Annotated in this window: 43 protein-coding genes, 2 tRNA genes and 2 pseudogenes (1 of these 47 running past the window's edge); 26 read left to right on the top strand and 21 right to left on the bottom strand. The window is 66.4% G+C overall.

Features of this window, described 5'->3' with window-relative positions; genetic code table 11:
- From mnmD to B2W22_RS24005, 6 genes are all read left to right on the top strand, one after another.
- Positions 1 to 531, top strand: the 3' end of a protein-coding gene (gene mnmD, locus B2W22_RS24030) for a tRNA (5-methylaminomethyl-2-thiouridine)(34)-methyltransferase MnmD (protein ID WP_286939797.1). It extends 1,341 nt beyond the left edge of the window; only the last 531 of its 1,872 coding nucleotides appear in the window; the start codon falls outside the window, past its left edge; the stop codon is at positions 529 to 531.
- Positions 532 to 799: 268 nt separating this feature from the next.
- Positions 800 to 3,025, top strand: a complete 2,226-nt coding sequence (locus B2W22_RS24025) for a glycoside hydrolase family 31 protein (protein ID WP_286939795.1) — start codon at positions 800 to 802, stop codon at positions 3,023 to 3,025.
- 223 nt (positions 3,026 to 3,248) lie between these two features.
- The gene (locus B2W22_RS24020; RefSeq protein ID WP_175125598.1) at positions 3,249 to 4,337 is read left to right on the top strand and encodes a methionine ABC transporter ATP-binding protein; all 1,089 of its coding nucleotides are present in this window, start codon (positions 3,249 to 3,251) and stop codon (positions 4,335 to 4,337) included.
- Positions 4,294 to 4,947, top strand: coding sequence for a methionine ABC transporter permease (locus B2W22_RS24015; RefSeq protein WP_056569227.1), 654 nt, complete (start codon positions 4,294 to 4,296; stop codon positions 4,945 to 4,947). Before B2W22_RS24020 ends, B2W22_RS24015 begins: the two co-directional genes overlap by 44 nt.
- 45 nt (positions 4,948 to 4,992) lie before the next feature.
- Positions 4,993 to 5,790 (top strand): MetQ/NlpA family ABC transporter substrate-binding protein, encoded by a 798-nt coding sequence (locus B2W22_RS24010; RefSeq protein WP_175125593.1) that lies wholly within the window; start codon positions 4,993 to 4,995, stop codon positions 5,788 to 5,790.
- A 155-nt stretch (positions 5,791 to 5,945) separates the two neighbouring features.
- A tRNA-Lys gene (locus B2W22_RS24005) sits at positions 5,946 to 6,021 on the top strand.
- Positions 6,022 to 6,103: 82 nt separating this feature from the next.
- Here B2W22_RS24005 and B2W22_RS24000 read toward each other — a convergent pair.
- Positions 6,104 to 8,395, bottom strand: a complete 2,292-nt coding sequence (locus B2W22_RS24000; RefSeq protein ID WP_286939794.1) for a putative bifunctional diguanylate cyclase/phosphodiesterase — start codon at positions 8,393 to 8,395, stop codon at positions 6,104 to 6,106.
- 288 nt (positions 8,396 to 8,683) lie between these two features.
- Here B2W22_RS24000 and B2W22_RS23995 point away from each other — a divergent pair, with 288 nt between their 5' ends.
- From B2W22_RS23995 to B2W22_RS23985, 3 genes are all read left to right on the top strand, one after another.
- A complete protein-coding gene (locus B2W22_RS23995; RefSeq protein WP_286939793.1) occupies positions 8,684 to 9,406 on the top strand; it encodes a PIG-L deacetylase family protein in 723 nt (240 codons plus the stop codon).
- A 232-nt stretch (positions 9,407 to 9,638) separates the two neighbouring features.
- Positions 9,639 to 11,468 carry a hybrid sensor histidine kinase/response regulator gene (locus tag B2W22_RS23990; RefSeq protein ID WP_286939792.1) on the top strand — a complete coding sequence of 610 codons (1,830 nt, stop codon included), beginning with the start codon at positions 9,639 to 9,641 and terminating at the stop codon, positions 11,466 to 11,468.
- Positions 11,465 to 12,106 (top strand): response regulator transcription factor, encoded by a 642-nt coding sequence (locus tag B2W22_RS23985; protein ID WP_286939790.1) that lies wholly within the window; start codon positions 11,465 to 11,467, stop codon positions 12,104 to 12,106. Before B2W22_RS23990 ends, B2W22_RS23985 begins: the two co-directional genes overlap by 4 nt.
- Here B2W22_RS23985 and B2W22_RS23980 read toward each other — a convergent pair.
- From B2W22_RS23980 to B2W22_RS23970, 3 genes and pseudogenes are all read right to left on the bottom strand, one after another.
- Positions 12,003 to 14,250 (bottom strand): annotated as a pseudogene (locus tag B2W22_RS23980) (peptidase domain-containing ABC transporter). The gene B2W22_RS23985 and the pseudogene B2W22_RS23980 overlap by 104 nt on opposite strands.
- Positions 14,247 to 15,494, bottom strand: a complete 1,248-nt coding sequence (locus tag B2W22_RS23975; protein WP_286939787.1) for an HlyD family secretion protein — start codon at positions 15,492 to 15,494, stop codon at positions 14,247 to 14,249. The pseudogene B2W22_RS23980 and the gene B2W22_RS23975 overlap by 4 nt, the downstream one beginning before the upstream one ends.
- Before the next feature lie 77 nt (positions 15,495 to 15,571).
- Entirely contained in the window at positions 15,572 to 15,781 is a 210-nt protein-coding gene (locus B2W22_RS23970; protein ID WP_175185973.1) for a hypothetical protein, read from the bottom strand.
- A gap of 367 nt (positions 15,782 to 16,148) precedes the next feature.
- Here B2W22_RS23970 and B2W22_RS23965 point away from each other — a divergent pair, with 367 nt between their 5' ends.
- Positions 16,149 to 17,132, top strand: coding sequence for a patatin-like phospholipase family protein (locus tag B2W22_RS23965; protein ID WP_414632021.1), 984 nt, complete (start codon positions 16,149 to 16,151; stop codon positions 17,130 to 17,132).
- 2 nt (positions 17,133 to 17,134) lie between these two features.
- Positions 17,135 to 18,586: a GntP family permease gene (locus tag B2W22_RS23960; RefSeq protein WP_175125573.1), complete on the top strand. Its 1,452-nt coding sequence runs from the start codon at positions 17,135 to 17,137 to the stop codon at positions 18,584 to 18,586.
- A gap of 11 nt (positions 18,587 to 18,597) precedes the next feature.
- On the opposite strand, the gene B2W22_RS23955 is transcribed toward B2W22_RS23960, so the two are convergent.
- The 3 genes from B2W22_RS23955 to B2W22_RS23945 form a co-directional block, all read right to left on the bottom strand.
- On the bottom strand, positions 18,598 to 18,888 hold the full coding sequence (locus B2W22_RS23955) for a ClpX C4-type zinc finger protein (protein WP_175125571.1): 291 nt from the start codon (positions 18,886 to 18,888) through the stop codon (positions 18,598 to 18,600).
- Positions 18,889 to 18,994: 106 nt separating this feature from the next.
- Positions 18,995 to 19,414 carry a hypothetical protein gene (locus tag B2W22_RS23950; protein WP_286939784.1) on the bottom strand — a complete coding sequence of 140 codons (420 nt, stop codon included), beginning with the start codon at positions 19,412 to 19,414 and terminating at the stop codon, positions 18,995 to 18,997.
- Entirely contained in the window at positions 19,411 to 19,851 is a 441-nt protein-coding gene (locus B2W22_RS23945) for a Fur family transcriptional regulator (RefSeq protein WP_286939783.1), read from the bottom strand. Before B2W22_RS23945 ends, B2W22_RS23950 begins: the two co-directional genes overlap by 4 nt.
- 108 nt (positions 19,852 to 19,959) lie before the next feature.
- Between B2W22_RS23945 and B2W22_RS23940 the strand changes: the two genes are divergently transcribed.
- Positions 19,960 to 20,742: a helix-turn-helix domain-containing protein gene (locus B2W22_RS23940; protein ID WP_175125564.1), complete on the top strand. Its 783-nt coding sequence runs from the start codon at positions 19,960 to 19,962 to the stop codon at positions 20,740 to 20,742.
- A 92-nt stretch (positions 20,743 to 20,834) separates the two neighbouring features.
- Here the strand turns inward: B2W22_RS23940 and B2W22_RS23935 are convergent, their stop codons facing one another.
- Entirely contained in the window at positions 20,835 to 21,296 is a 462-nt protein-coding gene (locus B2W22_RS23935; RefSeq protein ID WP_175125562.1) for a YkgJ family cysteine cluster protein, read from the bottom strand.
- A gap of 117 nt (positions 21,297 to 21,413) precedes the next feature.
- On the opposite strand from B2W22_RS23935, the gene B2W22_RS23930 reads away from it, so the two are divergent.
- Positions 21,414 to 22,058: a DNA-3-methyladenine glycosylase I gene (locus B2W22_RS23930; protein WP_286939782.1), complete on the top strand. Its 645-nt coding sequence runs from the start codon at positions 21,414 to 21,416 to the stop codon at positions 22,056 to 22,058.
- A gap of 23 nt (positions 22,059 to 22,081) precedes the next feature.
- Here B2W22_RS23930 and B2W22_RS23925 read toward each other — a convergent pair whose 3' ends face one another.
- Complete coding sequence (locus B2W22_RS23925) at positions 22,082 to 24,004, bottom strand: LTA synthase family protein (protein WP_286939781.1); 1,923 nt, start codon at positions 24,002 to 24,004, stop codon at positions 22,082 to 22,084.
- A gap of 348 nt (positions 24,005 to 24,352) precedes the next feature.
- Between B2W22_RS23925 and B2W22_RS23920 the strand changes: the two genes are divergently transcribed.
- Positions 24,353 to 26,428, top strand: coding sequence for an AsmA family protein (locus B2W22_RS23920; protein ID WP_286939779.1), 2,076 nt, complete (start codon positions 24,353 to 24,355; stop codon positions 26,426 to 26,428).
- 100 nt (positions 26,429 to 26,528) lie between these two features.
- Here B2W22_RS23920 and B2W22_RS23915 read toward each other — a convergent pair whose 3' ends face one another.
- Both B2W22_RS23915 and B2W22_RS23910 read right to left on the bottom strand, forming a co-directional pair.
- On the bottom strand, positions 26,529 to 28,121 hold the full coding sequence (locus B2W22_RS23915; RefSeq protein ID WP_286939777.1) for a sensor domain-containing diguanylate cyclase: 1,593 nt from the start codon (positions 28,119 to 28,121) through the stop codon (positions 26,529 to 26,531).
- A gap of 11 nt (positions 28,122 to 28,132) precedes the next feature.
- Complete coding sequence (locus B2W22_RS23910; RefSeq protein WP_175125552.1) at positions 28,133 to 28,780, bottom strand: TetR/AcrR family transcriptional regulator; 648 nt, start codon at positions 28,778 to 28,780, stop codon at positions 28,133 to 28,135.
- Between the two features lie 114 nt (positions 28,781 to 28,894).
- Here B2W22_RS23910 and B2W22_RS23905 point away from each other — a divergent pair, with 114 nt between their 5' ends.
- From B2W22_RS23905 to B2W22_RS23895, 3 genes are all read left to right on the top strand, one after another.
- Positions 28,895 to 29,641 (top strand): 3-oxoacyl-ACP reductase family protein, encoded by a 747-nt coding sequence (locus B2W22_RS23905; protein WP_175125676.1) that lies wholly within the window; start codon positions 28,895 to 28,897, stop codon positions 29,639 to 29,641.
- Positions 29,642 to 29,782: 141 nt separating this feature from the next.
- Positions 29,783 to 29,858: transfer RNA gene (locus tag B2W22_RS23900), tRNA-Lys, on the top strand.
- A gap of 195 nt (positions 29,859 to 30,053) precedes the next feature.
- The gene (locus tag B2W22_RS23895; RefSeq protein ID WP_286939776.1) at positions 30,054 to 30,998 is read left to right on the top strand and encodes a metallophosphoesterase; all 945 of its coding nucleotides are present in this window, start codon (positions 30,054 to 30,056) and stop codon (positions 30,996 to 30,998) included.
- 14 nt (positions 30,999 to 31,012) lie between these two features.
- Here B2W22_RS23895 and B2W22_RS23890 read toward each other — a convergent pair whose 3' ends face one another.
- Positions 31,013 to 32,926 (bottom strand): putative bifunctional diguanylate cyclase/phosphodiesterase, encoded by a 1,914-nt coding sequence (locus B2W22_RS23890; RefSeq protein ID WP_286939774.1) that lies wholly within the window; start codon positions 32,924 to 32,926, stop codon positions 31,013 to 31,015.
- A gap of 518 nt (positions 32,927 to 33,444) precedes the next feature.
- On the opposite strand from B2W22_RS23890, the gene B2W22_RS23885 reads away from it, so the two are divergent.
- The gene (locus B2W22_RS23885) at positions 33,445 to 35,379 is read left to right on the top strand and encodes a bifunctional metallophosphatase/5'-nucleotidase (RefSeq protein WP_286939772.1); all 1,935 of its coding nucleotides are present in this window, start codon (positions 33,445 to 33,447) and stop codon (positions 35,377 to 35,379) included.
- 123 nt (positions 35,380 to 35,502) lie between these two features.
- Here B2W22_RS23885 and B2W22_RS23880 read toward each other — a convergent pair whose 3' ends face one another.
- Together B2W22_RS23880 and B2W22_RS23875 are read right to left on the bottom strand one after the other, a co-directional pair.
- Positions 35,503 to 35,772, bottom strand: coding sequence for a PAAR domain-containing protein (locus tag B2W22_RS23880; RefSeq protein ID WP_105237403.1), 270 nt, complete (start codon positions 35,770 to 35,772; stop codon positions 35,503 to 35,505).
- Between the two features lie 20 nt (positions 35,773 to 35,792).
- Positions 35,793 to 36,047 carry a hypothetical protein gene (locus B2W22_RS23875; RefSeq protein WP_239215195.1) on the bottom strand — a complete coding sequence of 85 codons (255 nt, stop codon included), beginning with the start codon at positions 36,045 to 36,047 and terminating at the stop codon, positions 35,793 to 35,795.
- Between the two features lie 133 nt (positions 36,048 to 36,180).
- Between B2W22_RS23875 and tssA the strand changes: the two genes are divergently transcribed.
- Positions 36,181 to 37,308 carry a type VI secretion system protein TssA gene (tssA, locus tag B2W22_RS23870; protein ID WP_286939770.1) on the top strand — a complete coding sequence of 376 codons (1,128 nt, stop codon included), beginning with the start codon at positions 36,181 to 36,183 and terminating at the stop codon, positions 37,306 to 37,308.
- A gap of 21 nt (positions 37,309 to 37,329) precedes the next feature.
- Here the strand turns inward: tssA and B2W22_RS23865 are convergent, their stop codons facing one another.
- The 5 genes from B2W22_RS23865 to B2W22_RS23845 form a co-directional block, all read right to left on the bottom strand.
- Positions 37,330 to 38,124, bottom strand: a complete 795-nt coding sequence (locus tag B2W22_RS23865; RefSeq protein ID WP_175125528.1) for an OmpA family protein — start codon at positions 38,122 to 38,124, stop codon at positions 37,330 to 37,332.
- A 3-nt stretch (positions 38,125 to 38,127) separates the two neighbouring features.
- Positions 38,128 to 39,111 (bottom strand): type VI secretion system-associated protein TagF, encoded by a 984-nt coding sequence (gene tagF, locus B2W22_RS23860; RefSeq protein WP_175125526.1) that lies wholly within the window; start codon positions 39,109 to 39,111, stop codon positions 38,128 to 38,130.
- The gene (tssM, locus tag B2W22_RS23855; RefSeq protein WP_286939816.1) at positions 39,108 to 42,872 is read right to left on the bottom strand and encodes a type VI secretion system membrane subunit TssM; all 3,765 of its coding nucleotides are present in this window, start codon (positions 42,870 to 42,872) and stop codon (positions 39,108 to 39,110) included. The genes tagF and tssM overlap by 4 nt, the downstream gene beginning before the upstream one ends.
- A gap of 63 nt (positions 42,873 to 42,935) precedes the next feature.
- Entirely contained in the window at positions 42,936 to 44,309 is a 1,374-nt protein-coding gene (locus B2W22_RS23850) for a hypothetical protein (protein WP_286939768.1), read from the bottom strand.
- Positions 44,306 to 45,160 carry a M15 family metallopeptidase gene (locus B2W22_RS23845; RefSeq protein ID WP_286939767.1) on the bottom strand — a complete coding sequence of 285 codons (855 nt, stop codon included), beginning with the start codon at positions 45,158 to 45,160 and terminating at the stop codon, positions 44,306 to 44,308. The genes B2W22_RS23850 and B2W22_RS23845 overlap by 4 nt, the downstream gene beginning before the upstream one ends.
- Positions 45,161 to 45,406: 246 nt before the next feature.
- Here B2W22_RS23845 and B2W22_RS23840 point away from each other — a divergent pair, with 246 nt between their 5' ends.
- From B2W22_RS23840 to B2W22_RS23815, 6 genes are read left to right on the top strand one after another with little or no spacing between them, the layout of a single operon-like run.
- Positions 45,407 to 46,345 (top strand): hypothetical protein, encoded by a 939-nt coding sequence (locus tag B2W22_RS23840; protein WP_286939766.1) that lies wholly within the window; start codon positions 45,407 to 45,409, stop codon positions 46,343 to 46,345.
- Between the two features lie 57 nt (positions 46,346 to 46,402).
- Positions 46,403 to 49,276, top strand: a complete 2,874-nt coding sequence (locus B2W22_RS23835) for a type VI secretion system Vgr family protein (protein ID WP_286939764.1) — start codon at positions 46,403 to 46,405, stop codon at positions 49,274 to 49,276.
- Entirely contained in the window at positions 49,273 to 50,253 is a 981-nt protein-coding gene (locus B2W22_RS23830; protein ID WP_286939763.1) for a DUF4123 domain-containing protein, read from the top strand. Before B2W22_RS23835 ends, B2W22_RS23830 begins: the two co-directional genes overlap by 4 nt.
- Positions 50,246 to 51,058, top strand: coding sequence for a hypothetical protein (locus B2W22_RS23825; protein ID WP_286939762.1), 813 nt, complete (start codon positions 50,246 to 50,248; stop codon positions 51,056 to 51,058). Before B2W22_RS23830 ends, B2W22_RS23825 begins: the two co-directional genes overlap by 8 nt.
- Positions 51,059 to 51,841: a hypothetical protein gene (locus B2W22_RS23820; RefSeq protein WP_286939760.1), complete on the top strand. Its 783-nt coding sequence runs from the start codon at positions 51,059 to 51,061 to the stop codon at positions 51,839 to 51,841.
- Positions 51,831 to 54,137, top strand: coding sequence for a phospholipase effector Tle1 domain-containing protein (locus B2W22_RS23815; protein ID WP_239215186.1), 2,307 nt, complete (start codon positions 51,831 to 51,833; stop codon positions 54,135 to 54,137). Before B2W22_RS23820 ends, B2W22_RS23815 begins: the two co-directional genes overlap by 11 nt.
- A gap of 136 nt (positions 54,138 to 54,273) precedes the next feature.
- Here the strand turns inward: B2W22_RS23815 and B2W22_RS23810 are convergent, their stop codons facing one another.
- Both B2W22_RS23810 and B2W22_RS23805 read right to left on the bottom strand, forming a co-directional pair.
- Entirely contained in the window at positions 54,274 to 54,777 is a 504-nt protein-coding gene (locus B2W22_RS23810) for a hypothetical protein (protein ID WP_286939758.1), read from the bottom strand.
- 43 nt (positions 54,778 to 54,820) lie between these two features.
- Positions 54,821 to 56,857, bottom strand: a complete 2,037-nt coding sequence (locus B2W22_RS23805; protein WP_286939755.1) for a type IV secretion protein Rhs — start codon at positions 56,855 to 56,857, stop codon at positions 54,821 to 54,823.
- Positions 56,858 to 57,476: 619 nt separating this feature from the next.
- Here B2W22_RS23805 and B2W22_RS23800 point away from each other — a divergent pair.
- Positions 57,477 to 57,671, top strand: a pseudogene (locus B2W22_RS23800) (hypothetical protein); the annotation flags it as partial.

Genomic DNA, 57,671 nt, shown 5'->3' with positions numbered 1-57,671 from the left:
AATGCCGCCGGATCGCGCGAGGTGCTGGCGGCCAGCGGCCTGCTTGACCCGCTGCCCCGCGTCGCCCAGATGCACGCGCTGGCCGGTGAAGTCACCTTGATCCCGGCCGCGGCCCTGGACGGAGGCCCGCGGTGCATCGTCGGGGGCGAGGGGTATCTGTTGCCGGACATCGGCGTGGGCTGCGTCGTCGGCAGCACCTATGTCCACGGCGCTGCCGAGGCCGTGGTGGGCGCCGAAGGGCAGGGCGTCACGCTGGGCAAGGCGGCCGGGCTGCTGGATGGCCGTTTTCCGGCATTTGACGCGCTGGTGCCGGGCAGCCTGCCCGGGTGGGCTGGGTGGCGCGCCGTCCTGCCGGGCCGTCTGCCCGCGGTCGGAGAATTGCCGCATGCCCCGGGTCTGTGGCTGGCCGCGGGTTATGCATCGCGGGGGCTGTCGTGGTCGGCGCTGATGGGAGACCTGATCGCGGCCCGTCTGATGGCCGAACCGCTGCCGCTAGAGACCGATCTGGCCCAGCTTGTTTCACCACGATGAAAAAAATTTAATGCGCGGCGGGGGCTTTGCCGGGCTGGCGTAGAATTGTAAGAATTGCCGGAATTTGGCGCGAATAGGCCGCAATTGACCTTTCGGGACGGCAATTCGGCGACTCGGCGGCGTCTGCGCGCCTGGCGCAGGCCAAGGGCTTCATGCCCCTTTTTTGGATGAATTAACCGTCCAAAAGAGGGATCGAGTTTATTTCAAAGCTCAAATCCGTCAAAATAGCGTCTTTTGATGGTTTTTGGCTTAAGCCGGGGGATGCTCTGTGCCGCCCAAGTTCGACTTTGCCCATACTACCCAGCTCGATAATGTCGAGCTGTTGACGTCCCGCCCCAGTCGCATCGATTTCGACGCGGGCGATGGGTTGCACCTGGTAGTCGAGGCGCATGCGCCTGGAGTTTTTCGCCTGCGCTGCGGCGAGGCGAACCACTTCAATGATGACAAGCCCGGCGCGCGCGTGCGCGCCGTGGCCGAAATGCTGCTCGCGCGCCAGGAGGCGGTGGGCGAAGCTACCACCGCGCCCCGCGAAAGCGGGGACGGCTGGCGAATCACACAGGGCGACGTCGCCCTGGAGATTCAGACCAACCCTGTGCGCGTCGCCCTGTACCGCAACGAAGACCGCGTCTTCGAATCCGAGGTTTCCGCGCATACGCCCGCATTCGGGTACAACGCGCTGGACCAGGCCGATGACGCTGTCTGGACGGCCGGTTTCACGCTGGCCGCCGATGAGCGGGTGTTCGGCCTGGGCGAAACGCCCGGGGATCTGAACCGCCGCGAGGAATCGGTGGTCTCCGACGACCCCGAGCATCGTGCGCTGCCGTTGGCATGGAGCCCGCGCGGTTGGGGCGTCTACGCCAACACGATGCGCCGCGTGGAACATTCGGTGGGCGTCGCGCCCGCGGATTCGGCCTATGTGCTGACCGTCGACGACGCCGTGCTGGACCTGTTCCTCTTTGCCGGCGAACCCGCCGAAATCCTGAATCAATACACCGCGCTGACCGGCCGCGCCGGCCAGCCCGTCCTGTGGGCAATGGGCGCGTGGCTGCAGCAGGCCGCCGGCGAAATGCCGACGCAGACGGTCGCCCTGGTGGCGCGCATGCGCGAAAACCAGATTCCCGTCGATGCCGTGACGCTGGCCCAGCCGATCGCGTGGGGCTTTCAGGCGGACAAAACGGTTTTCGAATGGGACGCCCAGCGCTTTCCCGACGCCAAGCAGATGCTGGCGCTCTTTCACAAGCACAACGTGCATGTGGCGGCCTCCGGCTTTCCGGGCATCATCAAGACCAGTCCGCTCTTTGAAGAGCTGGAAGACCGCGGCTGGCTGCTGACCAAGGACGACGGCGCCGCCCAGGTGTTCGACGGCAACGCCGCCACGTCCGGCCAGCCCTACGGCCTGCTCGACCTGACCTACCGCGACATCTACAACCTGTGGGTCGAGCGTCATCGCCAACTGGTGGAAGACGGCCTGGACGCGCCCGCCTGCGACGCGCAGATCGCCATCCCCGATGGCGTGACCGCCCGCAACGGCGAGACCGGCCCGGCCTTGCGCTCCATGTACCCCTTGCTGGTGCGCCGCGCGCTGTTCGACGCGGTGGCCGGACTGAAGGTGCCGCCCGAAGGCGTGGTGCCCAGCGCCGACCTATTCCCGGCGGCCCAGCGCCTGCCGTGGCAGGTGGGTCCCCAGGTCGACAACACCTGGGAAGGCCTGCGCCACACGCTGCGCACGTCCCTGTCGATCGGTTCGAGCGGCGTGCCCGTCCAGGTGCACAACATCGGTTCAGCCGCGCGTGATCGTTCGGGCATGACGTCCGAGCTTTACCTGCGCTGGCTGACCGCCGGCGTGTTCTCGGCCAATTTCTCGTTCCAAGGCGTGGAAGGGCTGATGCCCTGGGATTTCGGCGACGAAACCCTTTCCCACGCCAAGACCTGGATGCAGTGGCGCTACCGCCTGGTGCCCTATGTGCTGGGCGCCATCGAGGACTCGGCCCGTACCGGCCTGCCGGTGCAGCGCTCCATGGCGCTGTCGTTCCCGAACGATCCGCACGCCCACGAATGGGATCTGCAATACCTGCTGGGTCCGGCCCTGCTGGTGGCGCCGGTCACCGAACCGGGCAATCAGGTGCGCGTCTACCTGCCCAAGGGCGAGGCGTGGTGGGATCTGAACACCGGCCATCGCTACGAAGGCGGCACCACCTGGACCATCGATTGCGAGCTGGGCCAGTTCCCGGTGTTTGGCCGCGAAGGTCACATGCTCTGTCTCGGACCGGCCGCGCAGCATACGGGCGAGTTCAACTCGGCCCGTATCCTGGACGAGGTCTGGATGTTCGGCATGCCGGTGCATAACCCGGTCGTCATGCGCAACAAGATCCGCGTGATGCAGATGCAGGGCTCGAGCTACATCAAGGGGCTGGAAGGGCTGCGGATTTCGCCGTCCGAAGGCCTGGAAGTGAAGCGCCGCGGCGCGGAAGTCCGCATTTCGCGCGCTCGCTGAACCCGGATCGGCCGCCTGTCGGCCGCCAATAAAAAGGGCAGTCAGGAAGGCTTTCCTTCCCGGCTGCCCTTTGTGTCTTTGCCGGATCGCCGTTGTCGGGGCACTTGCGCCTTCTTTGAGAAGCGCAGCGGGGCCGCGTCGGCAACTCATATTACTTGTAGTTATTAAAAATGGAAAAAACGGTCGTTCTCTTTAGAAGAGAAAAGATACAAAATCGCTTGCCATGATTCACATCGAGAACCTATCCAAGACCTATGCCACGCCGCACGGAGAATTCCAGGCGCTGCGCGGCATCAACCTGCACATCGAGCAGGGCGAGGTCTTCGGCATCATCGGTCCCAGCGGGGCCGGTAAAAGCACGCTGGTCCAGTGCATCAACCTGCTGGAACGTCCCAACCAAGGCAACATCTCCATCGGCGGCCAGGCCCTGACGGGCCTCAACGAAGCGCAGCTTCGTGAACAGCGCCGCCGCATCGGCATGGTGTTCCAGGGCTTCAACCTGCTGTCGCGCCGCACGGTGTACGGCAACGTGGCCCTGCCGCTGGAAATCGCGGGCGTGGCCAAGGCCGAGATCCCGGCGCGCGTCGAACGCCTCCTGGCGCTGGTGGGCCTGGAGCATCTGCGCGACCGTTACCCCAGCCAGATCAGCGGCGGCCAGAAGCAGCGTGTCGGCATTGCCCGGGCGCTGGCCAACAATCCGGACGTCCTGCTGAGCGACGAAGCCACGTCCGCGCTGGACCCGGAAACCACGCACAACATCCTGGCGCTGCTGCGCGACATCAACCGCAAGACCGGCGTGACCGTGGTCATGATCACGCACCAGATGGAAGTCGTGCGCGAGGTCTGCGACCGCGTCGCCGTGCTGTCGCAGGGCGAGGTGGTGGAAGTCGGCAGCACGCGTGAAGTGTTCGCCCAGCCGCGCCACGACGTGACGCGCAACATGGTGTCGGCCGCCACCGCGTCGGAACTGACCGACGCCACGCTGGCCGCCGTCCAGGAACGCATCCGCGCGCTTACCGCCGCCAAGCCCGGCCAGGCCGTGCGTCTGCTGCGCCTGTCGCTGACCGGCACCGACGCCTCGGGCGCCTTCCTGTCCGACCTGACCCGCCAGTTCGCGCTGGACGTGGGCCTGGTGCAGGCGCGCGTCGAAGACATCCAGGGCGTGGCCGTGGGCACGATGTTCGTGCTGGCCCAAGGCGCGCCCGCCGCGCTCAAGGACGGCATCGCCGCCCTGAACGCCCGTGACATTACCGTTGAAGAAATAGCTCATGAGTCCGCAACTGATCGACCTGCTTATTACGTCGCTGCTTGACACCCTGCTGATGGTGGGCGTGGCCAGCGCCATCGCGGTGATCATCGGCATTCCGCTCGGCGTGACGCTGACGGTGACCGCGCGCGGCAACATGCTTGAAAACCAGCCCGTGAACCACGTGCTGGGCGCCATCATCAACGCGACCCGCTCCGTGCCGTTCGTGATCCTGATGGTCGCGATCATCCCGTTCACGCGGCTGGTGGCACAGACCTCTATCGGCACCACCGCCGCCATCGTGCCCTTGTCCGTGGCCGCGATTCCGTTCATGGCCCGCATCGCCGAAAACGCTATGCGCGAAGTCGATCCGGGTCTGGTCACCGCAGCGCGCGCGATGGGTGCGTCGCCCATGCAGATCATCATGAAGGTGCTGCTGCCCGAAGCCCTGCCGGGCCTCATCGCCGCCACCATCGTGACCGTTGTCAGCCTGATCGGCTATTCGGCCATGGCCGGCGCCATCGGCGGCGGCGGGCTGGGCGACCTGGCGATCCGCTACGGCTACCAGCGCTTCCAGTCGGACGTCATGGCCGCGGTCGTGATCGTGCTGATCGTTCTGGTGCAGGCCATCCAGAGCCTGGGCGACCGCTTCGTGCGCCGCATGTCGCATCGCTGATCCACTTTGTTTTTTCCTACTTCCGTCATATCGGGATATCGCAACATGAGCATCAAGGTTTTGAAGTCGCTGGCCGCGTTCGCGTTGGGCGCCGCCGTTTTCGCCCAGCCCGCGCTGGCTCAGGACAAGCCCCTGAAGGTCGGCGTCACCGCCGGCCCGCACGCCCAGATCTTTGATGTGGTCAAGGCCGAAGCCGCCAAGCAGGGCCTGAACCTGCAGGTCATCGAGTTCTCGGACTACGTGCAGCCCAACGTGGCGCTCGCCGCGGGCGACTTGGACCTGAACAGCTACCAGCACCAGCCCTACCTGGACAACGCCAACGCTGATCGCGGCTACAAGCTGGTCAGCATCGCCAAGACCGTGATCTTCCCGATCGGCATCTACAGCAAGAAGATCAAGTCGCTGTCCGAACTGAAGGAAGGCGCCCGCATCGCGCTGCCGAACGACCCGACCAACGGCGGCCGTGCGCTGCTGCTGCTGCAGGCCAATGGCCTGATCAAGCTGCGTCCGGAAGCGGGCCTGAAGGCCACGCCGATCGACGTGGTCGAAAACCCCAAGAAGCTGCGCTTCATCGAACTGGACGCCGCCCAACTGCCGCGTTCGCTGGACGACACCGACGCCTCGGCCGTGAACACCAACTTTGCGCTGGAAGCCGGCCTGAACCCGACCAAGGACGCCATCGCCCAGGAATCGCCCGATTCGCCGTACGCCAACGTGCTGGTCGTGCGTGAAAAGGACAAGGACCGCCCCGAGTTCGCCAAGCTGGTCTCGATCTATCACAGCCCCGCCGTGAAGGAATTCATCCAGACCAAGTTCAAGGGCGCCGTGGTGGCCGCCTGGTAATCCAGGAGCTGGACGCGTTCTAAGACGGCCGCCGCGAGCGGCCGTTTTTTCGGCGCGTTGCGGTGGCGGGATACTGACAGATCGCGCCTGCAACACGACCGGCTGTCATTTTTTGACAAGCCCATCGAAATCCGCCATAATTTCGGGCTTCGGTCGGGTTGTTAGCTCAGTCGGTAGAGCAGCGGACTTTTAATCCGTTGGTCGCGAGTTCGAGTCTCGCACAACCCACCACCCCAATTCGCAGGACATTGTGAACGCCGCTATTCATAGCGGCGTTTTTGCGTTTGGGTCCAAGCGCCCTTGGCGTCAAGGGTCAGCGGCCGGCTATAGACCGCGCCTTACGCAGGTACTCGGTAATTTCTGCTTCCGGCACCGCGCGCGAAAACAAAAAGCCCTGCAATTCATCGCAGCCCGCAGCGCGCAGAAAATCGCGCTGCGCAGGCGTCTCGACCCCTTCAGCGTTGATCGTCAGTCCCATTGACCGTCCCAGCATCACGACCGCATTCACGATGGCGGTCGAATCGCTGCCTTCGCCGATATTGGCCACGAAGCTGCGGTCGATTTTGATCTTGTCGACCGCGAACCGCTGCAGGTAGCTCAGGCTGGAATAGCCGGTTCCAAAATCGTCCAGCGCTATCCGGAATCCCGCGGCGCGCAGTGTGGCGATCGCTTTCTGCACCCGGCCATCGTCTTCAATGAACACGCCTTCAGTGACCTCCAGTTCGATCTGCGCGGGGTCCACGCCCGCGCGTTGCACGAGGTCGATGACGCGCTCCGCGAACCCTTGGCCGCGAAACTGCACGGGCGACAGGTTCACGGCGATGGACAGGCCCGGCCATTGCAACGCGGCGTGGCAGGCTTCCTTCAGTACCCATTCGCCCAGCGGCACGATCAGCCCCGTGGACTCGGCCACCGGCACGAAGATCTGCGGCGACACCGGGCCCTTGCCCGGATGGTTCCATCGCACCAGCGCCTCCACGCCCACCAGCTGTTGCGTGCTGCTGTCGATCTGCGGCTGGAAATGGACCTGGAGCTGGCCGCTGTCAGCCAGCGCGCGGCGCAGGTCTTCCTCGATCACCGCCTTGGCCTTCAGCGTGTCGTCCATGTCGGGGGCGAAGAAGCTGTACTGGTTCCTGCCCAGCTCCTTCGCGCGATACAGCGCGATGTCGGCCTTGCGCAGCAGCTCGCTGCGCGTCGTGCCGTCACGCGGGGCCATCGACGCGCCGATGCTGGCGCCCACGAAGGCCCGGCCGCCCAGCAGGTCGAAGGGCTCGCGCACCTCCGCGAGGATGCGTTGCAGCAGCTCGGTCGCGCCAGCTTCGGTCGCGTTCTGCATCAGCACGGCGAACTCGTCTCCGCCCAGCCGCGCGACCGCATCGTCCGGCCCGAGGATGAGCTTGACCCGTCTTGCGAACTCTTCGATGAGCGCGTCGCCCGCGGCGTGGCCCCACGTGTCGTTGACCTGCTTGAAATGGTCCAGGTCCAGCAGCAGCACCGCACAGCACGCATCGGGCCGGCGGCGGACCAGCGCCTGGTCCACGCAGGTATTGAAATAGGCGCGGTTAGGCAGTCCGGTCAGCACGTCGTGAAAGGCGAGATGCTGCGCGTGCGCTTCGCTGGCCTTCAGTTCGACATGGGCCGTCCGTAGTGCGCTCAGGTGCGCCTGTTGCTGGCGCAGCAGGCGATAGGTGCGCAGCGCCAGCCATGCGACAAGGATGAAGGCGCTGGCGAGCATGGCGGCCACGGCGGGCAGCATCGAGCGCCAAAGTTCGGAGCCGGGCAGGTCGGGCCGCCACATCCGATAGCCGAGCAACGCGCCATCGGACGACAGCAGGGGCTCTTCGCGCTCGTGCACTCCATCGTGACGCGTGCGCACGGGATGATAATGAAGCCCGTCTATCAGGTTGTCTCGTGCGAACGAGCGCAGGAAATCCCAGTCGACGAATCTGACGCTCACGAGCAGATTGGGCGTCTCGACCGCCGGGGTATCGAGGTTGGGCGGAAAGCGCGCGACGCGCATCACGCTCACCACCGCAGGCCTTTGCCCGATGGTTGCGAGGTCGGTGGCATGCACGGCGGCAGCCGTCGTGCGCACCGACGAGTTGGTGGAGGGAGGCTGGCCGGGCAGGCGCTCATGGTCGTTGTTGGGCCGGGTGTCCTGTCCGCGAGTCAGCGCGATGAACGGGCGCAGGTCCGGTTCGTACACGGCGTAGCGTTCAGGGGGAACCAGTTCGCCGTGGACATTGCCGAAGCGCACCGTGTTGTCCGGGCCAAGGATGAACACCAGATCCTGTTCGAACAGCCGATGCAGAAAGGCCCCCACGTTGTCGTCGAGCCAGGCCTGGTCGGGCGCGGGCTTGGCCAGTTCATCGGCCAGCATGTCCCAGATGGCGACGGCTTCCTGCGCCTGCGCCACGTCGTCCAGCGTGTTGCTGATTGCCTGCTGCAGCTCCTTGCTCTGGCGCATCGCCGCCATATCGTCGCTTTTGTCGACGGACAGGTGCAGCGAGAACAGCATTGCCGCCAGAAAACCGACAAAGGCGATCAGCAGCAGGACGAGAAGTCCGCCAGCGGAACGGGGAAGCGGCCCTCCATTTATTCTCATGCCGGTACAGCTCCGTGTTGTTGGGGCGATCAACAGACGGATCAGATGCGCTTCGAGGCCGCGTGCCGGCGCGGCAGGATTCGAAGAGGCACGTGATCGATCCGCACGCTGACGCGGTCGTCGACGATTCCGGTGCCGGGCAGACATCGGGCGCCGCAATTCGCGTGCCTGCGCCGCGCGGTGAGAGCGTTTGGCGGCGCCGGGGGCGTGTGGATGCAGCCCGGCATGGCGCTTGCTGCATGACGGGGTTGCCATTCACTGCGATCCCTCGCGGATCGAAATCACCCGATGGACCTTGCGCAAGCGCCAAACCCGGCTGACGATCCGTCGCTGCCGCCATCCCCCCTCGTTGTGATCTCCCCGCATCTGGATGACGCCGTCCTGAGTTGCGCTGGCCTGTTAGCGGCGCGGCCGGGCAGCACGGTCGTGACGGTTTTTACCGCGCGGGCGCCCGCGCAGCATCCGCTGACCGACTGGGACCGCCGATGCGGGTTCGACAGCGCGGACGCCGCGATGACGTGCCGGCTGGCCGAAGACAGGGAGGCGCTTGGCATCGTGGGGGCAGTGGGGCGGGAGCTCGGCTTTCTGGACTGTCAGTACACCGCGACGGCGGATCAGGATGGACCGCAGATCACCGAACGCCTGTTTCACCTGCTGGCGAGCTTGGCGCCCGCGAGCGTGGCGATGCCGCTGGGCGTTTTCCATTGCGACCACGAGCGCGTCAGCGACGCCGCCCTCATGATCCGCGACGCGTTGCCCGGCGTTGCCTGGTTCGGCTACGAGGATGTGCCGCACTGCGAGCGGCCCGGCGTCGTGCAGGCCCGGCTGTCGCAACTGCACGCGCGGGGCGTCATGGCCACGCCGGTTCGTCTGACCGTGGACGCGGCAAGCAAGGCGCGCGCCATCCAGGCCTACGCGTCGCAGCTCAAGGGGTTGGAAAGCACCGCCCTGGAATTGGCAGTGCATGAAACGTACTGGCGGTTGACGAACGGCGCGGCGGATACGGATTGAAGTGCGATAGCGCTGCGCGCGCTCATGAGCGGGCTGTGGAAATGGCAGGGGATGAGATAGCGGGGCAGTCTCGATGCGGGTGCGTCGGCTGAATCGGACGAGACAGCGCGTGGTGTGAAATGTCCGTTTACATGTAGCGTGTAACGTCTAAAATCGGGACACTTCCACGCCGGCTGCCTGACGGCGGCCCCCGCCTCCCCGCGTTGCGCCGTGCCCTCTGGCGCTCATAACCGTGCAACCTGCCATCGGCCCGATTCCCGCCCCTCCGCCGCAAGGTTCCGTGTATGCCGCCCGCATCCATCAGGTGCAGGTGGACGCGCTGCGCCGGATGTTTCCCTTCGCGCTGGCTGGCTCACTGATCACCGCCTGCTTCTCGGTCTTTGCGCTGCTGGACGTGCTGCCCCGTCAGCAGATCCTGCTGTGGATTGCCGTCACGCTGGTGGTCGGCGCATTGCGCCTGGGGGCCATGCTGGCCTACGACCGGCGACGTACCGACCCGGCCGCCGCTCGGATCTGGGTGCGGCGCATGCTGGTGGGCAACCTGTGTTCGGGCATCCTGTGGGGCTTGCCGTTCGCCTACTGGACGTTCATCGTTCCGCTGGAATACCAGCTCTTTTTCATCGTCATCCTGTTCGGGCTGGGCACCGGCGCCATCTACTCGAACTACATGATGTTGCCGGTCATGTACGCGTTCGAGATTCCCGCCTTCGCGCCCATGTTCATCGCGCTGGCGGCGCAGCCGTCCGCCATTCACCTGGCGCTGGTCACCAGCGGGCTGGCCTATCTGGTCGCCACCCTGGCGTTTATCCACCGCATGAACCGCACGCATCTGGACGCCTTGCGGCTGGGCTATGAAAACCTGGCGCTGTTGGAACAGGTGCGCCAGGAGAAGGCGGCCGCAGAACGCAGCGACCTGGAAAAGTCGCGCTTCCTTGCCGCAGCCAGTCACGACCTGCGTCAGCCGGTGCACGCGGTCAACCTGTTCCTGGGGCTGCTCACGAACGAGCGCCTGTCGCGGCATGGCCGCTATCTGGTCGACAACATCGCCAGCGCGATGGCAGCGATGGGCCAGCTGTTCGACGCGCTTTTGAACCTGTCCCGGCTGGATGCCGGCGTCATCGAGACGCGCGTCGAGGCCTTCGCCCTGCAGCCGCTGCTTGAGCGCTTACGGGCGGAATACGCGCCCCAGGCGGCCGAGAAGGGCATCACGGTGCGGGTGCGGGCCTGCGCGGTCAGCGTGCGTTCGGATCCCATCCTGCTTGAACGCATTCTGCGCAACCTGATCAGCAACGCCATCACGCACACGGCGGGCGGGCGAGTGCTGATCGGATGCCGGCGCGCCGGCGGGCGGCTGCGGATCCAGGTCTGGGACAACGGCCCGGGCATTCCGAAGCCGGAGCAGGAACGCGTGTTCTGGGAATTCCATCAATTGGGCAACCCCGAACGCGATCGCAGCAAAGGCCTGGGACTGGGGCTGGCCATCGTGCGCCGCACGGCGCGGCTGCTGGGGCACGAGCTGTCGCTGCGCTCGCAGGAGGGGCGCGGCACCGTCTTTGCCCTGACGGCGCCTATCGCGGAACGTGCAGCGTCGGAGCCGCCTGTGCGTGACCCGGAGCCCGGCATGCCGCAGGTGACCGCGTCCAGCGGCGGCCTGGAGGGCAAGCTGGTTCTGCTGGTGGACGACGATCCGCAGAATCTGGCGGGCCTGTCCATGCTGTTCGAGAGCTGGGGTTGCCGCGTCATCGCCGCCACCAGCGGCAATGCGCTGCTCGAGCGCGTGCTGCCGTTGGCCGAAAGCCCCGCGCTCATCATCAGCGACTACCGCCTGCGCGACCACGAGACGGGCATCCACGTCATTGAAAGGCTGCGCGAGGAATACAACGATCCGGACCTGCCGGCCTTGATGGTCAGCGGCGACACGGATCCGGCCCGGCTGTCCGAGGCCGCCGCCCGCGGGGTGCCGCTGCTGCACAAGCCCGTGCAGGTCCAGGCACTGCGCGAGCGCGTGGCCGGACTGCTTCAGGCCGCCCCTGTTCACCCCCTGACCGGAGACGCCGAATGACGGCAGTGCTATTGATTGACGACCATGCCATGTTCCGCGAAGCACTGGTCATGGCGCTTGACGATGCGCTGCCCGACGTGACCATCCACCCGGCGGCCAGCGGGCGGGAGGCGCTGGAGGTGCTGGACCAGCACGACGCCATCCGCAACGTCATCATGGATTTCTATCTGCCCGACATCGCGGGCGCGGATCTGCTCAAGCGCCTGCGGCAGCGGCGGGCGCAACTGCGTGTGCTGGTGCTGTCGGCGTCGCAGGATCCCGAGGACCGGCGCCGCGCCATGGACGCGGGGGCGCAGGGATTCATGCACAAGTCCGCCAGCTGCCAGGAACTGGCGGCCGCGCTGCTGGCGATTGACGAAGCGCCGGCGCGGGTCATGCACGCTGCGTCCGCCGCCGGCAGTGCCGGCGCCGCGCAGGACGAGGCGGCGCTGCTGCGCGCGCTGACGCCGCGCCAGAGCGAGGTGTTGCGGTTGATGTGCGATGGCCTGCGCAACAAGGAAATCTCGGAACAGCTCAACATGACGGAAAAGACCGTCAAGACGCACGTGTCGGCCATCCTGGGCACGCTTGGGGTGCTGAACCGCACGCAGGCCACGCTGGTGGCGCGGCGCGGCGGCGTGTTCGGCAAGCCGGTCTAGGCCGGGACGACCCTTGCTGCGGCGCATGCGCGCCGGCCGCTGTCCCGGACCACCTTGCCGTCCGCCAGCGCGATTTCGCGTTCCGCAGCGCTGATCGTGTCCGGACGGTGCGCGACAATCACGCGCGTCATCTCAAGCCCCGCAATCGCGGCGTTGACCGCACGTTCCCGGTCGATATCCAGATGGCTGGTCGCTTCGTCCAGGAACAGGACGGCTGGCCGCTTGTACAGCGCGCGCGCCAGCAGCACCCGTTGTTTCTGGCCGCCTGACAGCACCGTGCCCATGTCCCCCACCAGCGTGTTGTAGCCCATCGGCATGGCGCGGATGTCGTCGTGGATTGCGGCGATCTGCGCACATTGGGCAGCGCGCTCGGGGCTGTACTGCGGATCGAAGAAACTGATGTTCTCGGCGAGGGACCCGGCAAAGAGCGCGTCGTCCTGCAACACGGTGCCCGCCATCCGGCGCAGGCAGGCCGCGCCGGCGCCGCGGGCGGGCACCCCGTCGATCAGCACGTCGCCGTCCGTCGGCGCCAGGACGCCGAGCAGGATGTTGATGAGCGTCGACTTGCCGCCGCCCGACGGCCCCGTGATGGCGACGGATTCGCCGGGCTCGATCCTGAAGCTGACGCCGTCGAGCACGTAGGGTTCCTGCGGGCTGTAGCGAAAGCGCAGGTTGCGCACCTCAATTACGGGCGGGCGCACGGGCATGTCGTCCGCCTGCGGCATGTCTTCTATCGGTTCGGGCGACTGGCGTACGATGTCGGCCAGGCGCTCGCCCTGTAGCCTCAGCATCTTTACGTCGACCAGCTTGTCCAAAAGCGCCGCCACGCGCTGGTCGAACAATGTCTTGTAGACGATGAAGGCGAGCAGGGCGCCGACGGTGAACTGACCGTCCAGCACGAGCCTGGCGCCCAGCCACAGGATGACGATGGACGACAGGCCAAACAGCAGGCCGTTGCACGTGCGAAAGAACAGCGCCCACTTCTGCGTGCGAAGATCCGCGTTGATCTCGTTGACCAGCAGCGACAGCCACCGCGACCGGCGGTCGTCCTGATGCTGGAAGAGCTTGATCGCCTTCACCCCGCGCACCGTTTCGAGAAAGTGCGTTTGCTCCTTGGCCGCGTGCACGATGTGCGCCTCGGTGGCATTGCGCAGCGGCGTATAGCCGCTCCAGCGCACGATGCCGTAAAGCGCCATCGCGCCCAGCGAGATTCCTGCGAGCGGCGGACTGTAGACGAACATGAGCACCAGCGTGATGAGCATCACCAGCCCGTCCAGCACGGCTTCCAGGAATGAGGTCGTCAAGGTGCGCTGGATCTCGTCGACGGCCCCGAAGCGCGAAACCACATCGCCCAGGTGCCGCTTTTCAAACCAGGCGACCGGCAGACGCAGCAGGTGGGTGAAGACGTTTGTGCGCCATTGCAGGTTCAGCGTCGTGCTCATGACCATCAGCATCCAGCCGCGCGCCACCGAGGTGAGCTGCTTCATCACCATCAGCAGGGCGAAGGCCAGCGCCAAGGTGGTCAACAGGTCGCGGTCGCCCGTGTTCAGCACGTGGTCCACGATCCACTGCAGGAAGAAGGGTTGCACGACCGTCAGGATCTCGAGGGCCAGCGCCAGCAGCAGCACCTGCGAGCATGCCCCGCCCAGGCCGCGGATGCGCCCGGTGAGTTCGCGCAGGCGCACAGGTGCGCTTGCGCGCGTCTCCTGGAACTGCGGCGTTGGCCACAGTTCCAGCGCGACGCCGGTGTAGGACGCCGACAGCGCCGCAAGGGAGCAGGTGCGCTCGCCGCTCGCCGGGTCGATCAGGGTGGCCGAGCGCGCGTTGATGGCTGTCAGCACCACGAAGTGATTGAACTCCCAGTGCAGGATGCAGGGCAGCTTCAGGAGGCCGAGGGCGCCCAGTCCGGCCTTGACGGGACGCGCCGCCAGGCCAAGCTGGCCGGCCACCTGAATCAGCGTGGCGAGCGTCGCGCCTTTCATCGACACCGGAAAGCGCGCGCGCAGGGCCGCGAGGCTCTGGTGGTGGCCGTGATAGCCCGCAATCATCCCCACGCAGGCCAGGCCGCACTCGGCCGCTTCGGTCTGCAGTAGCCCCGGCACGCGCCGCTTGAATCCGAGCGCCAGGCGCTCCAGCGCGCTCATAGCTTTTCCGCCAGGCGCATGGCCGGATCGAACGCCCACTGGTACAGCCGGCGCGTCTGCTGCAGCAAATCGGCCTCCAGCCGCATGCCGGGCCGCAGCGCCAGTTCCTGGCCTTGCGGGCCGTAGGCGGGCGTCTCGATCGCCACCGTGATGCGGTAGACGGCCTCGTCGTCTGGCGTGTTGCGCTTGGCGTCGTCGAGCTGCCATTCGGGCAGGGCGCTGCGCGCCACGTCCTGGACGATGCCGGTCTGCTGGCCAAACGTCTGATAGGGATAGGCGGCCAGACGGATCAGCACCTTGTCGCCCGGCGCCACGAAACCGACCGCGCGGCTGGGCGCCAGCAGTTCGGCCAGCAGCTTCGCGCCGTCCGGAACAATTGTGGCAATTGGCCGGCGGCTGTCGACCGCCTGGCCGGGATCGGCGGTGGCGGCCGTGACCACGCCCGCATGGGGCGCGGTCAGGACGATCTGGCGCCGCGCCTCGTTCTGGGTCAGTTCGACCGCCACGGCGGACAATTCCCGGTCCAGTTGCGCCAGCTGGTTCTGATGGCGCAGCGTCAGCTCGGCCAGCGACTGTTCGTGTGTCGCAAGGGTGGTTGCCAGCCCGATGCGGTCGCGCTGCAGCGCTTGCAGCAGGTTGCGCTGGTCTAGGAGTTCAGCGCGCTTCTGGTCGGTTTCCTCGGGCGACAGATAACCTTTATCCATCAGTTGCCGATAGCGCTGGGCGCTATCCTGCGCGAGCTTGATGCGTTCGCGCTGGCCGGCGATCTGCTGGTCCATGGCGGCAAGCTGCGCCTTCAGGCTGGCGATGGCGGTGGCCTGGGTGCCGACTTCGCCTTGCTGCAGCAGGGCCGTCTTTTGCCGGGCCTCGTGCAAACTGTCGTGGCGCTGCCGTATCTGCATGCTGATCGCCTGATGCGTGTCGCCCAACGCGCTTTGCTGGTCGCCCGATACGACATACAGCACCTCACCGGCGGCCACGTGCTGGCCTTCCTGCACGCGGCGCTCGAGCACGATGCCCGGTTGCGGCACGTACAGCTTGAGCAGTCCCGCGTTCGGGGCAAGTTGGCCGCTGACGGTCGCGCGCTTGGTATAGGTGCCGAACGCCAGGAACAGGCAGACGGCCAGCACGAAGCCCGCCAGGACGGTCGTCGCAAGGGCGAAGGACACCGGCCGGATCAGGACGATGTCGCCCAGGCCGGAGATGCGTTGCGCGGCGAGCGCTTGGTCGCGGTAGAGCGGCACGGATCGGGAACCTGAGAGGCTTCGCGCTGCGGGGACTGTCCGGGCTCGGACGGCCCCCGCAATGCTCGTCAGTCAGTTCAGCTCAAGAAAACCTGTCTGACACTTGCCGTGCTGGGCATTTGAACATTGGGCTTCGTGGAGAGCTGGGCGTGCGGGTTGTAGGACGAAGCGCCCGTGGAGCGGTTCGGGCCGATTCCGCCGCTGACCTGGTTGATCTCGTCGGCGGTCATCGCTTCGATGCGGAACTCCGCGTTGCCTTGCTGAACCTGCTGTTCCATTTTTTCCATTGCTATCTCCTGCTGCATGCCGGCGGAAAAAGCCGCGCCAACGTCGGCTGAGCGCCCCGCGGGCGGATCCAGCCGCGTGTGTCACGCACCTTCAAGGCCGGGGGCTGGTTTGCTCGAGGCGGACAGTAGCAGCGGCCCGGTGCAGACGCATCGGTCTTTGGTCGTAGATGACGCGCGGCCGCCCGTGATGTCTTTCGTTTTTCAAAGCCATCGCGTATAACTGCCGAACGATATGTGCGCCGCAACATGGTTCATATCGCAATCATTTGATCGCCCGCTCACCCCCCAGCCTCCCGCAAGGAGTACCGCCGTGGCCCGATCCAAAGCGTCGCCGACTGACCGCGATCCCCTGTTGATCGACCTGGCGCTGCAGGGCGGCGGCGCCCACGGCGCATTCACCTGGGGCGTGCTGGACCGGCTGCTCGAAGAATCCTGGCTTGGCATTGACGGCATCTCGGGCACCTCTGCCGGCGCCATGAATGCCGCGGTGCTGGTGCTGGGGCATGCACGGGGCGGCGCCGACGGCGCCCGTGCGGCGCTGGAAGACTTCTGGCGCCGCGTGTCCGACGCCGCGCGCTACAGCCCTTTTCGCCGCAGTCCGCTCGACATACTGATGGGTTCCTGGTCGCTGGATCATTCGCCCATGTTCATCGCCTTCGACCTGGCGTCGCGGGTGTTTTCGCCCTATGACCTCAGCGCTGCGGCCAATCCGCTGGCCGCCATCCTGCAGGAAGTCATCGATTTCGACGAACTGGCGCGCGCGCCCATCCATCTGTTCATCACGGCGACCAATGCGCGCACTGGGCGCGGCCGGGTGTTCAAGAATGCCGAGGTGAATGCCGACGTGCTGCTGGCTTCGGCATGCCTGCCGACCATGTTCCGGGCGGTGATGATCGACGGCGACCCGTATTGGGACGGCGGCTACAGCGGTAATCCCACGATCACGCCGCTGGTGCAGGACTGCCAGTCGCACGACACGATCCTGGTGCAGATCAATCCGGTCGAACGCCCCGGGTTGCCCAGCAGCGCCCGCGAGATCATGAACCGGCTGAACGAAGTCACGTTCAACGCGTCGCTGCTGAAAGAGCTGCGCATGATTGCGCTGCTGCGGCAGGTGGCCGACCCCGGCAATGGCGAGGGCAGGATGTGGGCGGACATGCGCATCCATCGCGTCTCGTCCGATCTGATGGTGGAACTGGGCTATTCCTCCAAGCTCAACGCCGAATGGCCATTCCTGTGCATGCTGCGCGACGAGGGCAGGAAGGCCGCCGACCGCTTCCTGACCGAACATGGCGATGACCTGGGCAAGCGGTCGTCACTGGACATCGACGAACTGCTGGGCGAGGTCTGACCATGGGACTCTTCGGCATCCTGCTCGCGCTGGTATTACTGATCGGGCTGGCCTACCGCGGCTGGAGCATCCTGCTGCTGGCGCCGGCGGCGGCCATGGTGACGGCGGCCGCGGCGGGAGAGCCGCTGCTGGCGCATTGGACGCAGACGTTCATGGGCGGCGCGGCTGGATTCGTGGCCCAGTTCTTTCCGTTGTTCCTGCTGGGGGCGCTGTTTGGCAAGCTGATGGCCGACAGCGGGTCGGTCACCGCGATTGCCGACGCGATGACGCGCAAGCTCGGCGCGCGGCGCGCGATCCTGGCGGTGGTGCTGGCCGGCGCCATCGTCACCTACGGCGGCGTCAGCCTGTTCGTGGCGTTTTTCGTGCTGGCGCCCATGGCGCACGCGCTTTTCAAGTCGGCCGGGATTCCGGTGCGCCTGATGCCCGCGGCCATCCTGCTCGGCACATCCACCTTCACGATGTCCGCTTTGCCTGGTACGCCCGCCGTGCAGAACGCGATTCCCATGCCGTTCTTTGCGACCACGCCGTTCGCCGCGCCCGGACTGGGCATTATCGCCAGCGCGATCATGCTGGGTTTCGGACTGTGGTGGCTGAGCCGGGCGGAAGCGTCAGCCCGGCGCGCGGGCGAGGGCTATGTGGCGCCCGCGGGCATGGCCGCCGACGTGTCTGACGATGTCCTGGTGCGCGAGCGCGCCACGGTCGCGCGCGAGTTCGATCCGGCCGAAATGCACCACGGCCAGCGCAGCCCCGACGCGCCGTCCACGCTGGTGGCCGCGACGCCGCTCGTGGTCGTCATCCTGGTCAACCTGTTCATGACGCTGGTGGTCCTGCCGCGCATGGACACCGCCTGGCTGGCCGAGGCGCGCTGGGGCGGCACCAGCCTGGCCGCGGTGGGTGGGGTCTGGTCGGTGATCACCGCGCTGTTGGCCGCGATTGCCGTGCTGGTGGTGTTGAACTTCCGGCGCCTGCCGTCGCTGCGCGACACCATGGACGCGGGCGTGAACGCGTCGGCGCTGCCCCTGCTTAGCGTGGCAAGCCTGGTGGGTTTCGGCGCGGTGGTCGCGTCGCTGCCGTCGTTCGCGGCGGTGCGCGATTGGGTGCTGTCGATCGAGGGCGGGCCGCTGGTGTCGCTGGCCGTGGCGACCAACGTGCTGGCGGCCTTGACGGGGTCGGCGTCGGGGGGCCTGACGATCGCCCTGCAATCGCTGGCCGCGACATACATGGAGCTGGCCCAGACGCTGGGCATCGATCCGGCGCTGATGCACCGCGTGTCGGTGATCGGCGCGGGCACGCTGGACAGCCTGCCGCACAACGGCGCCGTGGTGACGCTGCTGGCGGTGTGCGGGTCAACGCACCGCGAGGGCTACATGAACATCGTCGTGGTGGGCATCGTGGGACCCATCATCGGGCTGGCCGCCGTCATTGCGCTGGGCAGCGCGCTGGGGTCTTTCTGATGGGCGAACGCTCAGGACAGCGTGCGCGCGGGCAGCGCCGCCGACAGGTCGTTCAGACTGAGACCGCAGCACCGCGCCCGCTCGGCCAGCGTTTCGCTCTGCGCCAGCGCGCGGCTGCTTTCGTCCAGCAGCACGTCCAGCTGCTCTTGCGGCGTGGCGGCCATCGCCCACGCGCGCTCGGCGAAGCGGATGGCGAACTGGTCCACACAGGTTTTGCAGATGGCCGCGCCGTTCTGTTCGAGCAGCGGCGCGCCCTGCGCGAGCGTCGATTGGCAAAACAGACAGGCGAGGGCGTGGTTCATGCGTCGGGCGGCCGGTGCGAATTGTTCGAAGGCGGCCGCGCGGATGGCGGCGCCTGTCATTGAACAACGGCCGCGCACGCCCAGTCTTAAATCGCGATCCGGCCCCTTAATCGACGTTGAAGCCGCCCGGGCCCGCCTGCCCGAGCAGTTCGCGGGCGCATTGGACCGCTTCGCCCGGCGTCGCGACCGCCAGGAACGGCAGGCCGAAGGCGCGGGCCATCTTTTCGCCGCGCTTGCGCAGCTTGTCCAGCGCGTCGGTATCGCGCTCGACGGCGATGAATGCCCGGCAGCGTGCCCGCAGTCGCGGCATGTTGGCAGTCTGCCATTCGATCATCGCCTTGTGGTCCTCGTGCGCGGCCTCGTGGCGGGTATCGGGCACCACCATGACGAAGCTGCGCGGGTTGTCCACCAGCAGCTCCATCTCGCGAATCCATGAGGCCGAATAGCCCAGCGGCGCGCCGCCATGGCGGGCGGTCACGATGGGAAATTGCGACAGGTCGTGGAAGAAAAACTGATCGTGGTTCATTCGAAGGCTCCGTGGGGCAGGGCGGGATCGTCCTTGGCGCAGCCGCAGCTGCCGTATAGCACCAGGCTGTAGGAATCCAGCTCGAACCCGCTGCGCCGCGCGATCTTCCTGACCAGTTGGGCCATGGCGGGATCGCTGGACTCCCGGATCTGCCCGCAACGCGTGCAGACCAGGTGGTCGTGATGGCCCTTGTCGCTCAGTTCGAACACATTGGTGTGCGTATCGAGCTGGGTGCGTTTGAGCAGTCCGGCGTGCTCAAGTTGCGTGATCACCCGGTAAACCGTGGCCAGGCCGATATTGCTGTGATCCGAGATGAGGCGGCGGTAGATATCCGCGGCGCTCATGTGCTGGTCTGCGTGGCGGTAGAAGATGTCCAGGATCTTCATCTGCGGGAAAGTGGCTTTGATGCCGGCGTCGCGCAGCCGTGTGTGGTCCATGTCGATTCTCCATCAGGGGGGCTGATACCCGGTTGATGAGAATGATGTACATTTTCAAATGGACCCGCTAACGGGAACCCGTCAACCTGTACCTCAAACCTGCCAACCATGCTTCAAGCGGCTGCCGCTTCCTCTATGCCCGACGTCCTGCTGACGCCGTTCAGCCTGCGCAGGCGGCGGGAGTCCAAGGGCATTTCCGTGCCTGCGCACACCCACGCCGAGGGCATGCTGGTGCTGGTCCACGAAGGGCTGGTGATGGTGCAGTCCGGCGAGCGCGTGCTGACGGTGCTGCCCGGCAGCCTGGGGTGGATTCCGCCCGGCGTGCAGCACGGGGCGCGCTGGTTTGGCGAGGCGCGCGGGTCATTCCTGCACGTGCATCCGGACATCTGCGGGCGCCTGCCGGCGAACTGCCGGGCGTGGCCGTCTTCCCGGCTGATCGAGGCGCTGGTCGAACGTTTTACGGAAGGCATGTGGCAGGATGCGACGCCGTCTTACCACGCGCAGTTGTTCGACGTGCTGCTGGAGGAACTGCGGCAGCGCACATCCGATGCCACCGCGCCGCTGCCGATGCCGGCCGATCCGCGCCTGCAGGATCTGGCCAACACGCTGCTGGACACGCCGGACGATACGGCGGGCATTGAGGAATGGGCGCAGCGGCTGAATATGTCGTCGCGCACGTTGATGCGCCGTTTTCGTCAGGAGACCGGCGTCACGCTGGGGCAGTGGCGCCAGCAGGCCCGGCTGCTGCGGGCGCTGGAAATGCTGTTCAGGGGCGGATCGGTCACCCAGGCCGCGTTGTCGGTCGGGTATGAAAGCACCAGCGCGTTCATTGGAAGCTTCCGCACGGCGTTCGGCATGACGCCGACGCGGTATCTGGCGGATCGCGGTTAGGGGTTGAACGCGGTCAGGCGTGCCACGCAGTCAGGGAGCAGCGCAGTCAGGGGGCCACGCAGTCGGGGGCAGCGCAGTCGGGGGCAGCGCAGTCAGGCGGCGGCAGGCTGGTCCGGATGCAACGGGCCTTCCGGGTCGTTTTCCGCGTCCGGCCGGGGCGGTACCGGCGTCAAGCCGAGCGACAGCCGCAGGCGCTGGCAATCCGGATTGGGCGAGCCGTCCGGCATCCAGATGTCGAACTCGCGGCACGGCGTGGGCCGGCTCTCGTAGATGTCGCAGTGGATGCCGGGCTTGCCCAGCTCGCCGCGCAGTGAAATGCAGCGTCCGCCGCCCATTTCCGTGCCCTTCATGCAGGCGCGCAGCGGGCTCATCTGGGTGACCAGGTCCAGCGGCACGTGGCCGCCGTTTTCGCCGGCCAGTTCCCCCACGTAAAACGACACGCGAAAGTGCGCGCAGCAGGCACCGCAGTCCAGGCAGGGATTGGCGGACGGGTCGTCGCCGGCCAGTACCGCGGGCGAGACAAACGAGACGAGCGAGGTCAGTGGCAGGGACATGGGCGTAGGTCCGAAGGCCGGAAATATTATCTGGATTTGCGTTGCGGCCGCTACGACTTTTTTCAGGGACATTGCAGGAGTAGCATCGGTACCCTGTCAGTCCCGAGGAGCGCTTTCTTGTCCGCAAAAACCGATTTTCCAGATGGCCTGGCCCGTTGCGGCTGGGTGGACACGTCGGCCGAATACATGGCCTATCACGACACCGAATGGGGCCGCCCCGAAGGCGACGATCGCGCGCTGTTCGAACAACTCTGCCTGGAAGGTTTCCAGTCCGGCCTCAGCTGGCGCACCATCCTGAACAAGCGCGAGGCCTTCCGCCGCGGTTTCGCCAACTTCGATCCTGCCAGGCTCGCAACCTTTGGCGAACCGGAAGTCCAGGCGCTGCTGGCGGATGCGGGCATCGTGCGCCATCGCGGCAAGATCGAAGCCATGATCAACAACGCGGCCCGGGCACTGGAAATGATCGACCGCGAAGGATCGTTGGCCGCGTATTTCTGGCGCTTCGAAGCGCCGCCCGCCAAGGGGTCCACCTACGGCGCCTCAACGTCGGAACAGTCCGAAGCCCTGTCCAAGGCGCTCAAGAAGCTGGGCTGGAAATTCGTGGGGCCCACCACGGTCTACGCCTTCATGCAGTCCGTGGGCATGGTCAATGACCACAGCCCGGGCTGCCATTGCCACGCGATCATCGAGAAAAAGCGCAAGGCGTTTGTGCGGCCGTTTGTGCGTCCGCCCGTGCGTCCGCCCGAGCGGCCAGCCGGCTGACGCCTTGTACTGAACGGCCCGCGTCAGGCGGCGCGGCCGTTCTCCTGCCCGGTCTGTACCGGCGCCTGCCCCGGCAGGCTGTAACGCCCCTCGCGGTAAGCCCAGCTTGGCCACAACGCGTGCGCCAGCGCCTCGGTCGCCAGTTCGGGGTTCAGCGGCGCGGGGGCGTAGTCCTCGGGCGCGGTGTAGCGGTATTGCACCGCCGTCTTGTTGGGCGCCAGCACCAGCAGATCGTCGCCCTTCAGATAGCCGTAGGTGCTGTCGTACTGCATGATCGCGCGTCCCGGCGTGCTGCGCGTAAGGTCGTGCCCGATCATCGGATGCTCGGTATCCACGCCGATCAGCGACAGCAGCGTCGGCGGCAGGTCGATCTGGCTGACCAGGCGGTCGTCGCGCCGCGCCTCGATGCCGGCGCCCAGGATCACGGCCGGGATATGAAAGTGGCGCACCGGCACCAGGCTGGCGCCGAACACCCGCGAATCGTGGTCCGCCGCCACCAGGAAGACGGTGTTCTCCCAGTACGGCGACGCCTTGGCCTTCTCGAAGAACCGGCCCAGCGCCCAGTCGGCATAGCGCACCGTGTTCTCGACCGTGGCGGGGTTGCCTTCGGTCTCGATGCGGCCCGCCGGATACTCCCACGGCGTGTGGTTGGACACGCTGAACGCCAGGGTGAAGGTAGGCAGGTCGCCGTCCTCGCGCAGCAGGCGGTCCAGCTGGTTGAACATGTCCTCGTCCGAGGCCCCCCAGGTGCCGACGAATGCCGGGTCGACAAAATCGGCCCGGTCGACAATCTGCTTGAAACCGTTGCCCAGGAAGAAGCCCTTCATGTTGTCGAAGTGCGACTCGCCGCCATAGATGAAGCGCGAGTGATAACCGTGGCGTCCCAGCAGATCCGCCAGCGAGAAGAACCCGCGCTGCGAGCGCGGCAGCTTCAGCACCGCCTGCGCGGGGGTGGGAAGAAAGCCGGTGGTCACGGCCTCCAGGCCGCGCACCGAACGGGTGCCGGTGGCGTAGGCGCGCGTGAAGGACCAGGCGTCGCGCGCCAGCGCATCCAGTTCCGGCGTCAGGTTGGCGCCGCCCAGCGCTGCGCTGTACTGCGCGCCCAGGCTTTCTTCAAGAATGATGACCAGGTTGAGCGGGCGGTGCGTCTTGCGGGTGGCCGGCTGGCGGTGCAGGCTGGGGTAATCGGGGTTCGGCGGCGGATACGGCAGTCCGGACTGCGCCAGCACCAGGGCGTGCATCTTGTCGTCGTCCATGCCGCCATACACGGCGGAGGCCGACTTTTCGTTCTTCATGCTGTAGACCGCGTAGAACACGTTGTACAGCGAGTTCAACGCCAGGGTATTGAGCATCCCGTCGGAGCTATAGGCCACCGAAGACGGGTTGATCGGACGGTGGCTCAGCGTGCCGCGGATGGCCAGGATCACCACGGCCAGGATCGCCACGCTGGCAAGCGGCATCTGCCACCACGTCAGAGGCGCGTCGGGACGCGCGTGGCCCAGCAAGGTCCAGGCGGCCCAGCCGATGAGCGCCAGCGCGCCCAGCCCGCCCAGCAGCGCGCCCTTGTAACCGCGCCACAGCATTCCGGAAACCTCGCGCGGATGCTTCAGGTATTCGACAAACAGGCGGTTGGGGCGGGAGTCGTATTCGATGATGAAGGGCGGCGTCGCCACTTCCAGGAACGCCAGCAGCACGAACGCCACCAGATACCAGCCGGCGGCCAGGTTTGCCGCCAAGGGAATGTGACCGAAAAGCGGCGACAGGACGGCCGGCAGCGCCGCCAGCACCGCAATCTGATGCGCGTCGATGCGCAGTCCCCGCAGCAGCAAGGGCGCGAGACCGCCGGCATTGCGCACGCGCTGCCATTGCCACAGCGCAAGCGCCAGACGGCTGAGCGTCAGCAGCGCGAACGCCGCCAACACGAAAATCAAGGTTGAATGCCGCATCGGGCCTCCAGGTTGTCCTGCTTCACCACCCGGCGCGGGCGGATTCGGTCATTTGGCATTGGAACCGCGCCGGGGTCAAAAATTCTGTGAGGGCGTCCGATAAGGCAGTTCTTCGGTCGCCCTAGTGGTCTCTGTTTGTAACGGCGGCGCCGGCGCCCGGGCACAGCACTTGCTGCGCAACGCCGCGGACGTTCGTGCCGTTGACATGACTGCCCGGCGCGACCGTCCGGAAAAATCCGCACACATTATGGCGTCGTTCCGTCCGACCGCCGCAACAGGCCGCGATACCCTGGGGTAGCAAGTCCGGCCAGCGGTGTGCGGCCGGCAGCCAAGCCAAGGATAGTAACCATGACGCGCACAAGAAAAATAGCGATCGGGATTGTAGGGGGCATTGCCCTGCTGGTGGCGGTATTGATCATCGTGATCGCCACTTTCGACTGGAACCGCGCCAAGCCCATGATCAACGAACGGGCCACCGCCGCCATGGGGCGCCCCTTTGCAATCAACGGCGACCTGAGCGTGCGATGGCAGCGCGAGCCCGGCGAAAGCGGCTTGCGGTCCTGGGTGCCCTGGCCGCGCGTGGTCGCCAACGACATCACGATCGCCAACACGGAGTGGGGCAAGGCGCCGCATTTCGCCACGCTCAAGCGCGCGGAATTCAGCCTGTCGCCCTTGCCGCTGCTGGCTCAGCACGTCGTCATTCGGCATATTCAATTGACGGAGCCGGCCGCCGACCTGGAACGGCTGGCCGACGGCCGCGCCAATTGGGTCTTCACCCTGCCGGAATCGGGCGAGCCCTCGCCCTGGGTGCTGGACATCAACGAGATCGGATTCGACAAGGGCCGCGTCGGCTATGCCGACGAAATGCTCAAGGCCGACCTGACGGTGCTGGTCGATCCGCTGGGCAAGCCCGTGCCGTTTGCCGACGTGACGGGTAAGTCGTTTGTGCCCGAGGACGGCACGGCCCCGGCGCCGCGCGATTACGTGTTCGGCTGGAAGGTCGACGGCAAGTACAAGGGGCTGACCACCAAGGGCGAAGGCAAGGTCGGCGGCATGCTGGCCATGAAGGACCCCAAGCAGCCGTTCCCCTTGCAGGCCGACGTGTCCATCGGCGGCACGCGCGCATCGGTCGCGGGCACGCTGACCGATCCTGTGAATCTGGGCGCGCTGGACCTGCACCTGAAACTGTCCGGCTCGTCCATGGCGCAGCTCTATCCGTTGACCGGCGTGACGCTGCCCGACACGCCGCCCTACAGCACCGACGGCCATCTGGTGGCCAAGCTGCAGAATCCCGGGGGCGCGGTCTTCGACTACAAGAACTTCAACGGCAAGGTCGGCGACAGCGACCTGCACGGCGATATCACGTTCGCGCTGGGCGCGCCCAGGCCCAAGCTGACCGGCAAGCTGTCGTCCAAGCTTCTGCAAATGGCCGACCTGGGTCCGCTGATCGGCGTGCAGTCGGGCGGCGGGCCGAAGTCGGCCGTGGATAAATCCAAGGACGCGCCCGCTAAGCCGAAGGGCGGCAAGGTTCTGCCCACGCAAGAGTTCCGTACGGACCGCTGGCGCGACATGGACGCGGATGTCTCGCTGGACGCCGCCCGGATCGTCCATGACAGCAAGCTGCCGCTGTCCAAGCTGTCGGTGCATGTCATCCTGCAGGACGGCAAACTCACGCTGGATCCGCTGCGCTTCGGCATGGCGGGCGGCACCATGAACGCCACTGCGCGCCTTGACGGCTCGCGCGCGCCGCTCACCGGCCGTATCGATATGCAAGCGCGCCGCCTGCAGCTCAAGCAACTCTTTCCGTCGGCGGAAGCCATGCAGAAGACGCTGGGCGAGCTGAACGGCGACCTCGCGATCAGCGGCACCGGCAACTCCGTGGCGGCATTGCTGGGCTCGGCGAATGGCGACGTCAAGATGCTGGTCAACGACGGCGTGATCAGCCGCAGCCTCATGGAGCTTGCCGGTCTGAACGTCGCCAATTACGTGGTCTCCAAGCTGTTCGGCGACGACGAAGTGAAGATCAACTGCGGCGCGGCGGACCTGGAATTGAAGAACGGCGTGATGACGCCGCGCATCTTCGTTTTCGACACGGACAACGCGCTGATCACCATCACCGGCTCGGCCAACTTCAAGGACGAGACCATGGACCTGGACATCGATCCCGACAGCAAGGGGTTCCGCATCTTCTCGCTGCGCTCGCCGTTGTATGTGCGCGGGACGTTCGGATCGCCCGATGTAGGCGTGCATGTTGCCCCGCTGGCGGCGCGCGGCGCGGGCATGGTGGCGCTCGGCGTGCTGCTGACGCCGGCGGCCGGGCTGCTGGCGCTGATCGCGCCCAGCGCCAATGACGAGAATGCGTGCGGCCCGCTGCTGGAGCAGATGCGCAAGCCGCCCAAGGCGCCGGCGCCGGCCAAGAAGTAAGCGGGCGCGTGCCGGCGAATGCGCCAGTTCCGCCCAGGTGACAGGAATATGCGGGCCGGCGTGACCGCAGATGTCCCCGTCCCGCCACGGCGCGTGAAGGTCAGCCCCCGGGCATCAGTCGAAAGCCATCCGGCGCGGCTTCGTCGGCCGCGCACACCACATTGCGGCCATGGTTCTTGGCGTAGTAGAGCGCCTGGTCGGCGCGCTCGAATACCGCCTCCAGCGTCGCGCCCTGTTCCGGATAATGCGCCACGCCGGCCGAGATGGTGAGGGGGGCGGGTAGCGGCGTCGCCGCCGGCGTCGCAAGCCGCGCGCGCAGCCGCTGCGCAATCGCGATGGCCGCCGACATGCTGGCGCCCGGCAGCAGCATCACGAATTCTTCGCCGCCCGGCCGCGTCAGCACATCACCGCTGCGCGATCCCTCGCGCATCACGCCGGCCAGCGCCTGCAAGGCCTGATCGCCCGCCGCGTGACCATAACGATCATTGATGCGCTTGAAGTGATCGATGTCGATCGCCACGATGGCGACCGGCGTGCCTTCGGCGCCCAGCAGCGCCAGCGCCTCATCCATGCCACGGCGGTTCAGCAAGCCGGTCAGCGTGTCGGTCGTGTTTTCGCGGCGCAGGTCGCTGAGCTTGTGATGAAACGACGCCAGTCCCATCAGCAGCGCGCGCCGCAGTTGCGCGGCCTCGAAATACCACGAGCGCACGGCACGGATACGGTCCGCGGAATCGGGGTCCTGCATGCGCTTGGCAATGCTGGCCATCTGCCCCAATGGGCGTGCGATCCAGCGCGACAACAGCCAGATCAGCGCTACCGATAGCAGCAGCAAGGGCAGGGTGTTGCGGGCGGTCGCCATCAACAGGTCCGAAAGCGGGGCAAGCGTGCTGTCCACCGGCCGCTGCGCGATGATGCTCCAGCCGGTGCTGGGCACGGGCGCAAACCCGGCCAGCATGTCGCGGCCTTCGTTGTCGATGAAGCGCCGCTCGCCGGTCTCGCCAGGCCGCGCCGAGGCAAAGGCTTCGTTGTCGGGGGCCGGCTTGCCAAGCTGCGCGCTGTTGGGGTGATAGATCAGCGTGCCCTTGCGGTCGATGACGTAGAGAAAGGAATCGTCGCGGTAGAAATGCTGGTCCAGCAGACGATCCAGCACGTTGTCCTCGTGCAGGTAAAGCGAGCCGGCGATGAAGCCGAGATAGCGAAAATCGCGGGAAAAAATCGGCTGGGTGTAAAGGATCTGCCAGCGGCCGTTGCTGGCCTGAAACGGCTCGCTGATCGTCGGCTGCCGGGCGGCAAGCGCCTGCTTGACCGCGTCGCTGACCAACTGATGTCCCAGCAATTGCGGATACGACGGCGACACCGCCAGCACCTTGCCTTGAGGTGATGAGACAAAGCTGGAATTGAAAAGCCCCAGCTGCTGCTCCTGCCGGCGCGTTTCCTCGGCCATGCTTTCGGGACGGCTTTCCATGCCGGCCAGCTCGTCGGCGCTGTAGGCGAGATAACGGCGAATGTCGTTCAGCAGCGCATCGGTGGTCAGCGCCAGCTTGGACGCATAGATGCGGTTCGTGTCCATGGCATTGCGCAGCAGCAGATCGCGCTGCACCAGATAGCTGGCATGCAGGCCGCCCGCAAGCACCACGACGACCGACAGCAGGCTGATCCACAGGATGAGACGCCGCAGGTCGACGCGGAACATGACGGCATCCGTCAGTTGCGGGCGCGGCCCGGTGGCACGCCGGACGGCGGCGGGGCGTCGCAGATCAGGGCGTCCCACGCGCGCATCGCCTGCCGGGCCACCGCCTGCAAGGTCTTGCGGCTGGCGCCGTCGCGCGCCTGGATGGACATGCCATGCAGCACCGTCGTGTAGAACGCGGCCAGCCCCTTCAAGTCCGCGCCGGCGGGCAATTCGCCTTGCGCGGCGCCTGCGTTCAGACGAGCGAGGATGCGGCTTTGCATCTCGCGCCGGTTGTCTCCCAGGAAGTTCCCCACGCCAGGCTGGTTGTCGCAACCGGCGGGTGCGCCCAGCACGATCATGCAGCCAGGCGGCAAGCCCGGGGCGGTGAAACGTTCGGCCGATGCCAGCAGCATGGCCTGCACCGCGTCGCGCGCCGTCGGCGCCGCCAGCAGCGCGCGACGCGCCGAGCCGCCCTCGGTCTCGCGGTAGAGCTCGACGGCTTCGCGGAAAAGACCTTCCTTGGACCCAAAGGCGCCGTAGAGGCTGGGCGAGTTGATACCCATCGCTTCCGTCAGATCGGTCAGCGATGCCCCTTCATATCCCTTCGACCAAAAAACTTCCATGGCCTTTTGCAAGGCCTGGGCACGATCGAAGTTCCGCGGGCGCCCACGTTCAGCCATGCCCGCGATTTTACTCGCGTCGCGTATTTTGTGTTGATCGATAAAAAATTGTTGACCGTGCCGCAAGCGCGCGGCGATGATATTTGTACCGATCACTACAAAACGAGGTTTCCCATGCAGAACTTGAACGGAAAAGTGGCGTTCGTCACGGGCGGCAGCCGAGGCATCGGCGCCGCCATTGTTCGACGCCTCGCCGCCGACGGCGCGAATGTGGCCTTCACCTATGTCAGCGCATCGTCCGCCGAGCCCGCCCGGGCGCTGGCGCAGGAGCTGACGGCGCAGGGCCGTCGCGCGATAGCCATCCAGGCCGATTCCGCGGACGCCGCCGCGGTCAAGCGCGCCGTCGAAGATGCGATCCGTGAACTTGGTCCTGTCGACGTGCTGGTCAACAACGCCGGCATTTTTCTGGCCGGGCATGTCGCGGACACCAGCCTGGACGACTACGAGCGGACGATGGACATCAATGTGCGCGCGCCTTTCGTCGTCATCCAGACGGCGCAGGGCTCGATGCCGGATGGCGGCCGCATCATCAACATCGGCAGTTGCCTGGCCCCACGCGCGGGCCGCGCGGGTGTTGCGCTGTATGCCGCCAGCAAGTCCGCGTTGGTCGGACTGACGCAAGGCCTGGCGCGCGATCTGGGGCCGCGCGGTATCACGGTGAACGTCGTACACCCGGGCCCCATCGACACTGATATGAACCCGGCCGACGGAGACCGCGCGGCTGATCTGATTGCCGTATTGTCTTTGCCGCACTACGGGGAAGCGCGTGACATTGCGGGGATGGTCGCATTCTTGGCAGGACCGGAAGGGCGCTATGTCACGGGCGCGAGCTTGGCCGTCGATGGCGGGTACGCGGCCTAAAAGTGGATGTCTTCAAAACTTTTTCGCCACCCGACTTGCACAAACAAAAAAAGCCCCATATAATCTTTCTTCTTCGCAGCACACACATAACGAAACGCTACAGCGCTTAGCGCAGCAGCAGATCAAAGTGAGTGACTTGCAGGGCTGTTAGCTCAGTTGGTAGAGCAGCGGACTCTTAATCCGTAGGTCGAGTGTTCGAGCCACTCACAGCCCACCAGAATTCTTTGGCGGTACTTCTAGCAGTAACTGCAGCAGTAACCCCAGCAGTACCCCAGCGCTAAGCCCACCGGAAACGGTGGGCTTTTTGCTTTGTGGGAATTTTGGCCGCAATGCTAACGTACTCCGGTTTCATCTCCTCAGCTTGCGAGCCGCATCTCGCAAGCCGGCAGGGGGATTGCAGGAAGGAAGACGCATGTACGACATCATCGGCGACATCCACGGCGAAGACCTGAAGCTTGAGGGGCTGCTGCGTTGTCTCGGCTATGTGCCGGCGGGCAAAGGCTACAAAGCCCCCCAAGGCCGGCAGGCAATATTCCTGGGCGATCTGGTGGATCGCGGCGCCGGGCAGCGACGTGTCCTGGAAATCGTCCGCGCCATGATGGATGACGGCCAGGCGCTGTGCGTCATGGGCAACCACGAATTCAATGCCATCGGCTATGCCGTCGAAGACCCTCACCATCCCGGCGAGTTCCTGCGGCCCAATCGCGGCGACTCGGCGACGTGCCGGAAGAACCGCAAGCAGCACGGCGCCTTCATCGATCAGATAGGTGAAGGCAGCCCCGAGCATGCCGCCTGGGTTGCCTGGTTTCGCCAATTGCCGCCCTGCATGGACTTGGGCGGCATTCGCGTTGCGCATGCGTGCTGGGACGACCGTGCCGTCAAAGCGTTGACCGAGGCGGGTTGGGGGGCTGGCAAGTCATTGGATGACGCCATGCTGGTGGCCACGCATCAAAAGGGCTCGGATCTGGAGCAAGCCAGGAAGCTGCTCACGTCGGGAATGGAATTGGCATTGCCTGACGGCCGCTACATCGAGGACAAGGAAGGGCACCGCCATCACCACGTGCGCCTTGCCAATTGGCGCGATTGGGCCGGTGCCCTGCATGAGGTCGCTTTGGTGCCGGCCGGCCAGGAAGAGCAGATCCGCGGCTTGGCATTGCCCGAGGGCTTCAACCGGACGCCCATCACCGGCGCGCCCGTGTTCATCGGCCACCATTGGTTCAAGGGAAAGCCCAAGATCGAGAGCGGGAAGCTCGCCTGCCTGGACTGGTCGGCCGCAGCCGGCGGTCCGCTGGTGGCGTACCGCTGGGATGGCGAGGACACGCTGTCCAATGAAAATCTGGTCTGGGAAAGGGAATAACGCCGCGACGGCTTTCAAGCCATGATCCGCAGCGCCGTCTCGATCCCGAACGTCTGCGCAAACTGCTGCGCCGCCATCGGCTTTCCGAACAGATACCCCTGACCTTCTTCGCAATGCTCGGCCTGCAGCCGTTCGCGTTGCGCATCCGTTTCGATGCCTTCGGCGATGGTGTTCAGGTCAAAGCTGCGCGCCACATCCAGAATGGCCCGGACCACCGTGGCGTCCTGGTTCGATTCCAGTATCCCGCTCACGAACGATCGATCGATCTTGATGCGCGTGATCGGATGGGTCTTCAAAAGGCTCAGCGAGGCATACCCCGTGCCGAAGTCGTCGAATGAAATGCCCACGCCTTGGGCGCGCAGGCGCTGCAGCGTTTCCAAGACCGTGTCGTCGCTGTTCAGCACGATGTTCTCGGTGATCTCCAGTTCCAGCGCCTCGGCCGGCAGGCCGTGCCGTGCGAGTGTTTGCGCAACTTCGGCCGCCAGGTCGCCCTCGCGGAATTGCACGCCAAAAAGGTTCACGGCGATGCGAAAGTCGTGCAGGCCGCTGCGTCGCCAGAAGGCGGCCTGACTGCACGCTTCATTCAGCACCCATGACCCGACCGTGCCCGCCAAGGGCCCGCCTTCCAGCGACGGCAGGAAGACGCCCGGCGCCAGCAGACCCAGTTGGGGATGGCGCCACCGCAGCAGCGCCTCGGCGCCCGTCAGTGCGCCCGTCGCCAGATTGATCTGCGGCTGATAGAAGAGCTGGAATTCGCCTTTGGCGACCGCGCGGTGCAGCTCCATGCCGTAGAGGCGCCGCGCCACGGCCTCCAGGCGCAGGTTGGGAGCGAAGACAGAGATGCGGCCGCGGCCGACCGCCTTGGCTTTGACCAAGGCGAGATCGGCGTTGCCCACCAGTTCCAGCGCTTCGTGCGCATGCAGCGGGGCCAGAGCCACGCCGCAGCTCGCCGTCAGGCGCAGCTCTTGCCCCTGGACCGAAATGGGCTCGGCAAAGCGCGCCAGCGCCTGTTGCGCCAGTTCCATTGCCTGTTTCAGCTCGCCGACTTCGTGCTGCAGGATGGCGAATTCGTCGCTGCCCAGGCGGGCCACCGTGTCGCACGGACCCGCGATGCCGTCCAGGCGTGCCGCGAGTTCCCGCAGGATCGCGTCGCCGACGGCATGGCCCATCGTGTCGTTGATGTCCTTGAAGCCGTCCAGGTCCAGCATCAGGATGGCGGCGGCACACGGATGCACCAGCACTTCCTCCACGCGCCGGTAGAACACCCCGCGGTTCGCAAGGCCCGTCAGGGGATCGAAACTGGTGAGTTTGCGCGCGTCGTCGTCATGGCGCGTGTGAGGGTGGGCCGCCCCGGGCCGTGGGGTGGGGCTGCGCTTCGTCCTCTGTGCGCCCGCAGGCAGTTCGGCCCGCGCGCGGGCGCGTTCGGCGCTGACTTCGACACGCCGCAACTCCAGCCGGTCGGCCGCCATGCGGGCCAGTTCGCGCAGCCGTTCCTTGTCGTCCTCGCTGAAATCGGCGTGCGGTTCCGTGTCGATGACGCACAGCGCGCCCAGCGGATGGCCGTCCGGTGAATTCAGGGAAACGCCGGCATAGAACCGGATGCCGGCAGGGCCCGCGACGAGCGGATTGTCGTGGAAGCGTTCGTCCAGGCGCGCATCGGGCACGACCATGACGTCGTCCTGCAAGACCGCATGGGCGCAGAAAGAGACGTCACGGCGCATGTCGGTGTCGCCGACGCCGATGCTGGCCGCGAAAAACACATGCTCGCTGCCGACCATGTTGATGGCCGACACCGGCATGTTGAACATGCGCGATGCAATGCGCACGACCGGGTCCAGGCTGGGCAGCGGACGCTGCGGATCCAGTCCGTATTCCGACAGGGCGCGCAGCCTCTCGGTTTCGGTCGGCAAAGGTGGGGGGCATTTCATCTACAGCCTCCTTTCTGTTTCTCCTTGTGCTGCGCCGTCTGGTTCCCCCGGCGTTGCGCGGGCAAGCCGCGGAACTGTCCACCACCTTGCTGCGCCGCCATTGCGGGTAACGCAGCGGATGGTGTCGCCCATCCAAGCGGTCTGTTATGCCTTACAGCGAAACCGGCGCCACATTGCCGGAAGCGCCGGTGGAAGAACCAGTTTTCGAAGTGTGACTTGCCTGAAAAGTTTCGGAAGATGAATCTGTAACTGATTGTTCCGATGTATGAATTTATCGCACGAACCTTCGTTTTTCCAGTGCGGGATGTGTTTTCAGATGCGCACATGGCCGGCCGGATGCGGCCTGTCCGTGTTTGCGAATAGCCACTCCCGTTACACCAGCTACGCGTCAAAAGCATGTCCGGACGCGAAAAATCGACCATTTTCTTGCGCGGAAGGTTTTCAGCTCGCATTCATCGTTGCGTCATGCGCGGCAAACAGAATGCGGGCCTCGAATAGCCTCCACGGGAAAAAGGAACATGAAGCACTGGAATCGGAAGGCGCTGGCCTGCGCAATGATGAGCGCAATGGCGCTGCTTGCCGGCTGCGGCGGCGACAACGACAACGACAACAGCAGCGATCCCGAAACGCCGCCCGTTACCGAACCTCCCGTGCAGGCGCGTCCGCTTGAGCTGACGATCCTCCACATCAATGACCATCACTCCACGCTGGACGGCAAGGACCGGACGCTGACCCTGAAGAACGCGGCGGGCGCTGATACCGAGGTGACCGTGTCCGCCGCTGGCATGCCACGCGTGAAGGCCGCCATCGACCAACTGGCCGCGAATTCGCCGAACGTGCTGAAGCTGCACGCGGGCGACGCGCAGACCGGCACGCTGTACTTCAACCGCGCCGGCGAGCCGGGCGAGGCCGATGCCGCGCTGATGAACACGGTCTGCTTTGACGCCATGGCCGTGGGCAACCACGAGTTCGACAAGGGCGACGATGGCCTGAAGCGCTTTGTCGACTTCCTGCACGCCGGCGCCTGCCAGACGCCGGTCCTGAGCGCGAACGTCAACTTCGGCGCGAGCTCGCCGCTCAAGGGCACCGACCTGATCAAGCCCGCCATCGTGGTGGAACGCGATGCCCAGAAGATCGGCATCGTCGGCCTGACGATCGCCAGCAAGACCAAGGAATCGTCCAGCCCCAACGCGGACACGACGTTCACCGACGAAACCGTGGCCGCGCAGGCGCAGATCGACGCCCTGCGCGCCAATGGCGTCAACAAAGTGATCCTGCTGAGCCACATCGGCTACGGCTACGACAAGGAAGTCATTGCCAAGCTGAGCGGCGTGGACGTGGTGGTGGGCGGCGATTCGCACACGTTGCTGGGTCCGGACGCGATGAAGACGATGGCCGTGGGCACGCCGGGCGGCGCCTATCCGACCCGTCTGGCCGACAAGGACGGCAAGCCCGTCTGCCTGGTGCAGGCGTGGGAGTACTCGCAAGTCGTAGGCGAACTGAAGGTCAGCTTCGACGCCAACGGCGACGTGACGAACTGCGCCGGCACGCCGCACGTGCTGATCGACACCGACTACCGCGTCAAGTCGGGCAGCGCCCTGGTTGCGGCCTCCGATGCTGATCGCGCCGCCTTCAAGGCCGGGGTCGCAGCCAGCGGCTTCCTGCGCGAACAGACGCCAGACGCCGCCGCATTGTCGGTGCTGCAACCTTTCAAGGCCAAGATCGACAGCTTCAGCAAGACCAACGTCGCGCAGGTGCCGCTGGAACTGTGCTTCCGCCGCATTCCGGGTCCCACGCCCGCCAGCAATGCAGCCAGCCCCGCTTGCGAGAGCGAAGGCAACGTCGCCCTGCGCGGCGGCGACATCCAGCAGTTGGTGGCGCAAGCCTATCTGGACGTGGCCAATGCCGAGTACGGCGGCGCCGACATGACCCTGCAAAGCGGTGGCGGTGTGCGCCGCGCGCTGAACGGCACCGTGACGGCGGCCGACGTGATCGCCGTCGTGCCGTTCGGCAACATGCTGTGGCGCCTGGATCTGACCGCCAACGAGGTCAAGTCCATGATCGAGGATGGCCTGGACGCGACGTACAAGCCAGGTGGCAAGGACGGTCCTTACCCCTACGCGGCCGGCCTGCGTTGGGATGTGACCGCGTCCAACGCCAAGGGCAGCCGCGCCAGCAACTTCCAGTACCTGGACCAGGCCACCAGCACGTGGCTGCCGCTGGACAACGCGCGCACCTATCGCCTGTTCGTGCTGAGCTTCAATGCCACCGGCGGCGACGGCTACACGACGCTGGCCAACGTGCCGGCCGAGCGCCGCTCGGACATCGGTGTGCTGGACGCGGATGTGTTCCAGGCCTACATCGACATGCAGGTGAAGGATTCGGGCACCGGCCTGCCTGTCTTGAACCGCATCGACAACGACCGGTACAGCACGCACAACTGGCAGCAGTAATCGTCAATCCGGCAGGCCGGAACGCCGGTCCTGCCGTGCCGTTGGCGGGTCCCCGATGCGGGGGCCCGCCTTGGCGCGTCCTGAATACGCGCTCGGCCTCGCGCCAGGCGCGTGGCCCGTCGCTCAACCGTATTCCAACTGATAGAAATGCTGGCTGGCGATCAGCGTGGCGCCACACGACGTGCGCATGCCTTCCAGCGCGGTGAGGCGGTCCGAGCCGACGTTCTGCACGCCTTCGACGATGGTGTGGGTGTCGCCGCATTTGGGGCAGGTGACGCGATCGCCGACGCGGGCCATCGGCTGCCCGAAGATGACGACGGTTTCGTCGCCGGTCACGACGACGCCGCCGTGCGACGTTTTATCGCCCTTGCGGATGACGGAGCGTTGGGACATGGTGCGCGCCAAGTATGTGTTTACAGATACGTGCCGTCCGGCGCCAGCCGTGCCGGGCCCACCACGAAAGTGCCGTCCGGCGCCATGCGCACGGGACCGCCGCCGCCTTTGTAGCTGCCGTCGGGGGCGCGTTGCGGCGTGCCGGCCACGTAGGTGCCGTCCGGGGCGCGGGTGATCGGACCTTCTCCACCGACGATGGTGCCGTCGGGCGCGCGGCGCGGCGTGCCGGCGATGAAGTGCCCGTCGGGCAACATGCGGATCGATTTCGTCGTCATGAGTGCTCCTTGTTCGGAGCGCAAATCATAGCGAAGCATCGTGACGCGCTTTGTAATAGGACGTGTCATCTTTGAACGTCCTGCGTAAACGGTTGTGGGATGATTTGCGCCTACTTACATATGCTCCGCGCCCATGACCGACATCAACGCCCTGTTGCTTCCGATCCCCGGCGACGCGCCTTGCGGCGTCGACCTGGTGTTTTCGCCCGAGTTCGACGCGATCCGCGAGGCGCGCCGGCATGACGATCCCCAACTCGACCAAGGCGATTGGGTCATCGACCTGAAAGAGGCCGACTGGCCCGAGGTGGCGCGCATCTGCTCGACGGTGCTGCGCGAGCGCAGCAAGGACATCCGCATCGCGTCGTGGCTGGCGGAAGCCTGGGCCAAGACGCGCGGGTTCGCGGGGCTGCGTGACGGCTATCTGCTCATCGACGGGCTGTGCCGCGATTATTGGGAAGGGCTGCATCCCGTGCCGGAAGACGGCGACGTGCAGCAGCGCGTGGGCAATCTGGCGTGGCTGCTATCGCGCTCGCAGCAGCTGATCGGTGAGATTCCGCTGACCCAGGCCGATGGCGCGCGCTACGGCGCGGTGCTGTGGGAGGCGGCGAGCCAACTCGCCAACGCCGTCAAGCGTACGCCGGACAACGCCAATGAATTGACGCGCGGCAAGCTGACGCTGGACCGCTTCGACGCCGCGCGGCGCGATACGCCGCCGTCGTTCTATTCCGAGCTGGACACGCAGCTCGAAGGTTGCTCGCAGGCGCTGGCGCAACTGGAGCGCACGCTGGACGAGCGGCTGGGCGACGAAAGCCCGGCGTTCTCCCGTGTGCGCGAGTCGCTGCGCAATGTCACGGAACTGGTGCACCGCTTTGCGCGCGACGCGGGCCTGCTGGTCCGTGCCGACCTGGCGGCCGCGCCGCCGCCCGCGGCGTCCACACCCGCCGTTCCCGTTCGAGTGGAGCCCACCTTGCCCCCCGCCGATCACTTTCCCGCAGTCGATACGCCCGCGCATGGCGCGCCGCCGGCCGCCGTGCGCGGTCCGATCCAGAGCCGCGAACAGGCGCTGGCGCAACTGCGCGAGGTGGCCGATTTCTTTCGCCGCACCGAGCCGCACAGCCCGGTCGCCTACCTGGCCGACAAGGCCGCAAGCTGGGGCGAGATGTCGTTGCACCTGTGGCTGCGCACGGTCGTCAAGAACGACGAGACCCTCTCGGGCCTGGAAGAACTGCTTGGCATCAAGAAGGCCGGCGAGGGCAGCTGAGGCGGCCCTCGGCGCGCGGCCTCAGCGCGCCGCGCGGAATTCGATCCGCCGGTTCTTGGCGCGGCCCTCGGGCGTGGCGTTCGTGGCCACCGGCTGATCCGGGCCGGCGCCCATCGCCTCAAAGCGCGATGCCGGCAATCCCTTATCGACCAGATAGTCGCGCACCGCGTCCGCGCGCGCCTGGCTGAGCGCCAGGTTGGTGCTGCGGCTGCCTGAACTGTCGGTGTGGCCGATGATCTGGATCTTGTCGGCACGCAGCTTCGGCACGGCATCGGCCACCCGGTCCAGCAGCTCTCGGCCGCGTGCGGTCAGGCGCGTGCTGCCCGTCTCGAACTCCACCACGCGATTGCTGAGCAGGTTGTCCAGCACGTCCTGTTCGTCCTTGTCCGCCGACACGCGCAGGCCGTTGACGATCTTGTAGGTGGGATTGAGCGAGGTGGCGAAGGTGCTGGCGATCTGCTGGCGCGAGGCTTCGTTGTCCACCTCGCCGCGCAGCCGGATCTGCGTGCCGTCGATTTCCAGCTGTCCGCGGTTGATCTGCTTGAGCGGACTGTCCAGCAGCTTGCCGACGTGTTGCGACCAGTTCGGCGGGGCGACGACGCCGCCCACGTCGATGCGGTCGATCACATTGCCCACGCCATACACCTTTTGCAGCCGTTGCAGCACGTCGGCCTTGGTGGCTTCGTCGGGCACCGCGCCGCTGGCGACCACCTGGCCGGGTTGGGGGATGACGTTGGCGGGAACGACCGTCGCCGCGTCCTGGGCATGCGCCGCCCAGGAGCAGGCCGCGGCCAGGACCAGAGTGAGTGTGCGCATGTCCTAGGCTCCGATGAAGACTTCGCGGTAGGTCTCCAGCGCCTGGCGCAGGGACAGCCGCTGTTGATCCAGATAGCTCGACAGCTTGGCCAGGCCGTGGCTGGCGCTGACGTGGTCGCGCACCCAGGGGGCGGCGTCCAGCATGATGTAGTGCTGCGACAGCGTCTGCGGCGTCGACAGCAGGGTGGCCAGCGTCTGCGGTGACGCGCCGCGAAACCCCACCACCAGCCGGTGCTTGCCCGCGATATGGCCGATGAACATGGCGATCTCGAAGTCGGCGCGGTTCAGGAAGGGCGCGATCAGCGTCATCCAGTACGTTGCCACCAGATTGATGTAGAGCGGGTCGTCGGGCAGCGGCAGCGCCAGTCCGGTGTCCAGCTGCGACGAGCCGCTGGACATGACCGGCGTCAGCAGTATCCCCAGCGCCAGCACGATGTCGTGCATGTTGGCGGCGTGGCCGTTGCTGCGCAGCATCGCTTCCACGCGCTCGAGCGTCTGCAGGTCGATGAAGGCGTCAAAGCCGTCGTCGGCGGCGGTGCGGATTTCGCCTTCCAGGCCGTTCAGCGTCTGCAACGCATCGGCGGGATCGCCTTCCTGCATGAGCTGCGACGCGGCAGCCCCCATGCGGTTCCACATCCGGCTGAAGGCCAGCGGACTGCGCGCAATGAAGTCCAGCGGGCGCGATACCTCGACCGAGGTCGCGCTGATGAACGGGAAGCGCCGTCCGGACTGGTCGCGGCTGGGCTGCAGATGGCCCGCGATGGCCAGCTTGCCGCGCGAACCCAGCACCGCGAAGGGCACCGGCTGCGCCTCGTCGTACAGCGTCTTCCAATGCGGATCCTGCGCCAGGATCTCCATGGTGTTGGCGACCCAGGCGTCCAGCGTCGCCATCAGCTGCGGGTGCGAGGTGTTCTTCACGAAGTCGCCACGCGACGGAATCTTGCCGAAGTAGGCCGTGCGGAAAATGGGGGACTGCGGATTGCTCATTGCTGCACTCCGGCAGCCGTCGAGGCGACGGAAGGTTGAGGGGAGGAGCCCGCGACCGTGGCGGGCAGACGCAGGTTGCGCAGGCCCTGGCTGCCGGGCTCGGCGCCGCCTGCGCTGGCCGCCTGGGTACTGCTGATGATGCGCAGGCGGACCGGGACGGTGATGTTGGACTTGGTCCAGCTCATCTCGAAGCTGCCGTCCTGGTTGGGCTTGCGCTGGGCGCCCGAGATCAGGCGTTCCAGGCCGAAGCGGCCGGGCTCGTTCACGATCTCGACCACCGTGCCGTCAAAGGCGGTGGCGGTGATGCGCGCGCCGGGTGCGCCCTGCGCGTTGGGCCACACGAAGTTGACCCATTGCGGCGGCGTGTTGCGGTAACGCAGTTGCTGGCCGTCGATCTCGATCGTGTACTCGGTGACGCCGCCCGCGGGCTTGGGCTGGATCTGGAACAGCGTCTGCGGCTGGCTGGCCGCGCCTGATCCGGCCGCGCCGCCCGACAGCGGCGCCACCCATTGCGCGAAGTTCGCGGTGAACGACGGCTGCAGGTCGATGCCCATGTCGCCCCACGTGCGGGCCGTGAGGATGTCGCCGCGGCGCACGGTGAGCGGGCCCAAGGTCTCATTGACGTACTTGGCGATGCTGCCCTGCGGACCGAAGACCTGCGCGATCTCTTCGCTGCTGGCCTCGATGCCGGCCTTGGTCGAGAACGGATACTTGTCGGCCAGGTTCTGCGTGAAGCCCTGATAGACCTGCGCGTTCCAGACCTTGTTCAGCTCGGTCTGCGCGGGCTGCATGGCGACGGCGTAGCCCTGGATCAGCGGCCGCACCAGCAGCGGGCGCAGCGTCTCGCGCTGTGCCGGCGTCAGGCCGGCAAGCATCTGCTCGTCCACCAGCTTGAGCGCGTCCGCCAGTTCGGAGTCCTTGCCTTCCAGCGTCTGGCGCATCAGCAGCAGGGCGCCCGGGCCGGGATCGCCCTGGTTGTTGATCAGGTTGAAGCGCGTCCGGATCTTGGACAGGGCGTTCATGTAATTGCCCAGCAGCGACTGGTTGTCGCGTTGGACCACCAGGCGCGCCACGTCGGAGAATTCGCGTCCCACCGGGCCCATCGGGATCTGCTCGCCGCCGGGCGCCGCCTCGGCCGGCTTCGGCTGGCCCTGGCGCAGAATCACGCGCTTGAACCAGGCGACGACGCCCGTCTGCGCCTGCGTGATGCCGGTGTTGATCAGCGACGGGTTGTCCCACGAGGTCTGTTCGTACGTGGTGTTGATGAGCTTGACCAGCGGCGAGTTCTGCGGATCGCCCAGGCGGTTCATGCCTTGCACCGCCTGATCGAAACTGGTGAAGGGCTTGATGGTGACCCCGCGCAGCATCTTCTGCCATTCCTGCGCGTATTCGGTCTTGTACATCGTGGCCAGGCTCTTCTGGATCTGTTCGGGGCTGCCTTCCAGCGTGAGATCGTCGCGCGCGTTCACGCCCAGCACCCAGTCGCTGGTCTGCACCTCGCGGCGCGCGGCTTCGCCGATGGCCGGCTCGATGTATTGCTCCCAGGCCTCGCGCGTGAACGTGCCCGGCACGGCGTAGCTGCCCGCCACGACCGCGGCATCGGCCTCGCCCATGATGCGGGCGACGGTCATCGCGGGGAAGCGCGTGGCGGCGCGCGCCTTCAGCGTGGCATAGGCGCGCTCGCGCGCCGGCATGCCCTGCATCACGCTGCGCAGGTTGCCGCGCGTGCGTTCCACCATGGCCAGATTGGTTTCAATCTGCGGCCAGTCTGCATCGGCGGCACGCGCCACGTAGAACGAGATCAGGCGCTCGGCGCTGCGGATCAGCTGGTCGCGCGGCATCGCGCCCCGGTTGGTTTCCAGCCATCCGCGCCAGAATCGGGTGATCTGGTCGGATAGATGCGTGGGATCCACGTGTTCGCGGTTTGCCATCATCAGGTACGTCTTGAGCGCGTTGTAGGCGTCGTCGACGTTGGTGGGCGAGGCGTCCTGGAACAGCGTGTTGCCGGCATTGGCGCTCACCGGCTGAGCCTGCGGCGGCGCCGTACGCGGCGCGCCGCCCGCGGCCGCCTGCGACACGTCCACGCGGCCCAGATAGTCTTCCAGGCTGGCCTTGACCGGCACCAGCATGAACTGGCGCAGACCGTTGTAGTACTCGGCCAGCAGGCGCTGCTTGAGCACGTCGCCCTGGTACAGACCCAGCCCCAGCGACAGCGGCCGGCTCGTTGAATAGCGGTCCAACTGCTCGATGCGATCCTGCAGGATCTCCATGGCTTCCAGGCGGCTCTGCAGATCGGTGCGTTCGCTTTGCAGGCGCACCACCTTGTCCAGATCCGCCTGCACATTGCTCGCCAGTTGCCGGTTGCCCAGATACGACCAGCTCCAGCCGCCCAGCACCAATCCCAGCGCCAGCACCAGGCCGAAGAAGGTCAGGTAGCGCATGCGGACCTTGTTGGGGCTGGCGTGCTGGCGCACCAGCTTCTTGTCGGCAAAGATGACGTTGGAGAACAGGTCGCGCAGGAAGAATCCGTTGTGCGACGTCACGCTGCGCGCCGCTTCGCGCGAGGCCGGCCGCAAGCCGAAGCGCGCCGCGAGCTTGTCGGTGGAGGTGCTGCGCGACGCGCCTTCCTGCAATGCGCTGGTGAAGTAGAAGCCCCGGAATACCGGCTTGTACTGGAACGGGTTCGTCTCGAACAGCGTGGACAGGAAGGTGCGCAGCGCCGGCTTGATGCCCGCGAACTCCAGCGGGAAGGTCAATAGCCCCGGCGGCAGGGCCGCATTGCGGCGCAGCGAGATCTGGGCCGTGCCCATTTCCTTCAGGCCTTCATACAGCTCGTCGAAGCGCTCGTCGAACAGCGTCAGCACGTCGCGGCTTTCGTCCGCGCCGTACGGCAGCGTCGCGCCCCAGACCCGGTCACGCTCGCGCGCGTCGGCATCGGCGAAGAATTCGGAAAAGCCTGCAATCAGGTCAGCCTTCGTGAAGATTACATAGACCGGCGCAAACACTTCCAGCCGGTCGGTCAGTTCCTGCACGCGCTGGCGCAGGTTCTTGGCCAGGTTGATGGCGAATTCGGGGCCCGCGTCCGTCAGCTCGCTGATGCTGGCCGCCACGATGATGCCGTTGATCGGCGCCTTGGGGCGATGGCGCTTGAGCAGGTCCAGAAAGCTCATCCACTCGTTGCGGTCCTCTTCGTGCACCGAGTAGCGGCCGGCGGTGTCCAGCAGGATGCCTTCGGTGGTGAAGAACCAGTCGCAGTTGCGGGTGCCGCCCACGCCGCGCACGGCGGCGCCGTTCTTGTCGGCAAACGGAAACTGCAGTCCCGAATTGATGACGGCGCTGCTCTTGCCCGCCGCGGGGTTGCCGATGACGATGTACCAGGGCAGCTCGTACAGCGCCTCGTTGCCGGAGGTCTGGCCGATCTTGGAGGTCTTGATGGTGCGGACCGCCTGCGTCAGGCGGGTGCGCAGCGCCTCGATTTCGCTGCGGTTGGCGGCAGGGCTGGCGGCCGCGCCCGTCTGCACCTGCTGTTCCAGCATGTCGCCCAGCTGCTGGTTGGCCCGCCGCGTGCGGCGCCGGCGCCAGAGATAGACGCAAAGCCACAGAAGCAGCAGCACGCCCAGCGCCGCGCCGGCCCAGGTCATGGCGATCTGCATCGTGTCGGCGAACAGGAACAGGAAGACGATCAGCGCGATCAGGCCGATGAGCATGAAGGTGCGTGGGTTGGCGAATACGCGTCCACTCCAATAGCGCACGTCGCTCATGGCGCTGGAAAATCGAGAAAGCAATCCTGATGGGCTACGCATGGTTTTCGCTTTTGTTTTGGGTCAGGCGGTGGCGCTGGCGGCCGGTCGTGAGACCAGCGCGGCGGCGCGCAATGCGGGGTCTTGCAGGGTAAGGGTCAGCACGGGCTGGTCGAACTGCAGGCACGTTTCGCAGGCCACGGCCAGCGTCAGCAGCGACGCCGCCGCGCCCGTGTGGCCGCAAGTCATGCCGACGGCCTGGCAGTCCTTTGCGGCATCCAGATGGTCGAAAACCTGCGATGCCACGTTCAGCGGCTCAAGCGGACGGGCGCCGCGGTGATCGCCATCGCTGACGATGCGGCCGACGGCGCCGGGCTCCACGGCGGCGGCTTGCAGCAGGTCGCGCGCCAGGTCCGCCAGCGACGCTTCGGCCAGGGCGCCGCGCGCGTCGGCTGATTTCTGCCGTTGCAGCATCGGCGACAGCGTGACGTGGAATTCGGCCTGCGCATCGGGCGGCGCCAGCAGCAGGCCGGCGGCGGCTTCGCCCGGGACACGGCCCTGCGGATTGGCGTGCGTCAGCAACGTGGCCAGGCCGTCCCAATGGGCGACCTGCTCGGCGTCGATATAACCATCGCCGGCCAGCACGATGCGCCATTGCGGTTCGGCGCGGGCATTAGCTGACTCGGCGGCGGGCTCGGCGGCAATCTGGCGCAGCAGGTGGTCGGTGGCCATGCCGTCGCGTGCGGGATGTTCGGTGGTGTGGATGCGCGCATCGGGCCAGGCCCCCGCAGCCGACCGCACTGCCGCGAGCGCGCGGTGGCGCGCCGCTTCGGACCACGCCGCCGGCACGACCACGTCGAGGTGCAGGCGGGGCCAGTCCGCTTCGCGCGCGGGCACGTCCAACTCGGTTGCGCGCGCGTGCGCCTCATGCGTCAGCACCTGTGCGACATCGGCCAGCATGGCCGTCACACGCAACGTGGCGGCGGCCAAGGCGTCAGCGGGCGCGCCCCGGTCCCGCGCGGCGGCATACAGCGCCATGTCGTCCATGCCGGCCACGCGCGCGGCGAAAATCGGATAGCCCTGCGGCGTCTTCAGTTCCGCATCGAGTTCGGGCCGCTTCTGCTCGGCCAGCGCTTCGGCGATCGCCGCGACATTCTCGCCCGGCGCGGCGCGCGCGGCGGCCGCGATCAGCCGTAGCGCAGCGGGCCGGGCCGGCGCGTCGGATTGCGCTTCCGTCTGCGCCTGTGCGGGCGCCGCCTTGGGCGCGCGGGCAGCACGCACCATGCGCGCCCCGATCCAGATCGCGGCCAGGATGGCCAGCGGCAACGCAAACAGGTACAGCCCGATGTCGACGCCGGTGGGCAGCGTGCGCGACTCCTGCCACCAGATGATGACGGCCAGCCACACCACGGCGAACAGGGCCAGGACGAGCCCGCCTTTCTTCAGCACGCGAATCATTGTTTCGCGGCCTCCCGTGCGCGTTGCATGACGCCGGGGCGGCGCAGCTCCACGTGGCCGAAGTCCATCATCTTCCAACGTCCGCCCCAGGTCAGGCCGACGAGCTCGGCGGTCTCGCCGAACAGCTCATAGCCGCGCATGGCCCAGGGGTCTTTTTCCGAAATCACGATCTTGCCGTCGCGATAGAACGCGCTGTCCGCGGCCAGACCGAACTGGTGATAGCTCTGGAAGGCGCCGGCGTTCGTCACGTGCGACCCCATGCCTGCCAGTTCACCCTGCCGCTCGGGACTGCGGTAGCCCTCGATCAGGGTCATTTCATAGCCGTGCTGTTCGCGCATGATGCGATACGCCAGCAACAGCCGCTGGCGGAAATCGGCATCCAGAAGATCCCAGTTACGGCTTGCGCCGCCCAGCTTCGGACGCACTTGTTCGACTTCGCGGGTGGTGAATGCTTCAGGGGGCAGGGCGGCGGGCGGAACCAGTCTTTCGCCCTCCAGCAATGCCTGGATTCGGCGGTCTGGACCGCTGGTTGAGGCGCTGTAAACGAATGTGTGATTGTGTCGCATCAAGAAAGCAAACAGTGACGGAAGCAATACAACTGTCAGCCCGATTGCGACCTGCCACCGATACCTTCCAACCCATTCGAACGAGGCGCCGAACCCTTTTCTTATCGCGCCGGCCGTGCCGCCCACGGCGCCGCCGGCCTGGTTGGCGCCACGCGTCGCGCCCCGTGCCACGCCCGCTACGCAGGCGCGCATCCCCCGCACGGCGCCTTGGCGCAGTGCGGGAAAAAACAGGAGAGCGGAGACGCCCACCGCCAGCAAGAAATACAGGGGCAGAAGCAGCAACAAGGCAGGTCCCTCATGTGAAGGCGTAATCTTTTGTTTTATCCGCGCATGAGGCAAGCGATCCGGCGTTGCAAACCGCGTCGGAGGCTTAGAAATCGTAACAAGAATCGGTGTCTGAAAGGGGTCGATCAGGTATTCTCGGCGGGCTTGGTTACAGGGGGGCTGCACACGCCTCCTGCTGACACGGGAACCCGCATGGCAGAAGAGAAAGAACAAGCTCGCCCTACGATGACCGCGCCGAGTCTGCTGATGACCTCGACTGCCGCGCGTGGCGAGGCCGACTCGCCGCGCATCCTGGCCGCATTGGAAGGACGCGCGCCGGAAGCCGAGGTCAAACACATGGCAACGCCGCGACGTTCGCGCGCGCGGCGCTGGACCGCGCTGTTACTGGTGCTGTTGTTGTTGGCGGGCGGCATCGTCTGGGTAATACATGAAGACGACGCTGCGTCGATGATGGCGCGGGCACCGGTGCAGGCGCCTGCCGCGTCGCCTGCGCTTGCGAACGCGTCTGCAAATGCGCCGGTGCCCACGCCGGTGCCCGCGCTTGCAACCCCCCAGCAAGCCGCACTGTCGCCGTCGCCGGACTCGGGCAGCAACCCGCTCGGCACTTTGGAAAAAACACCCGACGTCGCCACGATCATTGATGAGTCGCCGCCTGCGCGCGACGCAGACCTGGGCCGCGGCGAGCCCGAACCGCTTGGCGAGCCGGCCAATCCCTTGTCCATGCTGGCAATGACGCCGTCATCGGCGCCCGCCGCCACGTCTTCGCTCGCAACCGCGGCAGCGCCGGGTCCCACGCGGCAGGCCGCGGAGCGGCTAGCGCAACGCGACGGTGCGTCGGGCGCCGCTGCGTCGGGCGCCGCTGCGCCGGGCGCCGGTGCGCCTCGCGCGGTGAAGTCCGCGCCCGCCGCTCCGCGCAAAAGCGCCAAGACCGCCGACAAGGATGCCGCGCTGTTGTCGGCGCTGATGGACTACGGGTTGCCGCCTGCATCACCGCCCGGCACGCGTGTCTACAAGTCCGACGGCGTGTTCATCCGCGAGATGCCGGGTTCGCCGTTGTCCGAGCGGTTGAAGGAATGCCGCCGTTTGAGCTTCATCGCAGGTGAACAATGCCGCCTGCGCGTCTGCGCGGGTCAATGGGGCACCGCACCGGAATGCCCGACCCCGCAGGCCAATATCGAACCTTGAATTCTTGCCGGCTCGACGATGCCGGCGCCGCCCACGTTCCCATGAGGTTTTTCTTCCATGGCTGTCAACGCTAGCAACGGCAGTTTCAGCGCCGAGTCCCGTCTTTTCCGGCTTGATGGCGAGGGCGCGATGTCGTCCCTGCAGGTCGAAGGCTGGGTTGCGCGCGAAGGCCTGTCCACGCTGAGCGAAATGCGCGTGGTGGCCCTGGCCGAAGATGCCGCGCTGGATCTGAACGACATGGTGTCGCGGTCCGCCACGCTGTGGACCACGCGCGCCGACGGCACCGAGGCCGGCCGCAGCGGCGTGGTGCGTGCCGCCGAGATGCTGGGCGGCAATGCGGGCATGGCCCGATATCGCCTGACGCTCGCGCCCTGGCTGTGGCTTGCCACGCAGCGGCGCGACAGCCGCATCTACGAGAAACAGCCGGTGCTGGACATCGTGCGCCATGTGCTGGACAGCTATGAGGGCTATACCTACAAGGTGGCTTCCGATGTGGAAGATCACCTGGCCGGCCTGCCGGCGCGGCCCTACACCACGCAGTACCGTGAAACCGATTACGCCTTTCTGTCGCGCCTGCTCGCGGAAGCCGGTTTGGGTTGGACCACCGTCGAAGACGACAGCGCACCGTCGCGCCACGCGGTGCTGATCTTCGCCGACAGCCGCAGTCTGGCCGAAGACGCGGAATCGGCGGGTGCGGGCGTACGGTTCCAGCGCGCTCATGCGAGCGAATCGCGCGACGGCGTGCAGGCCATCGCGCGCCGCATGCGCCGCACTGTGGAGAAAGTGACGGTGCTGGCCTGGCATGAAAGCGGCAAGCACGCCATCACCGGGCAGGCCTTGGCCAGCCCCGCCGATGAAGCCGGGGACGAACGGGCGCTGGAATGGTTCGAGCCGCTGGGACACGGCGGGCTGCTGAACCAGGCGCACGCGCAGTTTCAGGCGAACCTGCTGATGCAGGCCGCGCAGGCCAGCGCCGAGACCTTTGTCGGCCGCGGCACGGTGCGCACCTTCCGCTCGGGCACGCGGTTCACGCTGCAGGAGATGTCGCCGCTGGGGCCTTCTGGCGAGGCCGGGTTTGAGCCGAACTTCGCACTGGACCGCGTGGAGCACGCAGGGGTGAACAATCTTCCCGGACAGAACGACGCCAGCCTGGCGGACAGGCTGGGCGCCCTGGACGATTTCCTGTGCTTTGAAGACGGGGCCGAGGACGACGGCCATGCGATGCACGGCGATGCCGATATCGGCGTGGGGCGCCCCGAGGCGGCCGTGATGGCGCGCGCGCACGAGGTCGGCTACGCCAACCGGTTCTGCGCGGTGCGCTGCGACCGGCCGTGGCGCGCCTTGCCCGCTGCGGCACGCGGCGCCAGGCTCGCGGGTGCCCCGTCCGCCGTCGGCGTCCATACGGCCATCGTCACCAGCGCCGACGGCGCGACCGAGGCCAGCGGTGAAGACGAAATCCATCGCAACGCGCGCGGCGACGTGCGTGTGCGCTTCCACTGGCAATCCGACGGCGAGGGCCTGGCGAAAAGCCGATGGGCGCGCGTGGCGCAGCGCCAGGCAGGCGCGGGCATGGGCATGAGCTTCGTGCCGCGCATCGGGCAGGAAGTGCTGGTGAGATTCCTGGATGAAGACATCGATCAGCCTCTGGTCGTGGGCGCGCTCTACAACGGGCGCGGCGAGGGCGGCATTCCGTCCACGCCCGGCGGCAAGGCGGGCGAGCCGATGAACACCGAGGTGTACGCGGCGGCCATCGACGGCAAACCCAGCGCGCAGGCCAACCTGGCCAGCGGCAACGCGCCGGCGTGGCACGGCGCGGCGGGCGGCGACGATCAGCACCGCAACGCAGCCGCGTTGAGCGGCTTCAAGAGCAAGGAATTCGGCGGCGACGGCTACAACCAGATCGTGTTCGATGACAGCGACGGCCAGTTGCGCATGCAGATCAAGTCTTCCCAATCGGCCAGCGAATTGAATCTTGGCCACCTGATCCACCAAAGCGGCAACTATCGCGGCAACGTGCGCGGCGTGGGCGCGGAACTGCGTACCGACGCGTTTGGCGCGGTGCGCGGCGGAAGCGGCGTGCTGCTGACCACCTACTCAGCCGCCGGCAGCGAGCCCGCAGGCGATTCGGCGGGGCCGCTGGCGCTGGCCGGGCAGGCCGACATCATGGCGCAGTCGTTCGACGGCGTGATCGGCGCCCATCAGGGCGTGCGGCTGGCCTCGGCGCGCGGCACGGCCTCGGCGGGCGCGAGCCGTCTGGACGGCGAACGCGCGCCGCTGGCCGCCATGACGCACGCGGTGTCGGGCACCGTCGCGGGCGAGGCCGTGGGCGGCGCGGCCGGCGACGCGTCGGCCAAGCACACCGAAGTCGTCGACGGCAAGGTGCCGCACCTGACCGATCCGCTGGTGCTGATGGCGGGACGCGCAGGGCTGACGCAGGCGGCGGGGCGCAACGTCCAGGTGGCGGCCGGCGAGCTCGTGCATTGGTCGTCGGGACAGGACCACAACCTGGCCGTCATCGGTTCGCTGCGCGTGCACACCGGCCAGGCGCTGGGCATCGTGGCCGGCGTGCAGACAGGCGGCGCGGAATCCGGCCTGGACCTGATCGCGGGCACCGGCGAGGTCGATGTCATTTCTCAGCACGACACGCTGACGGTGCAGGCGCAACAGGACCTGCGCATGGTCAGCGCCAACGCGGGCATCGAGTACGCGTCGCCGCAGCGCATCCGCATCGCCAACGCGGCGGGCGCCAGCATCGTGATCGAAGGCGGCAACATCACCGTGACGGCGCCGGGGCGCATCGACGTCAAGACCGGCAACAAGCAGTTCGCCGGCCCAACACAGATGCCGTATCCGTTCCCGCAATTCACCGTCTGCAAGACCTGCATTCTTGACGCTCAGGAAAGCGTGCAGTCCATCACCGACAAGGCATGACGGCGATGCGATATTCCTGGCAGGACGCGCTGCTGTCCACGTTCGCCGAATTGCCCCATCATCGCGGCCCGTATGGCGAGGCCGCGCGCGCCTATGTGATCGTCGACTTCCGCGGCCATCCGGACCTGCTGGCGCGGCTGACGGCCACCGAAGACCTGAGTTTCGGCTCGGTGTGGGCGCAGACCGGGTTGGACATCTACGGCGACGTGGCGCCGCTATTGATCGAAGTGGACGGCGCCTCGCAAGGCGTACTGCGCGGGCCGCGCCATGGGGATTTCAGCACCGTGCTGGTGCGCGTGCTGGAAGCCCTGCACGAGCGCTCCGGCGGCCGCTACGCGATGATGAGCTTCGCGTCGGCCGTGCCGTTGGAAAAGCTGATCGCGCACTTCGGGCCGTTCTGCGACTACGCCTTGCCGGACGCCAGCGAGTTCTTCCTGCATTGGTATGACAGCCGCATCCTGGCGCGCGTGTTGCAGGTCTGGACGCCCGAGCAGCGCACGCGATTCGCCGGGCCGTTCGTCACGCTGCGCTACGCGCTGCGCGATGGCACGCTGGCTGAATTGCCGGGCGCGGGCAGGCTGCCCGCCGCACGGCCGGAAGGTATCGAAAAATTCTCGCCTGAACAGCACCAAATGCTGTTCGACCTGGACTACCCCGACAAGCTGGCGGTGCAGTTGCGCCGTCTTTATCCAGACATGCTGCCCGGCAATCCCGATCAGGACACGCTGGTGCCCCGCGTGCAGAAGCAGTTGGAACGTGCCCGCGCGCACGGCGTGGCGGGAGATAAGGACACGTTCGACTACGTCGCCTGGGGCGTGGCGATCTCGCCGCGCTTCGATGAGCACCCCTTGATCGCCGACGGGCTGCGCGCCTATCGGCCTGGCGCAGAGGGCGGGCTGGCGAAAGCGCTGCAAGCGGTGCCGGATGCGGTGTGGGATGCGGTGCATCGGGCGGGGAGGGATGGCGGCGATGCGTAAAGCACTTGCCGGCATGCTGCTTTGGCTTGGCCTATTGACTGGCTGCAACGCAGAGCCCACTTATCGAGGGGTGAGCTTCATTACGTATAACTACACACCCTGGAACCTGGAGCCCGTGCGCATCAGCGATGCATCGGGTCGCGCGGCAAGTTCCAGCACGCTCCCATCAGGCGGCGGCGAGGGAAGCGTGTCTTGCTGCTATACGTTTTCCGGTACGGAATTCAACGTGAAATGGAGCGGAGGGGATCCCGACCTGCTTCGCAAGCACCTGTTTGACGACAAGTTCGACGATGTGCTCTTCAAGAAGGAAACAACGGTGCACTTCCCCGCCACGAAGGTGCCCGAAGGGGATGGAACGCTGATTCTGGAGTTGCACATCTATCCGGATGAACACATGGAACTTGCCTTGAGCCGCAAGTTGCGCGGGCAAGTCAGAATTCCAATCGTCGATACCGCTCGCTGGTTGTATGGGAAATACCGGGACGAGCTTGTGGGGTACGAGAGCGCAGATTATCTGGCCAACGACGTCGCCAGGGTCACCAGACAGGCGTGGATAAATTATCGGCTTGAAGACGCGCAGGACTTGCGCGCGTACATGTATCTCCATTTCATCGTGGCCTCGAACTTCGACAAGGACGCGCAGATTGCGGCCCTCTTGAAGGACCCGGCGCGAAAGCCTGGCGCATTTGGCGACGCGGTGATGTCTTTGCCGGCAGAGAAGATCGCGCAGTTGAAGGCGGCGGGTGCACCACGTGGAGATAAAAATGTCGGAAGTGGGTATGGCGGAACAACTCGGGAGCACTGAATGCGTAAGGGTTTGATTGGTGTATTGCTTTGGCTGGGCCTGTTGGCGGGGTGCAATGGCGAACCCACATACCAGGGCGTCAGCTTCATCGCGTACAACTACACGCCCTGGAATCTGGAGCCGGTTCGGCTCAGTGACAAGTCGGGCAATGTGGTCAGTTCCAGTACGTTGGTGCCGGGTGGCGGCGAGGGGCGGGTTTCCTGCTGCTACACGTTCAAAGGGACCGACTTTGCGGTGAAGTGGCGCGGAGGAGACCCTGAGTTGCTTCGCAAACATCTGTTGGACGACAAGTTCGACGATCTGATGTTCAAGAAGGAAACACAGGTGCATTTTCCCGCCACCAAGGTGCCCGATGGCGACGGCACGCTTTATCTGGAATTGCACATCTATCCTGACGAGCATATGGAGCTCGCGCTGAGTCGCAATCTGACGGGACAAGTCAGGATTCCGATCGTGGAAACCACGCGTTGGTTGTACGGGAAGTACGGCGCCGATTTGGCCGGATACGAAAACGCGACCCAGTTGAAGCATGTTCTTGCAAAGGTCACCAGGCAGGCCTGGACGAGGTATCGCATTGAAGACCCCGAGGACATGCGCGGCTACATGTATCTCTACTTCGTCGTGGCCTCGGATTTCGACAAGCATGCCGAGATCGAAAAACTCCTGAAAGATCCAAATCGCAAGCCGGGTGACTTCGGCCGCGCCGTGTTTTCCCTGCCGGGCGAAAAGATTGCACAGATCAAGGCGTCCGGCACGCCTCCTGGAGAGAAGAATGTCCAGTGATCAGATTCCTGACGTCGACAGGACTCCCGCTTCAGTCCTGAAGGCCATGGCGGCCAATGAGGCTGCCTACCCCAAGGATTCCTGCACCGAATGCGGTCTCACGTTGCGTATGGGATTCTTCTTCGATGGCTTCGGGCGGAACAAGGATATCGATGAGGCGAATCCGACATTCCTCTCGAACGTGAGCCGGTTGTGGATGGCCCACTTCAGCGAAGACGATGAGAACAGGCCGAACAAGCAGCACTGGTTTCCGTTCTACTATTCCGGCCTTGGCGTCGAGCTTAACGAGAGCGCAAAGGCTGACGTCGTGGTTCGCGCGCTGACGATTGCAGGCGGGAAAGTGGCCGACAAGGCGATCTCCAGCGCGCAGGACGCGGCAAAGAACATCACGCGTCTTGATGAAGTGCCCGATGTGGATGCCGCAGGGCGCGCAAAGTCGGCTGTCAAGCAATCCATCAGGGATGGGTCCTTCCACCCCATGGTGAAGGCCTACAAGGACGTCGTCAAAGACGTCCAGTCGCTTCCTGAGAAGACGGTAAGAATCTGGAATGCCCTGGACCCAGAGCGAATCCGCAATCGCGCAAAGGCCACTGTTCGCGGCTTCTGGTCGGATTTCAAGAAAAACCCATTTAAGGTTGCCTGGACCGCAGGAAAGAACGCTGCGAAAGCCACGTTGCTGGAAGGCGTGCCGGTCGTTCGGGACAATGCCGCCGTCGCCGAACTGATGGGAACCGGTGTCGACACGCGCCTGGACGCGGCCAGGCGTCAGTTCGAGGAAGCCTATCAGAAGGCCAACGCGGGCACCGAAAAAGTCGTGCGTATCGAGATCTGCGTGTTTGGCGCGGATCGCGGCGGGGTCATTGCCAAGCAATTCGTCAACGATATCGTCAAGAAGTACAAGCGCCGCCATGACACGGACCTGGCCATCGTAGGAAAAGACGGTGCGCCGGACGCGAAGATCGTCATCCGATTCCTCGGGCTGTTCGACAGTGTCGCTTCCATCATGGAAGAAAACTGGTTCCTTGAGGTCATTCCGTTCACGGACCTGATCAAACAGACGCACAAGGACCGCACGCTGACCATACCCGCAGCCGTCGAGAAGGCCGTGCATTTTGCCGCGGCGCATGAACTGCGCCGCAATCAGCGGCTGGATTCCCTGGAAAAGACGCGCGGCCTGCAGTACCTCTATCCGGGGTCGAGCGGGGATGTGACGGGCGTGGCCCCCGAGGGCTCGCTGGGCACGCGCGCGTCGCTATCCAGGGTTCCTTTGCGCGAGATGATGAACCTGGCTCTCGCTAACGGCGCGGCGTTGTACAGCATGGAAAGCCTGGCGTCCCGGGATCCGGTGCTCTATCGGATGCTGAGCCTGGCCGGCTCGATCGAAGACGAAGGCCAGACCTATCACGTTCAGGAACTGGTCGACGCCTACCGGGAGATCGTCAAATACGAACCCGGCTGCGATTTCGCGCCGCACATGGAAGTTTTTCTGCGCTGGCTGGCGGTGCGTTATCAGGACCCCGTGTTTCGCGCCGGGATGTCGGACCCCGCGGAAGCGTGGATCAAGGACCGGGATTTCTTCACGCCGGAGCAGGAGCTCGCAGAAGAGCGCAGGCGTTTGAGCATGCTTTCGCGCGAGGAGCTTGCCAAGCCCGAGACCACGGCGCGTGCGCGGGAACTGGAAGCACTTGCCAACGAGCGCCGCGAGCGCGCCAATGCCAGCCGCGGCGAAGCGCCGCCGCAGCGCTTCCTGCCGCTGTGGGAACGCCTGGAAGAAGAGTACAAGGGCCTGGAAGAAGCCGAGCGCCAGGATGCGGCGACGGAGCAGCGGCGGCAGGACATGGAACGCAACCACCCCGAGCAGCTTCGCACGATGGAACGGTGGGAGCAGGATGCGATCGCCATGGAAAACATGCGCCTCGGCAAAAAGCCGGGCGACGCCGATTATGTTCAGTCGCTGCCGGACCCGTTTGCCGACATGAAGGCTGATCGCGCCATGCAGCAGCGTCTGCTGACCGCCTGGCGCGATGCGCGCGACGGCAAGACGCAGTTGCCGCCCAAGGTCATGACGCTGTTCGACTGGCTGGTGCATGACGCGATGTTGAGCAGCTGGCCTGACCATCTGCTGGCCAGCACCCGGATGTATTTCCGAGTGCGCGACAAGGATGTGTTCGGCAAGACCGATGCGAAGGCCGAGATGGATCAGCGCGCCAAGGATATGCAGAACGCTGAAAAGGTGGAGGCGATGGCCGCGCGCAACGAGCAGAACATCCGGCAGATGACGCCTGCACGGCCCTGAACGGCGGGGTGGTGGTGATGGAAAGACGGCCCTGCAGAGCAGGGCCGTCTTTGTTCGTATGGCCGGTTTCTCTACCCGGCGGTTCTTGGGTCCGGCCGGCTTTCACTTCTGGCCGGCTTTCACTTCTTGCCGAGGTTCACTTCTTGCCGTCTTCGACCTCGATCGTCACCGTGTTCGACTTCACGTCCTCGGCCTCGATGTAGACCTCATACGTGGCCGGTGTGGCCGGCAAATGCAGCACGCCGGCCATGTCGGTGGTGAAACGCGTTTCCACGGTCATGCCCGGCGGCAGGGCCATCTTCGGGGGGCGCGGTCCGCCTTCCCGCGGGTCCACCGAGACGTTGGGGAGCTTGGGACGCACGTAGTTGAACGCGACGCCGCGGTAGACCTTGCCGGTCTGCGTATCCTTCGCCACGAAGCGCGGCAGTTGCGGATTGTCGATCACGGGCAGGATGCCGCGCGCGCAGATGGGAATCGTCAGGGTGCTGCCGTCGCGAATCTTCACGCGCGAGGGCGCGGCGATGCGCATCTGCGCGTCGTAGCCTTGCAGCGGCGGCATGCAGGCGTGCTCCTGCTGCGAGTGCGTGGGCACCGTGGCAAAGGAGGCGGGCTCGATCCAGTCGGTAGTCATGATGGGCATGTCGATGTTGTGTCAGAGAGCGAAGGGGATCAGGGGCGCGTCGTCAGAATGAGGTCCAGCCTTCCGAGCAGTCCACCTTGCGCACGGCTTTGCTGCAACTGGGGCAGAAGTGGATGTTGGCGCAGGTGATGCCGTACATCACGCATTGCCCGATCTCGCTGCTGTACTGGCCATTGCGGTTGGGCAGGCCAAAGTAGCAGTGTCCCCCCATGTTGTAGTAGAAGTGCTGCGGCGGATCCAGCTTGGAGTCGTCGGCCGACGGGTCTTCGTCGCGCAGGCCGGGCCAATCGGGGCCGCTGGGCACCATGCCGAGCAGGTGGCCCATTTCGTGGGCCAGCGTTTCCGTCAGGTACGCCTGCGAGTTGGGGGCGTAGGGATCCAGCGTGGACACGAAGAGCAGGTTGGTGCCGGTGATGGCCAGACCCGCGTAGCTGGCGGCCACCGTGTTGAACTGGATGTTGAGCACGCCGTTCAGGGGCGTGGACGAGATCTGGGTCAGGTCGACCCTCACGGAGAAGACGGCGCCCGAGCTTTCGGGCAGCGGCGTCATCAGGTGGCGGGGGATGGGAATGGACCGTTCCGCGCCCGACGCGTCGGTGTAGATGTAGCGGGCGTGGACGAGCCAGTCGTCGCTGTCATCGAACTCGTACCAGAGGCTGGCCAGCGTGCGGTCGTCGTTGACGATGGGCACCGTCATCACGCGGCCGCCCGGTCCGGCGGGCACGGGCAGGCGCATGTCGCCGCTGGTGCCGGGCGCCGCCAGCCTGTCCACGTGGCAGACCACCAGCGTGTAGGGCTCGCGCTGTTTGCCGGGCGAGGTGGCGTACACGCGGCGCACGGCATCCATGATGGCCTGCTGCGAGTCCACGTGGTCCGCCGCGTCCACCGCCGAGCGGCCACGGAATTGCAGGCGCGGCAGCTGGATCATGTCGATGCCGTGCAGCGCGAACTCCGCGGTGACGGGCGTCACGTCGGCCAGATGGTTGGCCGGCCGGGTGCTCATGCACATGACTTCCTGGACGTACAGGCGGCGGGCGGTCTCGACGCGTTCGGTCTTGATGAGCTGGCCGCGTTCGTCGCGCACTTCGAACAGATAGACGTTGCGACCGGCGGCGGGCAGGTCGATGTCATCGACGATGCGGGTGCCGTCGGCATCCGTGACGTAGCTGCGCGGGTTGGCGTGCGGTTCCTGGTAGCTGGCGCGGCGGCCGCGTTCGCGGCTGGAGTACGTGATGTTTCCGGTATCCGGCTTGACGGTGATGGTGAAGCGGTGCGCGCCCGGGCGGTTGAATTCCACGTGGATGCGGGGACGCCGGGTCTGCCGCTCGGTGGTGGTGAGCGCGTTGCCGTCGTTCCAGCGCTCGTCGGCGCGTTCCAGGTTCACGTATTGCAGGCGCGCGCCGTCCTGACGGCCGCGATAGGTGGATGCGCTGGGGACCACGCGGCCGGCGTCGCCCATCGGAGGCATGCCGCCAGGCAGGTTGGTGCCTTGCGTGCGTGCGACCGGCCCCAGGCCGATCGTGTCGAGTACATCGCGGGCGATCTGGGGCAGCGGCGATTCCGCCACGCCCGGGATCTTCATCAGCACCTCGGCCACCTTCGGCAGCGTTTCCGTGGCCAGCGTGGGCGATTGCAGGATGGCGCCGATCACGCCGGGCACCGACGAGGACGACAACCCCGGCATGCTGAGGATGGCGCCCGCGACGGCGGGGATATTGGCCTGCTTGACGTCGGGCAGCGTGAACAGCGTGTCGACGGCGGACCCCAGCGCGGCGGCACGGTCGCCGGCCGCGTTCAACGCCTGCGTCATGACCGGCACGATGGCGGCGCCGACGCTGGCGCTGACGCCGCCTGACAGGAGCGTGGACGCGCCGGCCATTGCCGTGGACGCGGCGCTGGCCTGCTGCGCAACGGCGGCAAGGCCGCCGCCGGCCGCCAGCGCGCCGAAGCCCGCCGCGCCTGAACCGCCGCCTCCCGCAGCGGCGGCTGCGCCCGTTGCCGCGCCCGCACTCGCCACCGCACCTGCGCCGCCCGCAGCGGACAGATCGGTGGCGCTCGTGGCGGGCGCGCGGTCGGACATGCCCGCCGCCTGCGCCGTCGTGCTGCCGAGGACAGCGTCAGGGCTCCCGGCCGGGGTGACGGCGGTAGGCGGGGCGGTGGCGCCTGAGACGGTGGTGGTGGGCGACGCGGTCGGCGTGGCGGAGGGGTGGTTGATGGGGGGCGTGGCGCCCGGGGGGGAGGTGGGGGTGGCGGCTGCGCCGGTTCCGATGGTGGCGCCGGTGCTTGTGCCTGCGGTTGCGGTTGCCCCGGCGCCAGCGGCTGCTCCTGCCCCTGCACCCGCGGTGGCTCCTGTCGACGTGCCCGTGCTTGCACCAGCGCCTGCGCCAGCGCCTGCGCCAGCGCCAGCACCAGCACCAACGTCAGCACCTGCTGCGCCGCCCGCTTGAGGATTTGTTCCAACGCCAGCATCGGCGCCCGCTCCCATGCCAACGTCCGCCGTTGCTCCGGCGTCAGCATTCGTCGCGGCAGGCGTGGATGCTGTGGCGCCCGTGTTCGCGCCCGGACCAGCACCCGTGCCCGATCCTGTGTTGCCCGCATCGATATTTGCGTGGGTGCTGGGGCCTGGGGGCGCGCCAACGGCTGCATCAGCGCCCGCACCCGCTCCTGTCATCGTGCCGTCTGCGCCTGGCGCTCCCGTCATGCTTGCGGTGGAAGACCCGACGGTCGGTGACACTTCAGCGCCCGGCGCTGCCGTGGCCCCGGCGACGGAGCCCACGGCCGGCGCCGTGCCTGCCGTCGCGTTGCCGCCGGAGGCCGCGCCGACGGCGGCGCTCGTCCCCGCGATGCCTGCCCCGGCCGACGGCTGCACATCGGGCAGCCCGGCGCCTTGCGGC

The organism is Achromobacter sp. UBA4530, assembly GCF_002388205.1.
Classification (GTDB): Bacteria; Pseudomonadota; Gammaproteobacteria; order Burkholderiales; family Burkholderiaceae_B; genus Achromobacter; species Achromobacter animicus.
Note: the sequence above shows the minus strand (reverse complement) of the source record. Positions and strands in the feature narration are given on the sequence as shown.

Coding starts and splice junctions, on each gene's coding strand:
- B2W22_RS23840 (WP_286939766.1), top strand. CDS start 45,407: ATGACCTCGACTGCCGCGCGTGGCGAGGCCGACTCGCCGCGCATCCTG.
- B2W22_RS23875 (WP_239215195.1), bottom strand. CDS start 36,047: ATGACGACGAAATCGATCCGCATGTTGCCCGACGGGCACTTCATCGCC.
- B2W22_RS23945 (WP_286939783.1), bottom strand. CDS start 19,851: ATGGACCACACACGGCTGCGCGACGCCGGCATCAAAGCCACTTTCCCG.
- B2W22_RS23810 (WP_286939758.1), bottom strand. CDS start 54,777: ATGCCCATCATGACTACCGACTGGATCGAGCCCGCCTCCTTTGCCACG.
- B2W22_RS23835 (WP_286939764.1), top strand. CDS start 46,403: ATGGCTGTCAACGCTAGCAACGGCAGTTTCAGCGCCGAGTCCCGTCTT.
- B2W22_RS23910 (WP_175125552.1), bottom strand. CDS start 28,780: ATGGCTGAACGTGGGCGCCCGCGGAACTTCGATCGTGCCCAGGCCTTG.
- B2W22_RS23890 (WP_286939774.1), bottom strand. CDS start 32,926: ATGAAATGCCCCCCACCTTTGCCGACCGAAACCGAGAGGCTGCGCGCC.
- B2W22_RS23950 (WP_286939784.1), bottom strand. CDS start 19,414: ATGAACCACGATCAGTTTTTCTTCCACGACCTGTCGCAATTTCCCATC.
- B2W22_RS23915 (WP_286939777.1), bottom strand. CDS start 28,121: ATGTTCCGCGTCGACCTGCGGCGTCTCATCCTGTGGATCAGCCTGCTG.
- B2W22_RS23830 (WP_286939763.1), top strand. CDS start 49,273: ATGACGGCGATGCGATATTCCTGGCAGGACGCGCTGCTGTCCACGTTC.
- B2W22_RS24015 (WP_056569227.1), top strand. CDS start 4,294: ATGAGTCCGCAACTGATCGACCTGCTTATTACGTCGCTGCTTGACACC.
- B2W22_RS23970 (WP_175185973.1), bottom strand. CDS start 15,781: ATGGAAAAAATGGAACAGCAGGTTCAGCAAGGCAACGCGGAGTTCCGC.
- B2W22_RS23995 (WP_286939793.1), top strand. CDS start 8,684: ATGGACCTTGCGCAAGCGCCAAACCCGGCTGACGATCCGTCGCTGCCG.
- B2W22_RS23985 (WP_286939790.1), top strand. CDS start 11,465: ATGACGGCAGTGCTATTGATTGACGACCATGCCATGTTCCGCGAAGCA.
- B2W22_RS23865 (WP_175125528.1), bottom strand. CDS start 38,124: ATGCGCACACTCACTCTGGTCCTGGCCGCGGCCTGCTCCTGGGCGGCG.
- B2W22_RS23920 (WP_286939779.1), top strand. CDS start 24,353: ATGACGCGCACAAGAAAAATAGCGATCGGGATTGTAGGGGGCATTGCC.
- tagF (WP_175125526.1), bottom strand. CDS start 39,111: ATGAGCAATCCGCAGTCCCCCATTTTCCGCACGGCCTACTTCGGCAAG.
- B2W22_RS23850 (WP_286939768.1), bottom strand. CDS start 44,309: ATGATTCGCGTGCTGAAGAAAGGCGGGCTCGTCCTGGCCCTGTTCGCC.
- B2W22_RS23905 (WP_175125676.1), top strand. CDS start 28,895: ATGCAGAACTTGAACGGAAAAGTGGCGTTCGTCACGGGCGGCAGCCGA.
- B2W22_RS23955 (WP_175125571.1), bottom strand. CDS start 18,888: ATGAACCACGCCCTCGCCTGTCTGTTTTGCCAATCGACGCTCGCGCAG.
- B2W22_RS23960 (WP_175125573.1), top strand. CDS start 17,135: ATGGGACTCTTCGGCATCCTGCTCGCGCTGGTATTACTGATCGGGCTG.
- B2W22_RS23820 (WP_286939760.1), top strand. CDS start 51,059: ATGCGTAAGGGTTTGATTGGTGTATTGCTTTGGCTGGGCCTGTTGGCG.
- B2W22_RS23815 (WP_239215186.1), top strand. CDS start 51,831: ATGTCCAGTGATCAGATTCCTGACGTCGACAGGACTCCCGCTTCAGTC.
- B2W22_RS23885 (WP_286939772.1), top strand. CDS start 33,445: ATGAAGCACTGGAATCGGAAGGCGCTGGCCTGCGCAATGATGAGCGCA.
- tssM (WP_286939816.1), bottom strand. CDS start 42,872: ATGAGCGACGTGCGCTATTGGAGTGGACGCGTATTCGCCAACCCACGC.
- tssA (WP_286939770.1), top strand. CDS start 36,181: ATGACCGACATCAACGCCCTGTTGCTTCCGATCCCCGGCGACGCGCCT.
- B2W22_RS23895 (WP_286939776.1), top strand. CDS start 30,054: ATGTACGACATCATCGGCGACATCCACGGCGAAGACCTGAAGCTTGAG.
- B2W22_RS23940 (WP_175125564.1), top strand. CDS start 19,960: ATGCTTCAAGCGGCTGCCGCTTCCTCTATGCCCGACGTCCTGCTGACG.
- B2W22_RS24010 (WP_175125593.1), top strand. CDS start 4,993: ATGAGCATCAAGGTTTTGAAGTCGCTGGCCGCGTTCGCGTTGGGCGCC.
- B2W22_RS23805 (WP_286939755.1), bottom strand. CDS start 56,857: ATGTCCGACCGCGCGCCCGCCACGAGCGCCACCGATCTGTCCGCTGCG.
- B2W22_RS23880 (WP_105237403.1), bottom strand. CDS start 35,772: ATGTCCCAACGCTCCGTCATCCGCAAGGGCGATAAAACGTCGCACGGC.
- B2W22_RS23935 (WP_175125562.1), bottom strand. CDS start 21,296: ATGTCCCTGCCACTGACCTCGCTCGTCTCGTTTGTCTCGCCCGCGGTA.
- B2W22_RS24000 (WP_286939794.1), bottom strand. CDS start 8,395: ATGAGAATAAATGGAGGGCCGCTTCCCCGTTCCGCTGGCGGACTTCTC.
- B2W22_RS23925 (WP_286939781.1), bottom strand. CDS start 24,004: ATGCGGCATTCAACCTTGATTTTCGTGTTGGCGGCGTTCGCGCTGCTG.
- B2W22_RS24020 (WP_175125598.1), top strand. CDS start 3,249: ATGATTCACATCGAGAACCTATCCAAGACCTATGCCACGCCGCACGGA.
- B2W22_RS23825 (WP_286939762.1), top strand. CDS start 50,246: ATGCGTAAAGCACTTGCCGGCATGCTGCTTTGGCTTGGCCTATTGACT.